Genomic DNA, 54,884 nt, shown 5'->3' on the forward strand with positions numbered 1-54,884 from the left:
AGCAGGAATTGCAGGACGCTTGCGACGTCATCGCCTGGGCGGCGGACCAGCCCTGGTGCAACGGCAATGTCGGCATGATGGGCATTTCGTGGGGCGGCTTCAACTGCCTGCAGGTGGCGTCTAAGCAGCCGCCGGCGCTGAAGGCGGCCATCAGTCTCTGTTCGACGGTCGACCGCTATGCCGACGACATCCACTACAAGGGCGGCTGCCTGCTGATCGAGAATTTCGGCTGGGCCTCGACCATGCTGTCCTATTCGTCAAGGCCGCCGGATCCGTTGCTGGCCGGCGACAACAGATGGCGCGACCTGTGGCTGACCAGGCTGGAGAACCAGCCATTCCTGGCACCGCTGTGGCTGAAGCACCAGCATCGCGACGCCTATTGGAGGCGCGGCTCGATCTGCGAGGACTATTCCGCCATCCATGCCGCGGTGCTGTCGATCGGCGGCTGGCATGATGGCTATCGCAATACGATTTCCCATCTCGCCGTCAATATCGAGGCGCCGGTCAAGGGCATCGTCGGCCCGTGGATCCACAAATACCCGCATTACGCCGCGCCCGAACCGCGCATCGGCTTCCTGCAGGAGGCCTTGCGCTGGTGGGACCGCTGGCTGAAGGACATCGACACCGGCGTCGAGGCCGACCCCGCCTACCGCGCCTATGTCATGGACAGCGTGCGTCCGGCACGCTGGCATCCCGAGCGGCCGGGCCGCTGGGTCGCTGAATCGGAATGGCCGTCACCCAACATCAAGACGCAAGAGGTTGAGCTTATCGCTGAAGGCAACCACGCTATCGTCGCTTCGCCGCAAAGCTGCGGCCTCGCCGGCGGCGAATATTTCCCCTTCACCTTCGGCCCGGAACTGCCGGGTGACCAGCGCCCCGACGATGCGCTGTCGGTGTGCTTCGACCAGCCGGTGCTGACCGAAACGGTCGACATTGTCGGTGCTCCCGAAGTTGTGGTCAGCGTCTCGTCGGACCGGCGCCAGGCGAACATCGCGGTTCGGCTGTGCGACGTCCATCCGGACGGGGCATCGGAGCTGATCTCGTACGGCGTGCTCAACCTGACGCATCGCAACTCGCACGAATTTCCCGAAGCGCTGGTGCCCGGCGAAACCGTCAGCGCCCGGGTGGTGCTCGACCAATGCGCCTATCGCGTGCCGGCCGGCCATCGCTTGCGCGTTGCCGTTTCGAACGCCTACTGGCCGATGATCTGGCCGTCGCCGGAGCCGGTCCGGCTCGAATTGTCGGCCGCGACATTGATGCTGCCGGTACGCCCGCCGGCGACAGGCGACGAGGTCACCTTCCCCGCTCCCGAAGGTGCTGCGCCCTGGGCAACGGAGACGCTTCGGCCCGCCAATTCCGAGCGTCATGTCGATCGCGACGAAAAGACCGGAATGATTACGCTTTCCATCGTCGACGATTTCGGTGAGGTGCGCGACCTGGAGCATGGCCTCGCCAATGGCAGCATCGCCAGAGAGACATGGGCGATCCATCCCGACAATCCGCTGTCAGCCTCGGGCAAGACGCATTGGACCCAGACGCTGTCGCGAAATGGATGGTCGGTGCGCACCGAAACCTTCGCCGAAATGCGGTCCGACGCGCAAAGCTTCGTGGTTAGCGCCAGAATCGAAGCCTACGAAGGCGAAAAACTGGTCTTCGAGCGCAACTTCGAGGAGAAAATCCCGCGCGCACTGCTTTGAGCGCTTATAGCGATTGGTCCAATTGCGACGCACGATTTACGCCACGGCATGTCGCATTCGGTCTTGCTTACCGCTTTCCCTTACGGTCATTATTCTCCCGATAGAAATGAGAAAAACGACCATAAGGTCGGACCAGCAGAGTGAGGAACTCAACATGTCGAACGAACTGGAATATCTGAGCCGGCGCGTTGCGTCCGGCAAGCTGAGCCGTCGCGATTTTCTCGGCCGGGCAGCAGCGCTTGGCGTCACCGCAACCATCGCCAATTCGCTGCTATCCAGCGCTTCCCGCGCGGCGGGTCCGGTCAAGGGCGGCACGCTCAAGGCCGGCCTGGTCGGTGGCGAGTCCACCAACAGCCTCGATCCGGCGCTGTTTATGACGCAGGTGCCGTTCGCCTTCGGCAAGATGTGGGGCGAACTGATCGTCGAACTGTCTCCCGAAGGCAAGCTCGAGAACCGCATCGCCGAGGAGATCGGCTCGTCGGACGACGCCAAGACCTGGACGCTGAAGATCCGCGATGGCGTCGAGTTCCACAACGGCAAGAAGGTGACCGCAGAGGACGTGGCCGCCACCCTCGAACGCCATTCGGACGAGAAGTCAAAGTCCGGTGCGCTCGGTTATATGAAAGGCATCGAGAGCATCAAGGCCAGCGGCAAGGAAGTGGTGCTGACGCTGAAGGAGCCGAATGCCGACCTGCCCTACCTGCTTAGCGACTATCACCTGATCATTCAGCCGAATGGCGGCAAGGACAAGGCCGATGCCGGCATCTCGGCGGGTCCTTACAAGGTCACCACCAACGAGCCCGGCGTGCGCCATGGCGGCGAGCGCTTCGCCAATTATTGGCAGGGCGACAAGATGGGCCATGCCGACCAGATAGAGATCATCGTCATCAACGACGCCACGGCGCGCACGGCCGCCCTGCAGGGCGGCCAGGTCCACATGATCAACCGCGTCGAGCCGAAGATCGTCGATCTGATCAAGCGCGTGCCCGGCGTCACCATCCGCAACCATTCGGGACCCGGCCACTACGTCTTCATCATGCACTGCAACACCGCGCCGTTCGACAACAACGATTTGCGGATGGCGTTGAAGCTGGCGATCGACCGCGAGGAGATGCTGAACAAGGTGCTGCGTGGCTATGGCTCGCTCGGCAACGACTTCCCGATCAATGCATCGTACCCGCTATTCACCGAAATCGAGCAGCGCAAATACGATCCCGACAAGGCCAAGTTCCACTACAAGAAGTCGGGCCATGACGGTGCCGTCCTGCTCCGGACGTCGGACGTCGCCTTCCCCGGTGCCGTCGATGCTGCACAGCTGTTCCAGCAGAGTGCTGCCAAGGCCGGCATCACGCTGGAGATCAAGCGCGAGCCGGGCGACGGCTATTGGTCGGAAGTCTGGAACAAGCAGCCCTTCTGCGCCTCCTACTGGGGCGGCCGGTCGACGCAGGACCAGATGTACTCGACTGCCTATCTGTCGACGGCCGACTGGAACGACACACGGTTCAAGCGTCCGGATTTCGACAAGATGGTGCTGGCGGCTCGCGCCGAGCTCGACGAGGCCAAGCGCAAGGCAATGTACCACGACATGGCTGTGATGGTGCGCGACGAGGGCGGCCTGATCCTGCCGATGTTCAATCAGTTTATCGACGCGACGGGCGCCAAGGTTGCCGGGTGGGTGGATGATCCGCATCAGGAGTTGATGAACGGATATGCTCTGGCGAAGTGCTGGCTCGAAGCCTGAGCCCGGCCTTGCGGATATGTCCTCACCCATCGTGAAACTGGTGGCCCAGCGCATTGCGCTGGGCATTCTGCTGCTGTTGGCCGTTTCGGTCCTGATCTTCGCCGGCACCCAGATCCTGCCCGGCGACGTCGCGCAAGCCATCCTAGGACAGTCGGCGACACCGGAGTCGCTCGCCAATCTGCGCGAGCAGCTCGGCCTCAATGATCCCGCTTACATCCGTTATTTTCGCTGGCTCGGCGGCATTCTGACCGGTGATCTCGGCACGGCGATGTCGAGCGGTCAGGATATCGCAACCTCTATCAAGGGAAGGCTGTGGAACACGCTGTTCCTCGCCTTCTGGGCGGCGGTCGTCGCGGTGCCGCTGGCGATCATCCTCGGGCTGATCGCGGTGCGCTACCGCAATGGCTGGGTCGACAAGCTGATCTCGGGACTGGCGCTGGCCTCGACGTCCTTCCCGGAATTCTTCGTCGGCTATGTGCTCGTCTTTTTCTTCGCGGTGCAACATCAATGGTTTCCCGCCATTTCCACTGTCTATGACGGGATGCCTTTCGGCGAACGCATTCAGGCCATCGCACTGCCGGCGGCGGCGCTGACCCTGGTGGTGCTAGCCCATATGATGCGCATGACGCGCGCCGCGATCCTCAATGTCATGCAGTCGGCCTATGTCGAAACCGCCGAACTCAAGGGGCTTTCGGCCTTCGCGGTCATCCGCAGGCATGCCTTCCCCAATGCCATTGCGCCGATCATCAACGTCGTGATGCTCAATCTCGCTTACCTGATCGTCGGCGTCGTCGTGGTCGAAGTTATCTTTGTCTATCCAGGCATGGGCCAATACCTCGTCGACCACGTCACCAAGCGTGACGTGCCGGTGGTGCAGGCGGTCGGGCTGATCTTCGCCGCCGTCTACATCAGCCTGAACATCATCGCGGACATAGCGGCGATCATCGCCAATCCGCGCCTCAGACATCCGAAATGAGGGGGGCGGGTATGCTCGTCATCAAACGCATCCCCATCCCGGCATTGGTCGGCATCGTGCTGACGGCGCTGTTCGTGCTGGCAGCAATTTTTGCGCCGTGGATCGCGCCGCATGGCAATGCCGAGATCGTCAGCGACGTCCCTTGGGAACCGATGTCGGCGGCGCATTGGCTGGGCACCGACAATCTCGGCCGCGATCTGATGTCGCGCATGATCTACGGCGCCCGAATCACCCTGTTCATCGCGGTGCTGGCGACCGCGCTGTCGTTCTCGCTCGGTGCCATCCTCGGCTTCTCGGCCGCGGTGTTCGGCGGCTGGTTCGACACGCTTCTGTCGCGTCTCGTCGATCTCCTGATGTCGATCCCGACATTGATCATGGCCCTTGTCGTGCTGTCGGTGCTGCCATCCAATCTGGTGACGCTGATCCTGGTCATGGGCGTTCTGGATTCGACCCGCGTCTACCGCCTGTCGAGGGCGGTCGCCGTCGACATCAACGTCATGGATTATGTCGAGGCGGCCAAATTGCGCGGCGAAGGCAGCGGCTGGATCATCTTCCGCGAGATCCTGCCCAATGCGCTGTCGCCGCTGGTTTCGGAACTCGGCCTGCGCTTCATCTATGCCGTACTGTTCCTGTCGACGCTGTCCTTCCTCGGCCTTGGCGTGCAGCCGCCTAGCGCCGATTGGGGCGGCATGGTCAAGGAAAACAAGGACGGCATCGTCTTCGGCATAGGCGCCGCCCTCATTCCGGCGGCGGCGATCGCAGCGCTGGCGATTTCCGTCAATCTCGTCGCCGACTGGGTGCTCAACCGCACGACAAGCCTGAAGGGAGGACGCGGGTAATGGCTGACAAGCAACCGAAGCCCGGGCAACCGAAGCCCGGGCAACCGAAGTCCGGCGTGCTGCTCGACATTCGCAATCTGCGCATCGAGGCCACGGTATACCCGCCGGGTGAGGCGCCGAAGAACATCGTGCTGGTGCACGATGTCTCGCTGACGCTGGAGAAGGGCAAGGTGCTTGGCCTGATCGGCGAGTCCGGCGCCGGCAAATCGACCATCGGCCTGTCGTCGATGGGCTACGGCCGCGGCGGCGTGCGCATCACCGGCGGCGAGGTCATCCTCAATGGCCGCGACATCCTGAAGGGCGGCAACGAAGGATTTCGCAAATTGCGCGGCCGCGAGGTCTGCTATGTCGCGCAATCGGCGGCAGCCGCCTTCAATCCGGCGCACAGGCTGATGGACCAGGTGGTCGAGGCAGCACTCCTGCACGGCACGGCGACGCGGGCCGAAGCCGAAAAGCGCGCCGTGGCGCTGTTCAAGAAGCTCAGCCTGCCGAACCCCGAAAGCATCGGCGAGCGCTTCCCCCACCAGGTCTCGGGCGGTCAGCTGCAGCGCGTGATGACGGCAATGGCGCTGTGCTCGGAACCCGACCTGATCGTCTTCGACGAGCCGACCACGGCGCTCGACGTGACGACGCAGATCGACGTCTTGGCGGCGATCAAGGATGCCATCCGCGACACGCATGTCGCGGCGCTCTACATCACTCACGACCTTGCCGTCGTCGCCCAGGTCTCGGACGAGATCATGGTGCTGCGCCACGGCCGGCTGGTCGAATGGGGCGGCACCCGCCAGATCATCAAGGAGCCGCGCCAGGAATACACCAACGCGCTGGTTTCGGTGCATGAGATCGAACACCAGGAGCAGAAGCCTGGCACGAGCCCGTTCCTGTCGGTCAAGAACATCACCGCCGCCTATGGCCGCAGTCACATCAAGGTGCTGAAGAACGTCTCGATCGATATTTTCCCCGGCCAGACGCTGGCGGTGGTCGGCGAGTCCGGCTCCGGCAAATCGACACTGGCGCGCGCCATCACCGGCCTCTTGCCGCCCGAACAAGGCACCGTCACCTTCGACGGACGGCCGCTCGCCAACCGGCTTGCCGACCGGCCGAAAGAGGATCTTCGCCAACTGCAGATGATCTACCAGATGGCCGACGTGGCGATGAACCCGCGCCAGACGGTCGGCACCATCATCGGCCGGCCGCTGGAATTCTATTTCGGTCTGCGCGGAAGGCAACGTGACGCCCGTGTCGCGGAACTGCTCGACAAGATCGAAATGGGCAAAGGCTATGTCGACCGCTATCCGGCCGAGCTTTCGGGCGGCCAGAAGCAGCGCGTCTGCATCGCCCGCTCGCTCGCCGCAAAGCCGAAGCTGATCATCTGCGACGAGGTGACCTCGGCGCTCGATCCGCTGGTCGCCCACGGCATACTGGAGCTGCTCCTCGGGCTGCAGAAAGAGGAAAACGTCGCCTATCTGTTCATCACCCACGACCTGGCCACGGTCAAGTCGATCGCCGATTCAATCGCCGTGATGTATCGCGGCGAAGTGGTGCGCTACGGCGCCAAGAGCACCGTGCTGACGCCACCCTTCGATGCCTACACCGATCTTTTGCTATCGTCGGTGCCAGAAATGGAGATCGGCTGGCTAGAGAAAGCGATCAAGGGACGGCGCATGGCCAGCGCGGGGAACTAGCGGGCCGCCCTTTGCGCCCGACGATCCTGTCCGGGCGTGGATTGAACGGCAGGCCCGCCCTGACTTTTCCGATTAAGCCGCATGGAGGCGCCCTTGGCGCTCAACACAAAACTATTGCTCATCATCCTCGACGGCGTGCCTTACCGGAACTGGCGACGGCTGATGGGCAATCTCGAAGGCTGGGTGCAATCAGGCGAAGCCCGCGTGTGGAAGATGCGCTCCGTGCTGCCGTCGACCTCGGCATCCTGCTATGCCTCGATCCACACCGGCGTGCCGCCTCAAGTGCACGGCATCCTGTCGAACGAGAACCGGTTTCGCGTCGAACAGCCGGACATCTTTTCCGAAGTCAGCAGGGCCGGCGGCAAGACCGGTGCGGTCACCCACTCCTACTGGTCCGAATTCTTTCGGGCCTATCCGTTCGACCTGGTCGAGGACATGGAGTTCGACCAGCCGGGCAGGCCGATCAGCCATGGCCGGTTCCACACCATGACCGGCTACAATGCCAGGAACCAGATGACGCCGAGCGACGTCGACCTGTTCGCGACGTTGACCATGCTGACCAGGCGCTACGGCATCGACTACGGCATCCTGCACAGCTGCACGCTGGACTCGATGGGCCACCGCTTCGGCCATGACTGCCACGAGATGGATCATGCCGTCTATGCAATGGACGCCATGCTCGCCGGCTTTCTGCCGCGCTGGCGGGAAGCCGGCTACGAGGTGATCGTCACCGCCGATCATGGCCAGACCGATCGCGGCCATCATGGCGGCCACGACGAGGAGATGCAGGATTTCGCACTTTACTACTTCGGATCCGGCGAGGGTCCGGAAGCCAATACGCTGCTCGATCAGCTGCAGCTCGCGCCGACGGTGCTTGTGCGCCTCGGCGTGCCGGTGCCGGCGACGATGAAGGCCGAGCCGTTCCTGAGTTGAGCGCGCCCTCTTCTCCCTCTGGCAACGCTCCCGCTCTTCAGTTAGCCTCCGCAAATATACGGGCGGATGCGGTGAACCTTTTTGGGCCGATCAGCGACAGAGCAGGCAGGAGCCAGGCGGCTCGACCGGCGATGACGGCCGCGGAGACCGATCGCGCGCTTGTCGAGCGGGTCGCGAAAGGTGACCGTGCCGCCGTGCGGCTCCTGTTCATGCGCCACCACGCGCGGGTCTACCGCTTCGTGGCACGCCAGACGGGATCGGAACTGATGGCCGACGATATCGCGAACGAGGTGTTCCTCGAACTCTGGCGGCAGGCACCGGCCTTCGAGGGGCGCTCGGAGGTCTCGACATGGCTGCTCGGCATTGCCCGCTTCAAGGCGCTGTCCCTGCTGCGCAAGAAGAAGGAAGACTGGATCGACGACGATGACGCGGCCCAGGTCGCCGACGGCGCCGACACGCCGGAAGTCGTGACGATGAAGGAAGACAAGGCCGCCGCCTTGCGACGCTTTATCGATGCCATGCCGGAAGAGCACCGCACGGTGATCGACCTTGCCTATTATCACGGGCAATCGGTGAGCGAGATCGGCGAGGTACTCGGCATCCCGGTCGCAACGGTCAAGACCAGGATGTTCTACGCCCGCAAGAAACTCGGCGAAGCCCTCAAGGCCGCCGGTTACGACAGGGGGTGGCCATGAGCGCCGCTGAAAAAATGTCACGCCGCGACGAAATGGAAATGCTGCTGCCGTTTTATCTGAACGGCTCGCTGGAGGGCACCGAGCTCGAAGCCATCGAGGAATGGCTGGCGAGCGATCCGGCGGCCATGGCCGCACTAGGCGAGGCCGAGGCCGAATTCTCCGGCACCGCTGCCGCAAACGAGGCAATCCGCCCGCCGGCCGATGCGCTCAGCCGCTTTGCCAAGGCGCTCGACGCCGAGGCCGGCCCGTCCCGCGCGCCTGCGGCATCGTCCTGGCTGGCGCAAGCCTGGAGCCGCTTCATGGCGGTGCCGGTCGGCGTCGCCTGGGCCGCGGCCGCGGTGCTGCTGGCCCTGGTCGTCGCGCAATCCTTTGTGCAGACCGGCAACAGAGGTGGCGATTTCGAGATTGCCGGATCGGAGGACGATCTGGCCAAAATGCCGTTTGCCCTTGTGAAGTTCAAACCGGATGCGAAGCTGTCCGACATCATCGCTTTTCTCGATCAGAACCAGTTGAAGATCGCCGGCGGGCCGACCGCCGACGGCGTCTTCCGCCTCGGCGTTCCGGCCAAGACCGCCGCCGACTATCAGAAGCTGCTTGGCCTTATTGCCGCCCAGCCTTTCACCGAAGCTGCGCTGGAGGGAAGGAAACCGGCTGATGGCGGCTAAGGCGGTCATTCGATTGACGGCAGCGATGACAATCTTCGCCGCGTCCGCAATGGCGCAGACCAATGACCCGAACCTCACCCAGGCTGAGATCGACTGCCTGAACCGGGGAAATGCTGCCAACGCCGACTGCGCCAAGGATGGCGGCGCCGTGAAGGATGGCGGCAAAGCGCTGGCTCCTGGAATAACGGGCGCGGTGTTTCTTCCGGACTTGATTGTCGACCTGTTCCCCAATCCTGCCGTAGTCACCGAGGCGCCTATACCTCCTGGCAATACTGCAACCCCACCCGCCGTCGCGCCGGCAATACAGGCTGCCGCGCCGGGCGGTCCGGTCGTAGCACCCACCGATCTTGTGGCAACCGAGCCGCCGCGCGCCGTGATCGGCGATTTCGTGCCCGACGAGGTGCTGGTCACGGTCAATGGCGATGCCGGCGCGGTCCAGCAGATCGCGGCCTCGTTCGGCCTCGAGATACGCTCGCAGCGGCAGTCGCGGCTGCTCGGCAACACACTGGTGCGCTTCGGTATTCCCGATGGCCGCCCGGTCGGCGTCGTGCTGGCGCAGCTTGCCGCCGACGGCCGTACTTTGCGGCGTGAGGCCAACCATGTCTACTCGCTGCAGCAGGCGGCCAGCATCGTCAATTATGCGTTCGAGCGCATCGCGCTCGATGCCGACAAAGCCAGCGGCGAGAATGTGCGCGTCGGCGTCATCGACACCGGCATCGATGACGGCAATCCGGCGCTCTCCGGCGTCATTGCCGGGCAGTTCGATGCCATGCCCGATGTGCCGATCACGGCGCGCGACCACGGCACCTCGGTCGACGGATTGATCGCCGGTAACGGCGCGTTCAAAGGTATGGCGCCGGGCGCCAGGATCTATCATGCCCGCGCCTTCGAGGGCGGCAAGTCGACCATGGACGTCATCCTTTCGGCGCTCGACTGGGCGGCGGAGCAGGATGTCCGCATCATCAATATGAGCTTCGTCGGCCCGAAGAACGACCTGCTCGGCATCGCCTGCCGCAATGCGCGCGCGCTTGGCATCGTGCTGGTTGCGGCCGCGGGCAATAATGGGCCGAAGGCGCCCTACGGTTATCCGGCCGCCTTCGTCGGCGTGATCGCGGTGACGGCCACCGATGCCAAGGACGGGCTGATGCCGCAGGCCAATCGCGGCGCCTACGTCTTCATCTCCGCTCCCGGCGTCGAGATGGTAGCGCCAAGCGGCGCCGGCTCGGACGTGGTGACGGGGACTTCGTTTGCAGCGGCGATCGTGACCGGCGCCGTCGCCAACCTGTTCCATGCCGCACCCGACCGTTCGGCCGACTGGGTCGAGAAAGCACTTGCCGCCACCGCCAGGGATCTCGGCCCCAAGGGGCGGGACAATGATTTCGGCTTTGGCCTGCTGGACACCAAGGCGGCCGAAGCGGCGAAGGAATAGCCCGCTCAGGTCGCGTTTTGCTGAGGACGTAGGAGAAAATAGAATGCGGCGATGTGCGTTATCATCAGCAGCGGTACGTAGATGATCGGGATCGCGTAGGTGGCGCCCAGTTCGCCTGCGCGTGCAGGAAGGCCGATCTGAATGGCGTGGTAATAGTCGACGATGAGGTCGGCCGTCCCCGCGACATTGAAGGCGACGACCAACGGCCAGAAGAGCGGGCGTATCCTCACCGTGAGCAGCGCCAGCATGGCCAGCACGCCAGTCGCGAAATCGCCGTAGGCGGCGAATACGGCGAAGTCGGTGGGCAGATTGGGGCTTACGACACCTGGAACCAGGAAGACGAGCCCGAAGAAGCGGAAGCTGTGCAGCGTGGCGATGGCGCGTTGCGCCGCGACCCGGTCCATCGACCTGAGCCACGGCAAACCGTACGCGCCGAAGCAAAGCAGCCACGCGACGTAGCCGAGAACAAGGTGGGTTTGGAATACCATTTCCGTGGACATTTGGCTTCCTCAACAGTTGATTCACGCGGCTTTAAGCCCGCTACCGCAATTCGACTATCCGGTGTAATCACAACAACCTATGAAGCAGAACTACACAGTCCGACATGGTGCGCTGGAGGGCGTCGAGGCGTTCCTGGCCGTCGCCAGGCGCCTCAGCTTCCGCCGTGCCGCCGCCGATCTCGGCGTGACGCCATCCGCCGTGAGCCAAGCGGTGCGCGCGCTGGAAGCCCGTCTGGGCACGGCGCTGTTCGTCCGCACGACGCGGAGCGTTGGTTTAACCGAGCCTGGCCAGCGATTCCTCGACCGTGCCGGCCCGGCATTCGAAGAGCTTGTCGCGGCCGGCGAGGCCGCCCGCGATATCGGCCAGCGGCCGACCGGTCTGCTGCGCCTGTCTGTGCCCCGCGCTATCGTGCCGCTGATGCTGGAGCCGCTGATCGCGTCGTTCTGCCAAGCCTATCCTGAGATCGAACTGGAGATCGCCGTGAGCGACCAGATGGTCGATCTCGCGACCGGCGGGTTCGATGCCGGCATCCGCCTCGGCCAGCTCATCGCCGCCGACATGGTCGCGGTGCGGCTGACAGCGCCGTTCTCGTTCGTGGTCGTCGGCAGCCCTGACTATCTTGAGCGCCACGGCCGTCCCGAGCGTGTCGACGACTTGCGCCACCACGCCTGCTTACGCTTGCGCCGCTCGAATGGCAGCATCGCGCCCTGGTCGTTCATCGACGGCAACGGCGCGATCGAAGCGGTCGTCTCAGGCCCGCTGATCGCGCACGACTATTCGACGTTGGTCGGGGCTGCGTTGCGGGGCGTCGGGCTGGCGCAGACACCGCGACCACTCGCCGAAGGTCTGATAGCCGAAGGAAAACTCAAGTCGGTACTGGACAGCATCGCCACGACGACGCCGGGTGTCTTCCTCTATCATCCCGGCAAGCGCCAAGTCCTGCCGAAGCTGCGCGCCTTCATCGATCACCTCAAATCCGCGGCCTGAGACCAGGACGCACCCGCTGGTGCTGGCCAACAGCCGCCAAGAGTCGACCTTGGTCGTTCAGAGTGATTGAGTTATGCCCCTAGGCAGGTGCGCCGGCGACCGATCCCCTGACCACGAGATCGACCGGCCAGACCTCGCCGCGAGCGCCCTCCTCCAGGCCGGAAATCCGCGCCGCCAGCCGTTCGGCGACGCGTGCGCCGGCCAGGCGGATCGACGAACGTGTCGTCGACAGCGGCACCGAAAAATTTTCCGGCTTCAGCCACGGAAAGACGTCGTCATGGGCGATCAGCGACAGGTCGCCCGGAATAGTCAGGCCGAGATCGCGTACCGCGCGCACCACGCCGAGCGCCATGATCAGGCTGGAGCAGGCGATCGCCGTCGGCGCGTCGCTTTGTTCCAGCAAGCGCCTGGCAGCGCGATAGCCGTTCTCCTCGGTCATGGTCAGCGAACAGACATGCTGATCACGAAGCACCAGGCCGCTCGCCGCAAGCGCGCGGCGCACGCCGCGCTCGCGATGAATGGCGAAGGTCTCGCGATCGTCGCCATTGATCAGCGCCAGACGCCTGTGACCGAGCTGAACGAGTAGCCGCGCCGCCTCGTGGAAGGCGCCCTCATTGTCGATGTCGGTGAAGGGATAGTCGAAATCGAAGCCTTCGCTGCGGCCATGGACGATGAAGGGAATGCCGAGCGTATTGACGAGTGCCACCCGCCGGTCGGCCGGCCTCGGCGAGGAGATATAGACCGCGTCGACCTGCCGGTTGGCGACAATGCGGCGGTACGTCGTCTCCTGGTCGTCGACATCGGCCGGTGACAGCACCAGGTCGAGCTCGTGCGAACGCGCATAGTCGCCGAGGCCGGACAGGAACTCGACGAAATGCGGGTCGATGTCGACCGTCGTCCCCGTCGGCAGCACATAGCCGATCATGCCCGTCTTGCCGGTCGCCAGCCGGCGGGCGCTCGGATTGGGGCGATAGCCGTGACGCTTGGCGGCATCGACCACCCGCCGGCGCGTTTCCTCGTTGACTTCCGGGTACCCGTTCAATGCGCGGCTCACCGTAGTCTGCGAAAGCGCCAGCATGTGGGAGAGCTGCTTGAGGTTCACCGGAGGCCTCCAAACCTCAAAGCGCTTTTAATCTGAATCGAGCTGGCCGCTATGAATCGCCTTGCCGAGCGCAATGACCATACGCACGGTTCGGACCGGTTTGAAGCCGAATTTGCTGCTGCACCGCCAGAAAACTGTGCTGCAGCGCACTTTCGCCGGCACTCGACCGCAGAAATTAAGTCGATTAATTTGGCTTTCTCTTGACTCCGGATCAATTCAGTGGCGAGATCGAAATCACCAAAGCGCTTTGGAAGACTCTACGAAAGGTTGCAGTTCCTTTCCGACTGAGTCACAGTCCTGCAGCGCCGGCGGACGGAATGGAGGTTTCGTTCGGTGTTTGTCACCACTGGGAGGGAATACCGATGAAGAAAATGCTTCTGCTGGGCGCTGCGTTTGCCACGCTTGCGCTCGCCATGCCGGCGCAAGCCGAACTGAAGTTCAAGCCGGGCGAAGATCCCCGTTTCAACTGGGCCAACTACGAGGAGCTCAAGAAGGTCGACCTCAAGGGCGAGACGCTGACGATCTTCGGGCCGTGGCGCGGCGAGGACGAAGGGCTTATCCGCACCGTCCTCGATTACTTCTCCGAAGCCACCGGCGCCGAGATCAAGTACTCCTCGTCGGAGAATTACGAACAGCAGATCGTCATCGACACGCAGGCCGGCAGCCCGCCCAACATTGCCGTGCTGCCGCAGCCGGGCCTGATCCAGGATCTGGCATCGAAGGGCCTTTTGACGCCGCTCGGCGACGACACGGCCAACTGGGTCAAGGACAATTACGGCGCCGGCCAATCCTGGGTCGACCTCGGCACGTTCAAGGACAAGGACGGCAAGCCCGGCTTCTTCGCCTTTCCGTATAAGGCCGACGTGAAGTCGCTGGTCTGGTACTCGCCGGACAATTTCGAGGAAGCGGGCTACAAGGTGCCGAAGACGCAGGAAGAGCTTGCCGAGCTCGAAAAGAAGATCATCGCCGACGGCGGCACGCCATGGTGCATCGGGCTTGGTTCGGGCGGCGCCACCGGCTGGCCGGCGACCGACTGGGTCGAAGACATCATGCTGCGCACCCAGACGCCCGAGACCTACGACAAATGGGTGAAGAACGAAATTCCGTTCAACGATCCGGCAGTGGTCAACGCCATCGACATTTTCGGCAAGATCGCGACCGACGACAAGATGGTCGAGGGCGGCGCCAAGGCGGTTGCGGCGACCGATTTCCGTGACAGCCCGAAGGGCCTCTTCTCGGTGCCGCCGAAATGCTATCTGCACCACCAGGCATCGTTCATCCCGACCTTCTTCCCGCAAGGCACCAAGATCGGCGAGGATGCCGACTTCTTCTATTACCCGCCCTACGCCTCCAAGCCCGAGCTCGGCACTCCGGTGCTCGGCGCCGGCACGCTGGCCATGATCACTAAAGATAGCAAGAGTGCCCGCGCGTTCATCGAATTCCTGAAGCTGCCGCTCGCTCATGAGATCTGGATGGCACAGGGCGGCTTCGTGACGCCGTTCAAGTCGGTCAACAAGGACGCCTATGCTAGCGACGCGCTGAAGAAGCAGGGCGAGATCCTGGCCAACGCCTCGACCTTCCGCTTCGACGGGTCCGACCTGATGCCGGGCAAGATCGGCGCCGGTGCGTTCTGGACCGGCATGATCGACCTGGTCGGCGGCAAGTCCGCCCAGGACGTCGCCACTGACATCCAGAAAAGCTGGGACGCGATCAAGTAAGCGGCCGGCTTGAGTTCCCAATGTGATGTGGTCCGGGCCTCAAACGGCCCGGACCTTATCCGGTGCTTGGCGTCGCGTCGATTGTCGTGAGTACAACGCATTCCGGCATGACGCGCGCCCAGTGACCTGCTTTCCGGCTGGTCGCGCTCCAGACAACTGAATCGGCGCATGATCCCGTCGCCAAAGCCATTCTCGACTGGCGGATCCGTGCGCAGGGGGAGGGACCCATGGCGGCTCAGATTTTTTCGGCGATATTCGTCATCATCATCGGCGTGGGCGGCTGCGTCGCCTATTTCTGGGGCGCCAACAAGGCACTCGACACGATCTTTCCGGCACGCGGCGTTTCCGGCAAGGCGGCGATTAACAATCTGCGCCGGCAGGGGGTGATCCGACCCTGGCTCTTCGTCGGCCCGGCGATGATCATCCTCACCATCTACCTGATCTACCCGGTGGTGGAGACGCTGAGGCTGTCGTTCCTCGATCGCGGCGGCGCCCATTTCGTCGGCTTGGCCAACTATCAATGGGCGTTCGGCGACCGCGAGTTCCGCAACTCGATCCTCAACAACATCATCTGGCTGGCGGTGGTGCCGGCCGCCTGCACCTTCCTCGGGCTGATCATCGCCGTGCTCACCGACAAGATCTGGTGGGGCACCATCGCCAAGAGCCTGATCTTCCTGCCGCTCGCCATCTCGTTCGTTGGCGCCAGCGTCATCTGGAAATTCATCTACGAATATCGCGGCGACGGGCAGACGCAGATCGGTCTGCTCAACGCCATCATCCAGTATTTCGGCGGCCAGCCGCAGGTCTGGATCTCGCTGCCGTTCTGGAACAACTTCTTCCTGATGGTCATCCTGATCTGGATCCAGACCGGCTTTGCCATGGTAATCCTGTCGTCGGCCTTGCGCGGCATTCCGGAAGAGACGCTGGAAGCCGCCGTCATCGACGGCGCCAACCCTTTCCAGATCTTCTGGAAGATCATGGTGCCGCAGATCTGGGGCACCATCGCCGTGGTCTGGACCACCATCACCATCCTGGTGCTGAAGGTTTTCGACATCGTGCTGACCATGACCAACGGCCAGTGGAACAGCCAGGTGTTGGCCAATCTGATGTTCGACTGGATGTTCCGCGGCGGCGGCGATTTCGGCCGCGGCGCCACCATCGCCATCATCATCATGATAGCGGTCATTCCGATCATGGTCTGGAACATCCGCCAGGCGAACAAAGAGACGGAAGGACATTGAGATGGCCGCGTCGACCGGAAAGTCCTTTGTCAGCCGTTTCGGCGTCCATATCGCCGTCTTCATCTTCGTTGCGATCTGGACGATTCCGACGCTCGGCATTCTGGTCTCGTCGCTGCGCGACAAGGATCAGATCATCGCTTCGGGCTGGTGGAACTCGTTCACTAGTTCCAGCCAGACGGAAGCCGGACGGCTGCCGCCCGCCTCGGCGCAAGTCGAGAAGGACGGCAAGTTCGTTCTGCAAGGCAATGTCTTCGGCGACGGTCCGGCCCGCAACATCAGCGCCTTCGGCGTCAAGTCGGCAGCGCCGACGCAATATCCCGCCGGCACGACAGCCGATCTCGGCGACGGCGTCACCCTGCAGCTCAATGCCGACGGCAGTTTCGTCATGACCTCGCCGAAGGCTTTCGAAAGCGAACGCGGCCAGCGCGTCTATTACGCCTCGTCGGCGCCGCCGAAATTCACCACCGACAATTACGACACGGTGCTGTTTTCGGAAGGCATCGGCCGCTCCTTCATGAACTCGCTGACCGTCACCATTCCGGCGACCGTCATCCCGATCCTGATCGCCGCGTTCGCCGCCTACGCGCTGGCCTGGATGCGCTTTCCCGGCCGGGCGCTGCTCATCGCCGTCATCATCGGCCTCCTGGTCGTGCCGCTGCAGATGTCGCTGATCCCGCTGTTGAAGCTCTATAACGGCGTCGGCAGCTTCTTCGGCGTGCCGTCGAAGACCTATCTCGGCATCTGGCTGGCGCATACCGGCTTCGGCCTGCCTTTCGCCATCTATCTTCTGAGGAGCTATATTGCCGGCCTGCCACGCGAGATCATGGAGTCGGCGCGTATCGACGGCGCCAGCGATTTCGAGATCTTCGTCAAGATCGTGCTGCCATTGTCGTTCCCGGTGCTGGCCTCGTTCGCCATCTTCCAGTTTCTCTGGGTGTGGAACGATCTGCTGGTGGCGATGGTTTTCCTTGGTACCGAGGGCGACCAGATCGTGCTGACCGCCAAGCTTAATGCGTTGCTCGGCTCGCGCGGCGGCGACTGGGAGATCCTGACGACATCGGCCTTCGTCACCATCATCGTGCCGCTGATCGTGTTCTTCTCGCTGCAGCGCTATTTCGTCCGCGGGCTGCTTGCCGGCTCGGTGAAAGGAGGTTGAGATCATGCAATCCGCTTTGAAGGCCACCCCGAAGCCAGATCTCGCTATAGATCGCGACTGGTGGCGAGGTGCCGTGATCTACCAGATCTACCCGCGCAGCTATCAGGATTCGAACGGCGACGGCATCGGCGACCTCAGGGGCATGATCGGCCGGCTGGCCTACATCGCCTCGCTCGGTGTCGACGCCATCTGGATCTCGCCATTCTTCAAATCGCCGATGAAGGATTTTGGCTACGATGTGTCGGATTATTGCGATGTCGATCCGATGTTCGGCACGCTGGCCGACTTCGACGCGCTGACCGCAGAGGCGCATCGGCTTGGCCTCAAGGTGATGATCGACGAGGTGCTCTCGCACACCGCCGACATCCATCCCTGGTTCAAGGAGAGCCGCTCGAGCCGGAGCAATCCAAAAGCCGACTGGTATGTCTGGGCGGATGCCAAGCCGGACGGCACGCCACCCAATAACTGGCTGTCGATCTTCGGCGGCTCGGCCTGGCAGTGGGACACCAGCCGCCAGCAATATTATCTGCATAATTTCCTGGCCGAGCAGCCCGACCTCAATTTCCACAGCCGCGCGGTCCAGGACGCGCTGCTCGACGTCACCCGCTTCTGGCTGGAGCGTGGCGTCGACGGCTTCCGCCTCGATACCATCAATTTCTATTTCCACAGCCAAGGCCTGGAAGACAATCCGCCGCTGCCGCCCGAGCAGCGCAACGACCAGACGGCGCCGGCCGTCAACCCCTACAACTACCAGGACCATCTCTACGACAAGAGCCGGCCTGAAAACCTCGGCTTCCTCGAACGCTTCCGCGCCTTGCTCGACGAATACCCGGCGACGGCCGCGGTTGGCGAGGTCGGCGATTCGCAGCGTGGGCTGGAAGTGGTGGCGGCCTATACGGCCGGCGGCAAGCGCGTGCATATGTGTTACTCCTTCGACTTCCTGGCGCCGGAGAAGATCAGCGCGGCAAAGGTACGCTCGGTGCTGGAAACCTTCGGCAAGGTGGCCAGCGACGGCTGGTCGTGCTGGGCCTTCTCCAACCATGACGTGATGCGTCCCGCCTCGCGCTGGGCAGCCGGCGAGCCCGACCCGACCGCCTACCTCAAGGTCATCTCGGCGCTGCTGATGTCGTTGCGCGGCTCGGTCTGTATCTATCAGGGCGAGGAGCTCGGGCTCAGCGAGGCCGAGCTCAGCTTCGAGGATCTGCAGGACCCATACGGCATCCGCTTCTGGCCTGAATTCAAGGGACGCGACGGCTGCCGTACGCCGATGGTTTGGGACGGCGCTGCCCGCAATGGCGGCTTCTCGACGGCAAAGCCCTGGCTGCCCGTGCCCAGCAAGCACCTTGCGCAAGCCGTCAATGTGCAGCAAGGCGACGACGGCTCGCTGCTCGAGCACTACCGGCGCTTCCTGGCTTTCCGCCGCGCCCATCCGGCACTGGCCAAGGGTGATATCGAGTTCATCGAAAGCGAGGGCGACACCGTCGCCTTCACCCGCCGTGAAGGCAACGAGCAGATCGTCTGCGCCTTCAATCTCGGAGCAAAGCCGGCCGAAGTCGATCTTGGCGGCCGCTCATTGCAGCCCTTGCCGGGACACGGGTTTTCGGGACAGACTGGCGCCGGCACTATCCGCTTCGGCGGCTACGGCGCCTGGTTCGGGCGTATCGACTGAATTCAAGGAAGAACTGGAGGGTACCATGGCCGATGTCACGCTACGGCAAGTGAAGAAATCATACGGCAATCTCAACATTCTGCACGGCGTCGACCTCGATATAAAGTCGGGCGAATTCATCGTCTTCGTCGGTCCCTCTGGTTGCGGCAAGTCGACCTTGCTGCGCTGCATCGCCGGGCTGGAGGAGATCACCTCGGGCGAGCTCAAGATCGATGGCGAGATCGTCAACGACGTGCCGCCGTCGAAGCGCGGCATCGCCATGGTGTTCCAGTCCTATGCGCTCTATCCGCACATGACCGTCTACGACAACATGGCCTTCTCGATGAAGATCGGTAAGGAAAGCAAGGCCGAGATCGACAAGCGGGTGCGCCAGGCGGCCGAGATCCTGCAGCTGACCAAATATCTCGACCGCCTGCCCAAGGCGATGTCGGGCGGCCAGCGCCAGCGCGTCGCCATCGGTCGCGCCATCGTGCGCAATCCCAAGGTTTTTCTGTTCGACGAACCGCTATCCAACCTCGACGCGGCGCTGCGCGTCGCCACCCGCATCGAGATCGCCAAGCTCAAGGAGTCGATGCCGGCCACAACGATGATCTACGTCACCCACGACCAGGTCGAGGCGATGACGCTGGCCGACCGCATCGTGGTGCTGAAGGAAGGCCATATCGAACAGGTCGGCACGCCGATGGAGCTCTACAAGCGGCCCGGCAATCTGTTCGTCGCCCAGTTCATCGGCTCGCCGGCGATGAACATCCTGCCGGCGACGATCGACAAGACCGGCAACCCGACGGTCGTCAGCCATGTCGGCGGCCGCAAGGCGACGGTGCCGATCGCAACGCCTGCCTCGGCGAAAGGCGCTGCGGTGAGCTTCGGGGTGCGGCCGGAGGATCTGATGATTGCCACCGGCGCCGACTATTTGTTCGAAGGGACGGTCGATTACGTCGAGCAGCTCGGCGAGGTCCAGCTCGTCTATGTCGACATCGGCCGCGCCGACCTGCCGCTGGTGACCAAGCTGCCGGGCAATGTCGAGGTCAAGCGCGGAGCGACGCTGCGGCTGACGGCGGACGCCGGCGACCTGCATATTTTCGACGCGGACGGGCGCTCTTTCGCGCTCCATGAAGCAGAAGCAAAGGCGGCTTGAAGCAGGCGTTCTTCCGCCATGCAAAAAACAAGAGCGGCGGGCATGGCCCGCCGCTCTTGTCTGGAATTCCAGTTCGGCCGTTAGAGCGGTTCATCGTTTCACGGAACGCCGAACCGCTCTATCTCTTTGTTTTGACGCAATTCCCAAGGGAAAGCGCTACGCGCTTTTCCCGGGAAAACCGTTTCACACTTTTCCTGGAATTGCTCTAGTTGTTGCCGAAGAGGTTGCGGTCGGCGCCCTGAGGCGCGGACTTGGGCACATCGCCAGACGAATTCAGCAGCTTGTAGATCGGCGAATTGCTGTCACGTACCGAATACGTCTGCGTCTTGTCGACGTTGACGGTCGACTGCTTGTTGATGTCGGTCCCGCCAACATTGTCGTTGCGGGCATAAGCGCTGCCGGCGGCAATCAAGAGAGCGGCGGCAGTAAGAACAATCTTTTTCATTTTGGGTACTCCTGGATTTTCGAAATCAAGCGGCGGGCATGCCGCAGCCTTGATGGTGGGATCGGCTGTTAGTTGTTGCCGAAGAGGTTACGGTCGGTGCCTTGGACAACCGGCTGCTTTTCAGCCTGGTCCGACGTCTTGACGGAAGCCGTGTAGGAGCTGTCGACCGAGACAGCGGGCTGGTTGGCTCCGTTGGAACCAAAGTTGTCGCTGCCCGCGAAGGCGCTGCCGGTGATGGCCAAAACGGCGGCGGCAGCAAGAACGATCTTTTTCATCTTAATACTCCTGAATTTTTCAGATCCCCGGACGGCGGATATGCCCGCCGCCCTGATGCTGGGATCGGCTGTTAGTTGTTGCCGAAGAGGTTTCGGTCGGCGCCCTGGACAGGCTGCTGGTCAGCATGAGCCGGCTTCTGAATGGAAGCCGTATACGAGCTGTCGACCGAAGCGGCAGGCTGGTTCGCACCCTTGGAACCAAAGTTGTCGCTGCCAGAGAAGGCGCTGCCGGTGATGGCCAAAACGGCGACGGCGGCAAGAGCGATCTTTTTCATTTTAGTACTCCAGTATCTCAGTTTTTCCGTCCGTCCAGCGGCGTGTCTTGGGAGGAATTCGCGTCGTTCGGACAGCCCCGATGTGGGAAAGGCGATGGCCAGTTTCCAATCACGAAGTTGTTTGGTGTGGACCAAGAATCTACACCTTGAAATTGTGCCAGAGATTCCCTTCGCCACAATTTTATTGCTAAATATCAAGTAGATAGCCCATAGTATCGGTCTGGCTGCAAGGTGACTTGGGGAGGCAGCGTTCACAGCGTCCTGCACGCATTGTCAACAGAAACGAACCGTTCGGTTCGATTTTTTAAACCGATAAAAGTCGCAGCCGAGGCTCTTTGTCGAATCGTTAACCATTTCGGCCAAACGCGGCGTCGGCGTTGCGGCTGCTTTTGGCCTGCTTTATGCCGCCCAACAAAGGCAGCAACCGGGCAAGCAGAACCGGTCAGACCCCGTAGCGTTCGGTGCGGATGAGTGCCGCAGGCACCCCGGCATCGATCAGTGCCTCGGCGGCGGCCGTCACGAATGCGTTCGAGCCGCAGACAAAGGCGAGCTTCGGCGGCGCGGGCAGCCTCGTCATGGCTTGCACCATCATCGCGGCGTCGACCCGCCGCGCATGATCTGCCGGACGGCGGGCCGGCTCGCGCGTCAGCGTCAGCACCAGGTCGAAGCCATCCCGGCGCTCGGCGAGGTCGATCAACTCGTCGCGAAAGATCACCTCGTCCCAGACCCGCGCCGAAAACACCAAGGTGGCGGCGACCAGCGATCCCCGCATCGCCCGGTGACGGACCATCGACATCAGCGGCACCACGCCCGACCCGCCGCCGACGAGCAGGAGCGGTCCGCCATCGCCGTCGGACCAGACGAAATGGCCGCCGAGCGGCCCGCGCAATTCGACCTCGTCGCCCACCGCCGCGATCTCGTGAAAGAACGGCGAGACCTCGCCGTCCTCGAGTTTTTCAATCGCCAGTTCGATGGTCTCGCCGGTCTCCGGCGCCGAGGCGATGGAGTAGGAGCGGCGCGCCTGATAGCCGTCCGGCGCTGTCAACCTGACATCGACATGCTGTCCGGCATGGTAGACGAAGGGCCGCGACGGCTGCAGGAAAAAGCTGGTGACGCGCGGCGTGCGCTTTTGGATGCGGGTGATGGTGACCGTCTGCCAGGGCGACTGCGCCGCCGGTGCGTCGCTCATGGATCGTTCGTGTAGCGCTGCTCGCGCCACGGATCGCCGTAGATATGATAACCTCGCAATTCCCAGAAACCCGGCTCGTCACGCTCGGTGAACTGCAACCCGTTCAGCCATTTGGCCGATTTCCAGAAATAGAGGTGCGGAACGAGCAGCCGGGCCGGGCCGCCATGATCGGGGGTGATCGGCTTGCCCTCGTAAAGCAGTGCCACCATCGCCTTGCCGCCGGTGAGATCCTTCGTTGGCACATTGGTGGAATAGCCGTCGAAACCCAGCGCCAGCGTGAAGGCGGTGGGCGGCTCGATGCCGGCGTCGGCAAGGATGTCGTCGACCAGCACGCCCTGCCACGCGGTGTCGAACTTGGTCCATGCGGTGACGCAATGGATGTCGCGCGTCATCTTGGTCAAGGGCAGCGCGTTGAACTCGGCCCAGTTCCACTTCTTGATCGGCCGCGGCCCGTGCTTAAGCGTAAACGACCAATCCTCGGTGCGGACATGCGGCGTCGGGCCGGCCGACAGGACCGGGAAACCTTGCTCGAGATATTGCCCCGGCGGGATACGTGCATCCGTATCCGTCGGCGGCTTTCGTCCGGAAGAGAAGCCTCGGGTAACCATCGAGAATATCCGTTTGCGCAAGGTCCAATCGACCTTTGTCAGTTTTCTCGAAGACGCGTGCGCGGGCAACCGAAATCTTGGCTCCGGCCTGGCGGCAATGCTCTACATCGATCTTGGCAGCGCGGCGCCCGCTTCAGCCACTGGCGAAGGGGACGGCGACGAACATCTGGGCGTCGCCACGCTCGACAAGCAGCAGCACCGATTTCTTGCCAGATTTGGCAGCCTGCACAATCGCCTGGTTAGCCTGCCTGGCGTTCCTCACCGGATGCTGGTCGACGGCGACGATGATGTCGCCGGGCTGGATGCCGGAAGCCGATGCCGCCTTGTTCGGGTCGACGCGCTCGACCAGCGCGCCGTGCTGGTTGCCTGCCAGGTTCATTGCCTGGCGCACATCCGGGGTGACGTCCATCAGGCCGAGACCGAGCGCCGGTGCGCGAAGGCCCTGCTCCGTCGACGGCTGACGCCGATCGCCGGTCACCGATCCCGTTGCCATGTCGTCTTCGTTGCGCCCGACCTCGACGGAGATCTGCAGGCTTTGCCCCTGGCGCCAGACATTGAGGGTTTCCCTCGTGCCGGGCGCAACGTCGGCGACGGTGCGCGACAGATCCCTTGGATCCTTTATGTCGCGGCCGGCGAAACTGGTAATGACGTCGCCGGTCTCGATGCCGGCCTTGGCGGCCGGCGATCCGTCGCTGACCTGCGCGACCAGCACGCCGGCTGCGTGATCGAGGCCGATGGCGCTCGCCATGTTAGGCGTCACCGGCTGGATCTGGACGCCGAGATAACCGTACTGGATGGAGCCGCCCTTCATCAGCTTGGCGACGACCTTTTGCGCCTGGTCCGAGGGGATGGCGAAGCCGACGCCGACGCTGCCGCCATTCGGCGAAAAGATCGCCGTGTTGATGCCGACGACATTGCCGTTCACATCCGTTAGCGGGCCGCCGGAATTGCCCCGGTTGATCGGTGCGTCGATCTGGATGAAGTCGTCAAACGGCCCGCTATGCAGGTCGCGGCCGCGCGCCGAGACGATGCCGGCCGTGACCGTAGTGCCAAGGCCGAAAGGATTGCCGAACGCGAGCACCTGGTCGCCCGGCATGAGCTTGTCGGAATCGCCCCATTTGATGATCGGCAAGGGCTTGCCGGCTTTGACCATGAGCACGGCAAGATCGTTCTTGGCGTCATGACCGATCAATTTGGCGGGAAGCTCGGTGCCGTCGTCGAGCGTCACCTTGATCGACTGGGCGCCGTCGACGACGTGATTGTTGGTGACGATGGTGCCGTCGGCGCCGACGATGAAGCCTGAGCCGAGGGCCTCGGTGCGCGGCGCCTGTTCCGGCGGTGTCTTGGGGGCGGGCTGTCCCTGGTCATCGAAGAAATGGCGGAAATAGTCGTCGAAAGGCGAGGTTCCGCCAAAGGGAGAGGCGTCGCTCATGGTGTCCGGCTGTTGTACTTTCATGACCGTCGCGATGGTCACCACTGCCGGTTTGTCGGCCGCCACGACCGGAGCGAACGAACCGCTGGGCGCCGTCATTCCGGTGACAGGTGGGGTCACTGTTGCCGCCAGGACATCATTCAGCCTGGGAGCGAGGGGCAGGGCGAAGGGGCTGACGATCAGCGCGGCGCCCAGCAGAGCGGCGACGCGATGTCTGCGAAGGGTCTGGATTGGTGACATGGCCGTTGTCCGGGCGAGAGATTGATCGGGCGCCGCAGCGTTCCGTCACCGGAATGCTCTATCGGCGTGTCGGCCTTGCCTGTCTCGCCTGGCACGGCGGCCGACCGGATCGACAGCCCCGCATCTAGGGCGCCGATCGTGGTTTCCAGATAATATTACGAAGATTTAATTTCCGGCTGGCAGCCGCCTTGCCGGGCTGGCGCCGAAACCCGAAACAAAAACCCGCCTTGCGGCGGGTCATTGGGGCGAATCAGCACCATACCTAGATTACTAGCATAGCTGCCGGCACAAAGCAAGAACAAAATAGCTGCGCAAGACAAATCGCTTCAGATTTGCGCCGCCTCAGCCGAGGCCTCCTATTCGCCTTTCCAGTCGGTCCGGCTGAGATAGGTGGTGGCGATCTCGCGCATCCGCCTGCCGTCGAAGCTCGGTCCATGGCCGCCATGGCCGATGCGGATCGGCAGCTCGAGCAGGCGCTGCATCGTGCGGCGATAGGCGGCACGATCCGAATCCGGCAGGTCGTCGATCAGCATGGCGTCGTAGATGGCGTCGCCGGCGAAGAACAGGCCGTCAGCCTCGTCGAACAGCGCGATCGAATCCGGAGAGTGGCCAGGCAGATGCAGGACGCGGAATTGGCGGTCGCCGAGGTCGATCCTATCGCCCTCGTCCAGGGTCCGGGCCAGAGGCGCGGGCTGAATCCTGTAATCGGCCGCCTTCCAGCCCTTTGCCGGCAGCCTGGAGACGGCGCCTTCCAGATCATGGAACATGTAGGCGTAGGTCACCGCTTCATCCATGCTGTCGAACTGTGCGGCGCTGTGGCGCGGCCCTGCCCGCAACGGAAACTCGTGCAGCGAGCCGACATGATCGAGATGGATATGCGTGGCGACGACGAGCAGCGGCTTGCCGGACGGCGTGTCGATCTGCGGCGCCAGCGGGCAGATCCCCATGCCGGTGTCGACCAGCAGGTCGACATCGCGGCCGCGCAGATGCCAGATGTTGGCGCGCACGAATTCGTGCACGAAGGGCTCGGTCAGCATCGTCGTCTTGGCGTCGACGATGGTTTTGCTGAACCAGCTGTCCATCAGATCAAGGCCGGCATCAGACGAACGGCTTGCCGACCTTGTACTTTTGCGGGACCAGCCGCTTCAGATAGGCCATCCCCGCATCGGACAGCCGGTTGACATCCGGCAGCATGAAATCATCCGGCATATGGCGCGTCTTGCCGGCGACGTTCTTCAGCGGCACCTTCTTCAGCACGGTTTTCTTGCCGTCATATTGCAGCGCCACCGAACCGCCCCCCTCGTCGGCCACCGTGACCGCGAAGGCACCGGCATCGAAGGCCTCCTGCGCGTCCACCGCGCTGATGGCGCCGACATAGCCGCGCGGCATATAGCCGAGCGCATCGACGCGCGCCCGCTTGCCCGGCAATCCTTCGGCGAGCGCGCGCTCCAAGGCTGCCGGCAGGTCGCTGCCCGACAGCTTGACGTTGCCGTGCTGGTCGCGCTCCAGCCTTTCCGGCGGCACCAGGCTTTCGACCAGCGCTTTGCCGTCGGCGGTGCTGACGCCTTCGGAGACGGCAACGATGCAGCGCTTGTGGCGGTCGAGCGTTGCACGAACGTCGTCGATGAAGCCCACCGCGGAGAATGGCCGCTCCGGCACGTAGACGAGATGCGGGCCGCTGTCCTGATCGAGCTGCCAGGCCGCGGACGCGGCCGTCAGGAAACCGGCATGCCGCCCCATGACGATGCCGACATAGATGCCCGGCAGAGCGCGGAAATCGAGATCGACCGAAAGGAATGCTCCAGCGACGAACTCGGCCGCCGACATGAAGCCGGGCGTGTGATCGTTCTCCTCGAGATCGTTGTCGATGGTTTTCGGCGCGTGGACGAAGGCGATCTTGCCGCCGGCGGCGTCGGTGAGGATCTGCTGCGTGCCCGAGGTGTCGTTGCCGCCGATATAGATGAAGGCATCGGCGCCGGCGTTCTTCAAGCCGTTGAGGATGAGGTCGCAATAGGCGGCATCCGGCTTGTCGCGCGTCGAACCAAGCGCGGCGCTCGGTGTCGCCGCGATCAGCCGCAGGCGGTCCTCGGGGATGGCGGAAAGATCGACGTAATTGCCGTCACGAATTCCGCGCACGCCGTGGATGGAACCAAGCACCTTGGCGCCGGGATGCCGCTTGCGGATTTCGAGCGTGGCGCCCACCACGGTCTGGTTGATGACGGCGGTCGGGCCGCCGCCTTGCGCGATGACAAAAGTTCCGGCCATTGTTCACGTCTCCCGGGCGGTGAAAATCGCAGGCACATTCGCCTGTCTTGCGGCATCGCGCAACGGCAGAGGCAGTGGGTCAGTTTGAAATCGGGCCACTCTTCGCCTGCAGCGCGATAGGATCCGTTTCGATGAGCCGAAGTGACCTGACCATACTCGCCGTCCGCGCCTTGTATTTGAGAAAGTGCGGCGTGGTCAGGTGGGCCTCATAGGCCGCCTGATCGGCGTAGCATTCGATCACGCGCACCTTTTCAGGCGTGCCTTTTACTGCCACCGCATGAAGGAAAAGCACGCCCGGCTCGACGCGTACAGAAGCCTCAATCTCTTCAGCAAGCAGGGCCTTGTAGCTGCCGATCTGCTTAGGATCGATTTCCAGTTCGGCTATCCTGACAAGCGGCATCAATTGCTTTCTTGCTTCTTGCAAGGGACCACGCATGGTCGGCTTCTCCGCTTCGCTCGCCTCGATCAGCGCAACGATGTCGCGATCTCCCAAAACTTGTCAGTCACGCGAGCGGACGTGGCTGGGCAAGGCGAAGCGTCGCATGAATTCGCACAAAATTGTAGTACATGGGTGTGCAGCGCTAGCCGGCAGAGTAATCGCTCGAGCCTTGGCCGCCGGTCAGACGACGACGACCGGATTCTTCTTGGAGACGCGGCTGTAGAGATCGATGATGTCCTGGTTGATCAGGCGCACGCAGCCCGACGACATCGCCTGGCCGATGCTCCACCATTCGGGCGAGCCGTGGATGCGATAGCCGGTGTCGCTGCCGTTCTGATAGATGTAGAGGGCACGCGCGCCGAGCGGATTGTCGAGGCCGCCCGGCTGTCCGCTTTGCCATTTCACCAGTTCCGGCCTGCGGGCGATCATCTCGGGCGGTGGGGTCCAGACCGGCCATTCCTTGCCGTACTGGATGTTGGCGCGGCCGGACCAGCGGAACCCGTCCTTGCCGATGCCGACGCCGTAACGGATCGCATCGCCGCCGGACTGCACCAGATAGAGCAGCCGTTCCTGCGAGTGAACGACGATGGTGCCGGGTTGCTCGCCGGTCGGATCGACGACGATCTGGCGGCGGAACTCCGGCTTGACCTTGAGATAGGGCACTTCCGGCACATTGAAGCCACCGTCGGTGAGCGAAGCGTACATCACGTCGGGGCTGGTGATGTTCTTGTCGACGCTGATACTCGGACGGATGGGCCGGATCGAGCCGGTGGTGACGTCGTCGAGCTGCAGCGACGGCAGATCCAGCGTCTGGCTGCAGCCGGCGACGCCGAGCAGCGCCAGCGCACCGGCGCCGGACAGCACCGTGCGGCGGGAAAGCTGTATTTCGGTTTCGATTGCGTCGCCGTTGTGCGGCAGCGACAGACCTTGCGGCAACTCACGCATTTACCCAAACCCTACGCTGTCGGCGGGAAACACGATCCGGCCGGATAGCAGGCATTTTCACCAATCATGGTTGAAAAAGCGTGAAGGCCGGCCGCCTGGCGTTAACGAGGGGCTTTTTCGATTTTTGCCTCTTTACATCTGCGCGGGACCAAGGATTTATCCTCTTCTTTGAGCTCAAGGAGAAGAAAATGTCCTTCGAAAACTGGGCCGCCTTTGCCGCCGCCTCGGCAGTCCTTCTGGTCATTCCAGGTCCGACCATCCTGCTGGTGGTGTCCTATGCGCTCGGCCAGGGCTGGCGCACCGCGCTGCCGATGGCAGTCGGCGTGGCGCTCGGCGACTTCACCGCGATGACATTGTCGATGCTGGGCATCGGCGCGCTGCTGGCGGCGTCCGCCACCGTATTCACCGTGCTGAAGGTGATCGGCGCCGGCTATCTGATCTATCTCGGCATCAAGCTGTTTCGCGCCGGCGGCGCGCTCCGGGCCGAACCGCGCACCGATGCGGTGTCGTCGGCGAAAATGATGGCGCATGCCTGGCTGGTTACCGCGCTCAATCCGAAAAGCATCACCTTTTTTGTCGCCTTCCTGCCGCAGTTCCTCGACCGGCATGCGGATTTCTGGACACAGATGCTGATCTTCGAGACGACCTTCCTGGCGCTCGCCTTCGCCAATGCCTTCGGTTATGCGCTGATCGCCGCAAGGGCGCGCAACGTGGTGCGCAACCCAAAGGCGATCCGCATCTTCAACCGCACCGGCGGCACGCTGCTGGTCGGCGCCGGCATCGCGACAGTGGCGATGCGCTCGGGCAACTGAGGACAGACCATGGCGGTGAGCGATGCATTCGGCCTGACACTGTCTGGCGCGACGGAGGCCGGGCTCTCGTCCTACAGCCGGGCTGTTCGCGAATTGCAGTGCTTCATCGGCGATCCGGTCGGTTCCATTGACCGGGCAATCGCCGAAGATCCCGGCTTCGTCATGGCGCATGTGTTCAAGGGTTATCTCTTTGGCCTTGCCACCGAGCGCGAAGCGACGGCGGTGGCCAAGGCATGTCACGAGGCGGCGCTGCCGCTTGCCGCGACGACGCGCGAGCAGGCGCATGTCGCCGCCCTTGGCTACCTTGCGGATGGACGCTGGCACGAGGCCGCCCGCGTGCTGGAGGATATCGCCATCGAGTTTCCGCTCGATGCGCTGGCGCTGCAGACCGGCCACCAGATCGACTTCTTCACCGGCAATGCGCGCATGCTGCGCGACCGCATCGGCCGCGCGCTGCCGTCCTGGCAGAGCGGCATGCCGGGCTATCACGCCATACTCGGGATGCAGGCCTTCGGGCTGGAAGAAATGGGCGACTACGCGCGCGCCGAAAAACTTGGCCGCACGGCGGTGGATCTCGAGCCGCGCGACGGCTGGGCCCAGCATGCGGTGGCCCATGTCATGGAGATGCAGAGCCGGCAGAAGGACGGCATTCTGTGGATGCGCGCCAATCCCGAAGCGTGGACGCGGGAAAGCTTCCTGCAGGTGCATAATTGGTGGCATCTGGCGCTGTTCCATTATGATCTCGGCGAGACCGACGAGGTGCTGGCGCTCTACGACGGGCCGATCTATGGCGAGCGCTCGAAGCTGGCGCTCAACATGGTCGATGCCTCGGCGATCCTGTGGCGGCTGCATCTCGGCGGCGTCGATGTCGGCGAGCGCTGGACGGCACTCGCCGCCAACTGGTTGCCCAAGGCGAGCGCCGGCCATTATGCCTTCAACGACGCCCACGCGATGATGGCGTTTGTCGGCGCCGGCCTCGAAGCGCCGGCCCGCGGCTTGCTCGAGGCGCAGCGCGAGGCGATCCGCGGCAAGGACGACAACGCTGCTTTCACCAGGGATGTCGGCCAGCCCCTGACGCTCGCCATCAAGGCATTCGGCGAGGGCAATTATGCCGGGACGATACGCCTGATCCGGCCGATCCGGGCAATCGCCCATCGCTTCGGCGGCAGCCACGCACAACGCGACGTCATCGACCTGACGCTGATCGAGGCGGCATTGCGTTCCGGTGATGGCGCGCTGGCGAGGGCGCTTGCGGCGGAACGCGCGCTGGCACGGCCGGACAGCCCGTTGTCGGCACTGTTTTCACGGCGTGCAACCGCTCTCGCGGCGAATTGACCAAGGCCACATCTTGCCTTAAAAACTGCCCCGGCCAGATTTTTTCGAGCGTCGAAAAAATCTTCGCGTGTTGACCGGGGTGCGTTTCCGGCGGCACGATTGCCGGGATATCTTCGCCGCCCGTGTCACAGGACTGGGCAGGGAAGCAAGAAAGACCGTCGCCGCCAGGCATGACGGACATGGGAGGAAACATGTATCTCGGCCTCGATCTCGGCACGTCGGGCGTCAAGGCGCTGCTGATCGATGCAAGGCAGAGCATCGTCGGTTCCGGCCATGCACCGCTCGACGTGTCGCGCCCGCATCCCGGCTGGTCCGAGCAGAACCCGGCCGACTGGATCCGCGCCTGCGAAGCGGCGGTCGGCGAGCTGCGGTCAATGCATGCGAAGGAACTCGCGGCGGTCAAAGGCATCGGCCTTTCCGGCCATATGCATGGCGCCACTCTGCTCGATGCCGCCGATCAGGTGCTGCGCCCCTGCATCCTATGGAACGATACACGCAGCCACGCCGAGGCGGCCGCGCTCGACGCCGACCCGCGCTTTCGCAAGCTAACCGGCAACATCGTCTTTCCCGGTTTCACCGCGCCAAAGCTGGCCTGGGTCAAGAACAACGAACCGGCTGTTTTCGCCAAGGTGGCAAAGGTCCTGCTGCCGAAGGACTTTTTGCGGCTCTGGCTCGCCGGCGAGCATATTTCGGAAATGTCGGATTCGGCTGGCACGTCGTGGCTCGATGTCGGCAAACGAGCCTGGTCCGCCGAACTGCTCGCCGCCACATCGCTCGACGAAAGCCAGATGCCGTCGCTGGTCGAAGGCACGGCCAAGGCCGGTGCCTTGCGCGCCGAACTGGCCGCGAAATGGGGCATGCAGGCGGGCATCCCGATCGCCGGCGGTGCCGGCGACAATGCGGCTTCGGCCTGCGGCATGGGCACGGTCGGCGCCGGGCAGGCGTTCGTCTCGCTCGGCACGTCCGGCGTGCTTTTCGCCGCCAACGCGTCGTATCTGCCCAACCCGGAAAGCGCCGTGCACACATTCTGCCACGCACTGCCCGGCACCTGGCACCAGATGGGCGTCATCCTGTCGGCAACCGATTCGCTCAACTGGCTGTCGGGGATCGCTGGAAAAAGCGCCGGCGAGTTGACCGCCGAACTCGGCGATGCGCTGCAGGCGCCGGCCGGTGTCTCCTTCCTGCCGTACCTGTCAGGCGAGCGGACGCCTCACAATGATTCCGTCATTCGGGGCGCGTTTACCGGGCTTGCCCACGAATCCGGCCGCGCGGCGCTGACCCAGGCCGTGCTCGAAGGCGTCGCTTTCGCTTTCCGCGACAGCCTCGAAGCTCTGGCCAAAGCCGGCACGACGCTGACCCGGGTGACGGCGATCGGCGGCGGCTCGCGCTCGCGCTATTGGCTGAAGGCCATCGCCACAGCGCTTGGCCTGCCAGTCGATATTCCAGCCGACGGCGATTTCGGCGCTGCCTTTGGCGCGGCCCGACTTGGCCTGATCGCGGCGACCGGTGCCGATCCGCGCGCCGTCTGCGCGGCGCCGGCGACCGACGCCACGGTCGAGCCGGTCGCCGCCCTCGGTGACGCCTATGCGCAAGCCTATCAGCGCTATCGCCAGCTTTATCCGGCGATCAGAGGCGCCACGGCGTGAACGGTTTCCCGCCCACGCCGCGGCCTGCCGAGAAGGCCTCATTGTGCCGGCACTTTGTCGAGAAAGCCGGTGACGCTTTTCAGCCGGCCATTTTCGATGACGCCGATATCCGTGCCTTCGATGACGGATTCGATGCCGTCCGGCCCAAGATTCCACGAAAAGCGGATGGTATCGGCGAAGCCGTCCGGCTTGCCTTTCAGCGAGAACCTAAAGCCGGCAAAGCGCTGCTGCACGCCGTCGATCAGCGCCGCGATGCCGTCATGGCCGTCGCCCCGCATGATCGGATCGCGATAGCCGACGTCCTCGGTGAAGGTTGCCTCGAGCAAGGCTTTTCTGCGCGCGTCGTCGCTCTCGTTCCAGGCGGCGATGTAGTTTTCGGCAATGGTGTTGAGGTCGGTCATGGTCTGTCTCCTTCGTTGGGTGGCTTTGACATGAGCCTTTTCGACCAGCTTCAGCGCGAAACCAATTACGCCTGAGGTAATCAGGCCGAACCATGCGAGAGGAAAAGAACATGAGCAGCGGTTTTTTCGGCGACATCCAACAGATCAAATACGAGGGACCGGATTCGACCAATCCGCTGGCCTACCGGTTCTACAATCCCGACGAGATCGTCGCCGGCAAGCGGCTGGAAGACCATCTGCGCTTTGCCGTCGCTTATTGGCATTCCTTCGCCTGGCCGGGCGGCGATCCGTTCGGCGGCCAGACGTTCGACCGGCCATGGTTCCCCAAGGCCGGCGGCACCGACACCATGGAGCTGGCCAAACTCAAGGCCGACGTCGCCTTCGAGATGTTTTCGCTGCTGGGCGCGCCTTATTTCTGCTTCCACGATGCCGACGTGCGGCCGGAGGGCCGGGACTTTTCCGAAAGTGCGGCGCGGCTCGACGAGATCGCCGATTACTTCTCGGGAAAGATGAAGCAGACCGGCGTCAAGCTGCTGTGGGGCACGGCCAACCTGTTCTCCAACCGCCGCTTCATGTCAGGCGCCGCCACCAATCCCGATCCGGACGTCTTTGCCTATTCGGCGGCGACGGTGAAACACTGCATCGACGTCACCAAGCGGCTGAACGGCGAGAACTACGTGCTGTGGGGCGGCCGCGAGGGCTATGAGACGCTGCTCAACACCGACCTTGCCCGCGAACAGGAACAGGCCGGCCGTTTCCTCAACCTGGTCGTCGATTACAAGCACAGGATCGGCTTCGAAGGCACCATCCTGATCGAGCCGAAGCCGCAGGAGCCGACCAAGCACCAGTACGATTACGACGTCGCCACCGTCTACGGCTTCCTCAAGCGTTTCGGACTGGAGAACGAGGTCAAGCTCAACATCGAGCAAGGCCACGCCATCCTGGCCGGCCATTCGTTCGAGCATGAACTGGCGCTGGCCAATGCGCTCGGCATTTTCGGCTCGATCGATATGAACCGCAACGACTACCAGTCGGGCTGGGATACCGACCAGTTCCCGAACAATGTACCGGAGATGGCACTCGCCTATTATCAGGTGCTGCAGGCCGGCGGCTTCAAGACCGGCGGCACCAATTTCGACGCCAAGCTCAGGCGCCAGTCGCTCGATCCGCAGGACCTGCTGATTGGCCACATCGGCGGCATGGATTGTTGCGCCCGCGGCCTCAAGGCGGCAGCGCGCATGGTCGAGGACAAGGCGCTGTCCGCCCCGCTCGCCGAGCGCTATGCCGGCTGGGATTCGACCGAGGCCAAGGCGATGCTTGCCGGCAAGCGTACGCTCGAGGAGGTCGCTGAGCGCGTCGTCAAGGAGAAGATCGAGCCGCAGCCCAGATCCGGCCGCCAGGAATTGCTCGAAAACATCGTTAATCGGTACGTCTGAGGCGTACCGTTCTCACGGCCGCATTGTTCAGCGGCCGCCGGCTAAAGACGGCTTTCCGCGGGGCTGAACCGACGAAGGTTTTGCCCCGTGTGAAACTCGCGTGGCCTGTTCGCTGACCGGGTCTGGCGCGCCTTAGCCGTGATCGAGGCCTCTCAGGTAGGCGCAAAACATGTCGGCCATGGCGTTGGCGTAGACTTCAATCTCCGCGGGGGTTCGGGGCAACTCCGAGAACTGCTTCCCCACCGTGCTGAGGGTCGTCATGACCAGGTCGCCGGCCAATTCGCGAGTCACTTGCGCGGCGTTGGGCAACGCCTCCTGCATGAAGAGCTGGATGGTGCGGTCTCCGGACGCCCTTGCCGTCTGCGCCTCGGGCGCGTCGCGGTAAAGCGGTGCGGCGTCGTCGAGCGCCACACGCACCGCAGCCTCGTCACACTCCGAGCGGAGGAAGGCGTGGACCAGGTCGCGCAGCCGGTCAAGCGGCGGTTTCCTGATATCCTCGAGGATGTCACGCAGCAAATCGGTCGTCTGCCGCCATTCGTCGCTCTGGAGCCGGAACAGGATCGCCGCCTTGTTCGGAAAATACTGATACAGCGATCCGACGCTGACGCCGGCCTTCTCGGCCACCCGTGCCGTGGTGAAGCGCTGCGCGCCTTCCTTCGCCAAAACCTGAACAGCAGCCTGCAAAATCGCAGCGACGAGCTCCGCCGAGCGGGCTTGCTTGGGCTGTTTTCGCGAGGAAATCCGGGAGCTTCGGTGATCGCTCATTGAGGGGCGCGCCAATGCGATTAGTAAATGCGAATGATTAGTCGTATTTTGAATGCCGCACAAGAACGCATTCCATTCCGACTGGAGACCGATATGACCATACTGACGACAACGCCGCTCGCGCCCCTGCTGGACCGCCTGTTCGAGGAAGCCGCTGCCGCAACGAGCCCCGCGGTGGCGGAACTCTCGGCCGAGGAGCGGAGCCGCCTCATTCGAAGCAAGACCGAATACCTCGATTTCTATGGGCGGCTAAAGGACCTCTGGCTTCCCGTCTCGCGAGAGACCGGCATGCTGCTCTACATGCTGGCACGAGGCAGCGGCGCAAGGACGATCGTTGAATTTGGAACCTCGTTCGGCATCTCGACCCTGCACCTTGCCGCAGCCTTGCGGGACAATGGCGGCGGCCGCCGCCTGATCACCAGCGAGTTCGAGCCATCCAAGGTCGCGCGCGCGAGGAGTAACCTGACAGCAGGCGGTCTCATTGACATGGTGGAAATCCGCGAAGGAGACGCGCTGCAAACATTAAGCGTCGATCTTCCCGAAAGCGTCGACCTGCTTCTGCTCGACGGCGCCAAAGCGCTCTATCCCGAGATCTTGAGTCTGGTTGAAAGCCGCCTCAGGCCGGGCGCCTTCGTCGTTGCCGACAACGCAGATCTTTGCCCCGAATACCTCGAGCGGGTGCGCTCGACCGGGAGTGGCTACATGTCCACGCCGTTCGGCGAGGATGTTGAACTGTCGATGCGGCTTGGCTGAAGCAGCGCCTGACCTGCCGGGACGATCGTGCCCAAGATGGGCGGCGGCGGACAAAACTTTGCCCGGCATCGCCCATCAATCGCCTCGCTCTTGCCTTCAAACAGCCGTCACGAACCTCCTATAGTGTGGTTCGTGGCGGGATTCAGAAAGAAGGAGGCGAAACGATATGCAGCACGAACGCGAAATCGACGCCCTGCTCTCATCTGGCGAGGCTGGATCGATCATCGACCGGCTGATGGCGCTGCCGCACCCGAAACAAGGTGCGCTGAGTGCAAACGAATGGGATCGCGCGGTCGCCAGCCGCTTCGAGACCCATCTTGCGAGACAGATGCGCTCGCAGATCGACGGCAGCAGCGACCGCCAGGACGCTGCCTGATCTACCTTTGTCTATGCATGTCGTTATCCCAAAACCGCTCCGCACCCTCGGGTCAAGCCCGTGGCCAGGCTTTTGGGCGACATGCATTATCCCCGACGCAGCCTGACCGGCGCTTCGCCGAACGCTCTTGAAAACGCTCTGGAAAATGCCGCGGCGGACGAAAACCCCGTTCGCCCGGCAATGTCCGCCATGGCGATGCGCGTGTCGACCACCAGCCGGCGCGCGGCGCCGAGGCGCAGCCTGAGGTAATAAGCGCCGGGCGTTTCGCCGATCGACTTGCGAAAGATGCTTTCCAGCGTCCGTGCCGTCACCCCGGCGCGCTTTGCCACGGCGGCGACAGTCAGCGGCTGGTCGACATGCGCTTCCATCAGCCGGATGGCTTGCGCCAGCCTGGGATCGTAGCCGTCGAGACGGCCGAGCGAGACCAGCGGTTGCGCGTCCGTCGCGGCGCGCGCCTGGTCGTAGATGAAGACGCTCGCGACATCGAGCGCCACGGCCATGCCGAGCCGCGTGCGGATCAGATGCAGCATCAGGTCGAAGGTCGGCGAGGCGCCGCCGGTGGTGAACACCGGGCCATCGATGACGTAGCGGTCGGGGCGCACGTCGACGCCGGGAAAGGCCGACGAGAAATCCTCCATGTCCTCCCAGTGGGTGGTGGCGCTGCGCCCCTCCAGCAGACCCGCGCGGGCAACCAGCCAGGTGCCGGCCTCGACGCCGCCGCAGGCGCGTGCCGCGCGCGCCGCCCGGCGCAGTCCGGACAGCAGGGCCGATGTGGCGTAGTTCTGCGTGCCGAAGCCGGCGACGACGACCAGCATATCGGTTGTGTCAGCCGCATCGAAGCGGCCGCTGACCGCCACCGGCAGGCCGCATGTGGTGACCGGCGCCTCGCCTGTCACCGAGACCAGCCTGAAATCGAACAGCGTCTCACCGGCAATGCGGTTGGCGGCGCGCAACGGATCGACGGCCGACGCGACGCACATGATCGACGAGCCGGCGAATACCAGCAGCGTTACCTTGAGCGGCAAACGCTCGGCCCGAAAGATCGTCGGTTTTTCGTTTTTGGTCACACGATCTTCGTAAAACGCAAAACAGTTTCCGGCAAGTCAGGCATTCTTGCCCTACGTTCTATTGGGAGAGAGTCCGATGCCGTTAGCGATGAACCGTGAGGTTTTCATTACCTGTGCCGTGACCGGGTCCGGCGGTTCGCAGGACCGCAGCCCGCATGTGCCGCGCTCGCCCAGAGAGATCGCCGATTCGGCTATCGAGGCGGCAAAGGCAGGTGCTGCAATCGTGCACTGCCATGTGCGCGATCCCGAGACCGGCAAGCCTAGGCGCGACGTGCATCTCTATCGCGAAGTAACCGAGCGCATCCGCGCGGCGGACGTCGACGTGGTGCTGAACCTGACCGCCGGCATGGGGGGTGACATGGTATTCGGCCCGCCGGAGAAGCCGCTGCCGCTGAACGAAAAAGGCACGGACATGGGCGGCGCGAGCAACCGCATGGAACATGTGAGCCAGTGCCTGCCGGAAATCTGCACGCTCGATTGCGGCACCATGAATTTCGCCGAGGCCGATTATGTCATGACCAATACGCCCGGCATGCTGCGTGCCATGGGCGGCATGATGACGGCGCTCGGCGTCAAGCCGGAGATCGAGGCCTTCGACACCGGGCATCTGTGGTTCGCCAAGCAATTGGTCGAGGAAGAAGTGCTGAAGCCGGACGCGCTGGTGCAATTGTGCATGGGCGTGCCGTGGGGCGCGCCGGACGACCTCAACACCTTCATGGCCATGGTCAACAATGTACCGTCGACCTGGAACTGGTCGGCCTTTGCCATTGGCCGCAACCAGATGGCCTATGTCGCGGCCGCGGTGCTGGCTGGCGGCAATGTCCGCGTCGGACTGGAGGATAATCTCTGGCTCGACAAGGGCGTGCTGGCGACCAATGCGCAGCTGGTCGAGCGGGCGGTCAGCATCGTGTCGAATATGGGCGCCAGGGTCATCGGCCCGGAAGAAGTCCGCAAGAAGCTGAACCTGACGAAGCGGGCACCGCTTTGAAAAGCCGGTAGCCGGTTGGGAGGAGCCGCCGATGAAGACCGTGAAATTCACCGCCATGAAGGACGGCGACCGCGAGGACTATGCCTTCCTCACCGAGCACGAGATCGACTATGCGGCAAAGACCGGCGAGCGGCTGCTCGACGCGCTCGTCCAGCTTGATGCGGGCCTCTCGGGCTACAAGATCACCCGGCTCGGCCATTCACTGCAAGCGGCAACACGGGCCTGGCGCGACGGCGCCGACACCGACTGGATTGCCTGCGCCTTGCTGCACGATATTGGCGACATCTACGCGCCCTATAACCACGACGAGTATGCGGCGTCGATCCTGAAGCCTTTTGTGCGCGAGCAATGCACCTGGGTGGTGGAGAAGCACGGCGATTTCCAGCGCCTCTATTACGCCCACCACCTCGGCGGCAATCCACACGCCCGCGACCGTTTCGCCGGGCACATCTACTTCGACGATTGCGATAAGTTTTGCGAACGCTGGGATCAGTCGAGCTTCGATCCCGACTACGAGACATTGCCGATCGATTTCTTCCGGCCCTTCGTGCTCGAAGTGTTCGCGCGCAAGGCCTATGACGCATCCGTGATCCGTGCCGGCGAGCGTGTCGCCCTCACCGACCCCGCAACAGCCCGCACAAGAACCGGAGCTTCCGCATGAGCATCATCAACAAGGCGGCCGCGATCGGCGGCGGCGTCATCGGCGCCGGCTGGGTGGCGCGGCTGCTGCTCAACGGCATCGACGTGTCGATCTTCGATCCCGATCCCGAGGCGTCACGCAAGGTCGGCGAGGTGATGAAGGGCGCACGCCGCGCCTACAAGCAGATGCTGCCCGGCGGCCTGCCGAAAGAGGGCAAGCTTACCTTCGCCAAGACGATCGCCGAGGCGGTGGCCGACGCCGACTTCATCCAGGAAAGCGTGCCGGAGCGGCTCGACCTGAAGCACCGCGTGCTGGCCGAGATCGACCTTTATGCACCGGCCAACGCCATTATCGGCTCCTCCACCTCCGGCATCAAACCGACCGACATGCAGGTGGCGATGAAGAAGCACCCGGAGCGGCTGGTCGTCGGCCATCCGTTCAACCCCGTCTATCTGCTGCCGCTGGTCGAAATCGTCGGCGGCGAACAGACCTTTCCCGAGGCGATCGAAGTCGCCAAGGAGATGTATGCCTCGATCGGCATGAAGCCGGTGGTGATCCGCAAGGAGATCGAAGCGTTCGTCGGCGACCGGCTGCTCGAAGCGGCCTGGCGCGAGGCGCTGTGGCTGGTCAAGGACGGCATCTGCACGGTCGAGGAGCTCGACGACATCATGCGCTACGGCTTCGGCCTGCGCTGGGCGCAGATGGGCATGTTCCAGGTCTATCGCGTCGCCGGCGGCGAGGCCGGCATGCGCCACTTCATGGCGCAGTTCGGCCCGTGCCTGAAATGGCCGTGGACCAAGCTGATGGACGTGCCGGAGTTCAACGATGAGCTGGTCGAGCTGATCGCGACGCAGTCGGACGACCAGGCGCACGGTCTGTCGATCCGCGAGCTCGAAAAGATCCGCGACGACAATCTGGTCGCCATCATGGAGGCACTGTCGAAGCAGAACAAAGGCAAAGGCTGGGGTGCCGGCGCCCTGCATAAGGACTACACCAGGCAGCTGGCCAAGCTCGCGGCCAAGAAGCCCACCGCCTCCAAGGCGGCCGAAAAGGCCAAGGCTGAAAAGCCGAAGAAAAGGAAGAAAGGCTGAGACCATGGATTTTGGTCTTTCGGAGGAGCAGAAGCTCATCGTCGAGACGACGCGGGCCTTCGTCGAGAACGAGCTTTACCCGCATGAGCGCGAAGTAGAGCGTACCGGCGTGCTGCGCCGCGAGCTGATCGAGGAGATCAAGGCCAAGGCGATCGAAGCCGGCCTCTATGCCGCCAACATGCCGGCCGATGTCGGCGGCGCCGGGCTCGATACGGTGACCTGGCTGCTCTATGAAAAGGAACTCGGCCGCGCCAATTACGCGCTGCATTGGACCTGCGTGGCGCGGCCTTCGAACATCCTCCTTGCCGGCACGCCGGAGCAGCGCGAAAAATATCTGTTTCCCTGCATTCGCGGCGAGAAATGGGATTGCCTGGCAATGACCGAGCCGGGCGCCGGCTCCGATCTGCGCGGCATGAAGGCAACCGCCGTGCAAGACGGCGACGACTGGGTGCTGAACGGCACCAAGCATTTCATCAGCCACGCGGACCTCGCCGATTTCGCCATCGTCTTCATGGCCTCGGGTGAGGAAGAGTCTTCGCGTGGAAAACGCAAGAAGATCACCGCCTTTTTCGTCGACAAGGGCACCAAGGGTTTCACCGTGCGCGACGGCTACCGCAACGTCTCGCATCGCGGCTACACCAACGCCATCCTCGAATTCGACGATTGCCGGTTGCCGGCCAGTCAGGTTCTGGGCGAGGTCCACAAAGGCTTCGACGTCGCCAATTCATGGCTTGGCGCGACGCGCCTGCAGGTCGGCGCCACCTGCCTTGGCCGTGCCGAGCGGGCGCTTGGCCATGCCATCGAATATGCCGCGCAGCGCCAGCAGTTCGGCCAGCCGATCGGCAAGTTCCAGGGCGTGTCGTTCAAGCTCGCCGACATGGCGACCGAGCTGAAGGCCGCCGACCTGATGGTGTTCGAAGCCGGCTGGAAGTACGATCAGGGTACCGTCACCGACCAGGACATGGCCATGGCCAAGCTGAAGGCCACCGAAATGCTCGCCTTTGTCGCCGACGAGGCGATCCAGATCCATGGCGGCATGGGGCTGATGGACGATTTGCCGCTCGAGCGCATCTGGCGCGACGCCCGCGTCGAGCGCATCTGGGAAGGCACTTCGGAAATCCAGCGCCACATCATCTCGCGGGCGCTGCTGCGCCCGTTCGGGGGCTAGAGCATGATCCCAAAAAGTGGAAACCGGTTTTTGGAAAAGATCATGCTCCAACGAAAAGATGACGATGCACAAACTTGAACGTCTTTTGCGCCCACGAACGATCGCGGTCTTCGGTGGTGCGCAGGCTGCCGCCGTCGTCGCGCAATCGATCAAGATGGGCTTTGCCGGCGAGATCTGGCCGGTGCATCCGAGCAAGGCCGAGGTCGCCGGCCGCAAGGCCTATCGCTCGGCGGCCGAATTGCCCGGTGCGCCGGATGCCGCTTTCGTCGGCGTCAACCGGCACTTGACCATCGAAGTGGTCAAGGCACTGGCCGAGCGCGGCGCCGGCGGTGCGGTCTGCTTCGCCGCCGGCTTCCTCGAAACCGAGGCCTATGACGAGGACGGCGAGCGGCTGCAGGCCGAGCTGGTCGCGGCGGCGGGCCAAATGCCAATCATCGGGCCGAACTGCTACGGGCTCATCAACTATGCCGACGGCGCGCTTTTGTGGCCCGACCAGCATGGCGGCATCAGGCTGCCAGAAGACGGTCGCGGCGTTGCCATCATCACCCAGTCGTCGAACATCGCCATCAATATGACGATGCAGAAGCGCGGCCTGCCGATCGCCTTTCTGATGACCGCCGGCAACCAGGCGCAGACCGGGCTTTCCGAAATGGCGCTCGGCCTGATCGAGGACGACCGTGTCACCGCGCTCGGCTTGCATATCGAGGCTTTCGATTCGGTAGCCGGCTTCGAAAGGCTGGCGGCACGGGCGCGCGAGCTGAAAAAGCCTGTCATCGCCATGAAGGTCGGCCGCTCCGAGCAGGCGCGGCAGGCGGCCGTTTCCCATACCGCGTCGCTGGCCGGCTCGGACGCAGCGTCCGGCGCCTTCCTGAAGCGGCTCGGCATCGCGCGCATCGATTCGATCCCGGCCTTCATCGAGGCGCTCAAGCTGCTGCACGTCACCGGCCCCCTGCCCGGCTACCGGCTGTCGTCGATGAGCTGTTCGGGCGGCGAGGCGTCGGTGATGGCCGACAGCGCCGAAGACCGCTGGGTGACGTTTCCGCCACTCACCCCCGAGCACCGCGCGCATGTCAAATCGACGCTCGGGCCGCTGGTCGCGGTGGCCAACCCGCTCGACTACCACACCTTCATCTGGAACAACGAGCCGGCGATGACCGCCACCTTCACCGCGATGGTGTCGGGCGGCTTCGACCTCAACATGCTGGTGCTCGATTTCCCGCGCCCCGACCGCTGCTCGGACACCGACTGGTGGGCGACGCTGCGCGCCTTCGAAGTGGCGCTGAAGACCAACAGCGCGCAAGGCGCGATCGTCTCCTCGCTGCCGGAGAACCTGCCCGAGGAATACACTGCCGGCCTGATGGCGCGGGGCATGGTGCCGCTGTTCGGCATCTCCGAAGCCATGGACGCCGCCCAGGCGGCGGCCTTCATCGGCTGGGCCTGGCGCGAGCCGCAGGCGCAGCCGATCGACACTTCGGCGTCCGGCGCGCCGGCCGGCGACCATGTCACGCCGGACGAGGCCGAGGCGAAGGCGCGGCTCATCGAGGCCGGGCTCCCCGTGCCGAAGGGCGAGCGCGCCGGCAACGCGGTCGAAGCTGTCATCTCCTCGATGGCGCTCGGCTTCCCGGTGGCGCTGAAGGCCCTTGGTGTCATCCACAAGTCCGAGCTCGACGCGGTCCGGCTCAATTTGAGGGATGCCGAATCCGTCAGCACCGCCGCCCACGATCTCGGCCCGCTCGGCACGGGCCTTTATGTCGAGCGCATGGTGCGCGACGGCGTCGCCGAGCTGCTCGTCGGCTTCACCCGCGACCCGATGTTCGGCGCGGTGATGACGCTCGGCACCGGCGGCGTGCTGGTCGAGCTGTTGCGCGACAGCGTCACGCTGATGCTGCCGGCGACCCGCGACGATATCGAGGCCGCTTTGCGCGGGCTGAAACTGTTCCCGCTGCTCGACGGCTATCGCGGTCGGCCGAAGGCCGATGTTGCAGCGGCAATCGATGCGATATCTGGCATTGCCGCTTTCGTGCAGCAAAACGCCGGCGAGATCGAGGAACTCGACATCAATCCGCTGATCGTCTGCACCGAAGGCAAGGGCGCCTGGATCGCCGATGCGCTGCTGGTACTTGGAGACAAGAAGAATGTCTGAAATCATTTCGACCCGCCGCGAAGGCGCTGTCCTCGAAGTCACGCTCGACCGGCCCAAGGCCAATGCCATCGACCTGAAGACGTCGCGGCTGATGGGCGAGACTTTCAAGGCGTTTCGCGACGATCCCGACTTGCGCGTCGCCATCGTCAAGACCGCCGGTGACAAGTTCTTCTGCGCCGGCTGGGACCTGAAGGCCGCGGCCTGCGGCGACGCGGTCGACGGCGACTACGGCGTCGGCGGCTTTGGCGGGCTGCAGGAACTGCGCGACCTCAACAAGCCGGTGATCGCCTGCGTCAACGGCATGGCGGTCGGCGGCGGCTTCGAACTGGCGCTATCCTGCGACCTCATCTATGCGTCGGACCACTCCTCCTTCGCGCTGCCCGAAATCCGCGCCGGCACGCTTGCCGATGCGGCGACGATCAAGCTGCCGAAGCGTATCCCCTACCATGTCGCCATGGACCTTCTGCTCACCGGCCGCTGGATGGATGTCGCCGAGGCGCATCGATGGGGGCTGGTCAACGAGGTGCTGCCCAAGGAAAGACTGGAGGACCGCGTCTGGGAGATCGCGCGGCTGCTCGCCAGCGGCCCGCCGCTGGTCTTCGCCGCGATCAAGGAGACGGCCCGGGTCGCAGAATCGCTGACTTTCCAGGACGCGATGAACCGGGTGACGCGCCGGCAACTGTCGACGGTTGACGCACTCTACGGCTCGGAGGACAATCTCGAGGGCTTTCGCGCCTTTGCCGAGAAGCGCGATCCGGTGTGGAAGGGGAAGTAGTGGTATTGCAGGAATGATGGCGCTCACCCCCCTCTGTCCTGCCGGACATCTCCCCCTCAAGGGGGGAGATTGGATGTCATCATCGCTTTCGCGAATTGTCGACGCCGGAGAAAAGGCGGTTTCGCCGAAGCTGCCGATCTCCCCCCTTGAGGGGGAGATGGCCGGCAGGCCAGAGGGGGGTGTTCAGGCGGATTCATTGCGATCCATTCAGCGCCCATGACCGACTACAAAACCCTCATCGACGCCGAGACCTGGGCCTTCATCGAGCGGACCAATTCTTATTATCCGCCCGATACGATCGACTACACCGTCGCCGAGCAGCGCCAGATCTACAACCGGATGTGCCGCGAGTTCTTTGCCGGCTATCCCCAAGGCGTCACGGCGGAAACCACCGCCATTGCCACACCCTGGCACATTCCGATCCGCGTCTACCGCGCCCCGGCGCCGGAAGCGGCGGCGATGGTGCTTTATTTCCATGGCGGCGGTTTTATCCTCGGCGGGCTCGACAGCCATGACGACCTCTGCGCCGAGCTTTGCAGCCGCACCGGCTATGAAGTGGTTTCGGTCGACTACCGGCTGGCGCCTGAGCACCTTCATCCGGCCGCCTTCGACGACGCCATCTGCGCCTTCGAATGGGCGGCGGCGACTTACGAGCGTCCTGTCCTGCTCTGCGGCGACAGTGCCGGCGGCAATCTCGCCGCCGCTGTCAGCCACGCAACGCGCGGCCATGCGCGCAAGCCGATCGGCCAGATCCTGGTCTATCCCGGCCTTGGCGGCGACAGCTCCGCCGGTTCCTACGTCACCCACGCGGAAGCGCCGATGCTTACCGCGCGCGACCTCGTTTTCTACAGGGACATCAGGACCGGCGGCGAGGATCGCACCGGCGATCTCACTCTGTGGCCGCTCGCCGACGCCGAGTTCGCCAATCTGCCGCCCACCGTCGTGATCACCGCTGAATGCGACCCGCTGTCGTCGGACGGCGAAGCCTATCGCGACCGCATCGTTGCCGCGGGCGGGCGCGCCTGGTGGCTTGAGGAGCCGGGGCTGGTGCATGGCTATTTGCGCGCCAGGCACGCGGCCGGCCGCGCCCGCTCGAGCTTTACCCGGATTGTCGATGCGGTAGCGATTTTGGGAAGGGGCGAGTGGATCTGGTGAGGGATGTCTTCCCGACCAGAACGGGCCTTTGTCGGCCGGTACAGCTCTATTTGCGGCGGCGTCGCCGGCCGGAAACCTGCTTCAGCCAAGGTCCTAAATGAAAGCCGCTCATCAGCAGGTACATCGGGACCATGCCGCCCAGCGGTGACGCCTCTTGCCCGGTCGAGCACATCATGTCCGGCGCGCCGCCGAGAAGCGTCAGCAGCGCCATGGTTGCGAAGGTCGGCGCGGCCGCAAAGGACAGCCAATCGGCTGCACTATGGCCGGCCGGGGTCGCATCGCCGGTGGATCCGCCTGCATGAATCTCGCTCATGTCCGTAGTCCTACATAGCGAGCGGGATGCGGTCGAACCGTGCATCCCGCTCCATCCATTTGCCCTAGCCGCATTTCCGCGACGCCAAAGACGTTCTATTCGGTGCGGTTCCGGAACGCGGCCTCTCCGGCGTCCGACACCTCGACCCACTTTTTGTCGGGAACGGCTTCGGCGCCGTAATTGTCGTGCCAGTTCCACCACTTGTACGTCGGCGTCTGCGGATAGCCCTCGGGCGAATCCTCCCAAACCTCCTGGCGGCCGAGCGGCGACAGGTCGAGATAGCTCCATACGGTCCCCATCGCCTCGTCGCCGCGGTTGTTGATGAAGTAGGTACGGAACACGCGATCGCCATCGCGGATGAACACGTTATGGCCGTGCCATTCGTCAACGCCGAAGTCGGCATCGAAGCTGTCGGTGATGGTGTACCAGGGCATCTTCCAGTCCATCCGCGCCTTCAGCCGCGCAATGTCGGCCTGCGGTGCGCGCGAGGCGTAGGCAAGCGTGGTGTCGCGGGCGTTCAGATGGGCAAGATTGCCGACCTGGTCCGCCCCCAGCGAGCAGCCGCGGCAAGCGTGGTCGGGCCAGCCGAATACGCCGGGCTCGAAGAAAGCGCGGTAGACGATCAGTTGACGGCGGCCCTCGAACAGGTCGAGCAGGCTCACCTTTCCGTCAGGCCCTTCGAACGTATAGGTCTTCTCCACCGCCATCCACGGCATCCGCCGGCGCTCGGCGGCCAGTGCGTCGCGAGCCCGGGTCACGGTCTTCTCCTTCACGAGCAACTGCTGGCGCGCGGCCTCCCACGCGTCAGGCGAAACGACCGGTGGTGTCTTCATCGCGAGCCGCGTCGTCTGCTCGCCTGTGCCATTCTGATGTGCCGTCATTGTGCATCTCCCTTGTTGGTTTGTCGCCGCAGGCGCGACGGGTTGGGTCGTGAGCCAGGATAGGGGCGATAGCGGATTGGCGAGAGTGACAAGTGTGACGCGATTCCGACGGGTCCGCTGATCACGGCCAATTTCGCCGCCGGCGACGCCCCTGCGCTCATTCGTGCCCGGACTGCTGAATGGGCCGAGCGCCGGCCAGATAGCGGTCATTGTCAAACGGCTCGGCCTGGTTGCTATCCGGACTCCACAGCTGCCGGTGGGTTCGGGTAAGATCGCCGAGGTAGACATGCAGCGCACCCGATCGCGCACCGCTCGTATTCGCAACCGCATGAACGGTATTTGACGCCATGTGCACCACGGCAGGCGCTGCGATGTCCTGCCTTTCGGGAACATCGAGTTCGCTGCCGGCAACGGGATAGATGAAGTTCGTCTCGCTGCCCTTGTAGATGCCGATCAAGGCATCCATCAGGTGGTTGTGAGGCGGGTACTGCAGGCCGGGCGACAGAGTGATGTGATAGATCGTCAGGTTCGGACTCGCATGCAGAAGCACCTCGTCGTCGTCTTCTTCGTGAGCGAGTGTTCCCGATGCGTGAAAGCGGTTGGTGTAGTCGCCCAGGACCGTCCTTACCGCTTCGAGGGGATCTGGCCCTTTCGCTGCATTGACGATATCATCGGCAACGGCGTAGAGGGGCGAGTTGGCGGGTAAAGGCATATCAGTTATCCTCCCTGAGATGCTCAGATTATCAATCTGAGATGCTCACGCTAGCGAATGCTGATGCCAGCGTCAACGGGACAGCCAGACGGACAGAATATGAAAACGACGAAGTTGACCGCCGAACCGGCGAGGCCGGCCACGGTCGAGGCGACAGCACTGTCAGCCGCCGACGTCCTTCGCAGGGAACAGGCATATGAGCAGCTGAGGAACGACATCATTGCCTGCGTGTTGCGCCCCGGCGAAGCGCTGACGGAGAAACAGATCGGTGATCGATACCAGATCAAAAAGGCGACCATCCGCGCGGCCTTGGCCCGCCTGATGCAGGAAGGACTGGTCAGGAGCGAGCCGCGCCGCGGCTACGTCGTTGCAACGCTCAGCCTGCGGGATGTCAACGAGATCTTCGATGTCCGCAGCTTGATCGAGCCGGAAGTGTTCAGGGTGGCGGCATCGAACATGACCGAGCGCGGGCTCGAGGATGTCAGGCTGGCAGCGCAAAAAGTGCTGAAGCCGGAGACGTTGCGCAGTCACGTCGCATTCCTTGCGGCCGACCGTGCCTTTCGTCTGGCCCTTGCGGAGCTCTCGGGAAATTTACGACTGGCGCATCTCCTGGACCAGATACTCGACCAGTCGGCGCGGGTTCTCCACCTCGGCTTCAAGTCCCGCGACTTCACCCAGTTGATCATCGGCCAGCAAAAGGAGCTGGTCCTTGCCTGCGAGGCAGGCGAGGTTTCCGCCATCGTCAAACTTGCCCGTTCGCAGTGCCTGTCTCTCAAGAAGCAGGTGCTCGAGGCTTTGCTTGCCGGTTCCAAGCTTCAAGACGTCAATTTGCAGCCCTTCGCCTAGAGCGGTTCCGGTTCTCCTGGAACCGGCAACCCGCTCTAACCATCTGTCTTGCCGCATTTATGCGGACGCCAAATGATTCCATTTGGCTGCAAAATGCTCTAAGGGAAGTTGGCCATTCGGTGCAATCGCCACCTTGGCGCAACGGCTGTCCCCGGCCTTGTTTTATGCCACAATCCGCGCGGCCGCCCGTCCGGCACTGCGGCCGGAAAAGATGCAGCCGCCAAGAAACGTGCCTTCGAGCGCTGCATAGCCGTGCATGCCGCCGCCGCCGAAACCGGCGGCCTCGCCCGCTGCGTACAGCCCCTCGACTGGTTGGCCGCCGGCGCCCAGCACGCGGCTGTCGAGGTCAGTCTCCAGCCCACCGAGCGTCTTGCGGGTCAGGATGCTGAGCCTGACGGCAATCAGCGGGCCATTGGCGGGATCGAGCAGCTTGTGCGGTCTTGCGGTGCGGATCAGCCGGTCGCCGAGATAGGCTCGCGCGCCGCGCAACGCAGTAATCTGCATGTCCTTGGAGAACGGATTGTCGAGCTGCCGGTCGCGGGCGCGGATTTCGCGCTCAACCTGCGCCAGTTCGAGCAGCGGCTCGCCGCCGGCCACTGCGTTCATGCGGGCGACCAGCGCCGGCAAATCAGGCTCGACGATGAAATCCTCGCCCTTCTCCATGAACGCCTTGACCGGCGCGGGCACGCCGCTGGTGGCGCGGCCGAGCACCTGGCGCCAGCTCTTCCCCGTCAGATCGGGGTTCTGCTCGGAGCCCGACAGCGCGAACTCCTTCTGGATGATCTTTTTGGTCAGGATGAACCAGGAATGATCGAAGCCGGTGCTCATGATGTGGCTGAGCGTGGCCAACGTGTCGAAGCCGGGATAGAGCGGGACCGGCAGGCGCTTGCCGCGCGCATCGAGCCACAGCGATGACGGGCCGGGCAGGATGCGGATCGCATGATCGGTCCAGATCGGTGCCCAGTTCCTGACGCCCTCGACATAGTGCCACATGCGGTCGCGGTTGATCAGCCGGCCGCCGGCGGCTTCGGCGATCGCCAGCATGCGGCCGTCGACATGATCGGGAACGCCAGTGATCATGCGTTTCGGCGGCGCGCCCATCCGCTTCGGCCAATTCTCCCGGACCAGCTGGTGATTGGCACCGATGCCGCCGGAGGCGACGATGACGGCCTGCGCCTTCAGCTCGAAATCGCCGGTGATCTCGCGCGAGCTCTTGCGGCCGCGCTCGGCATCGCTCGCCGCCAATAGGTCGCCGCGCACGCCGTCGACGACGCCGCCCGTCCGCGTCAATTCGTTGACCCGGTGACGGAATTTGAAGCGGATCAGCCCGCGTTTCTCGGCCTCGCGCACGCGCTGCACGAACGGCTCGAGCACGCCAGGGCCGGTGCCCCAGGTGATGTGGAAGCGCGGCACCGAATTGCCGTGGCCGACGGCATTGCCGCCGCCGCGCTCGGCCCAGCCGACCACCGGAAAGAATTTCAAGCCGCGCTGCATGAGCCAGGAGCGCTTCTCGCCGGCGGCGAAGCCGAGATAGGCCTCGGCCCAGCGGCGCGGCCAGAGATCTTCCGTGCGGTCGAAGGCTGCGGTGCCCAGCCAGTCCTCGAGCGCCAGCTCATACGAATCGCGGATGCGCATGCGCCGTTGTTCGGGCGAATCGACGAGGAAGATGCCGCCGAGCGACCAGAATGCCTGGCCGCCAAGCGACTGCTCCGGCTCCTGCTCGACAATGATGGCCTTCTTGCCGGCCGCAGACAGTTCGGCCGCCGCGACAAGGCCGGCAAGGCCGGCGCCGACAATGATCACATCCGCATCGTCGGACATCTATTTGGCCATGATCTCGTCCAAAAACCGGTCCCGTTGTGGGATCATGGCCGGCCTAGACTGTTTCCCAGCCTTCCTTCTCGCCGGCGCGGAAGATGGCATCGATGACCTTCTGGTTGAGCACCGATTCTTCCAGAGTGAAGACGCGGTCCTTGCCGCCCTGCGCAGCCCGCGCGAAGGCCTCGACTTCCAGCCGGTATTGCTGCGTGCCGGGAAAGCGGAACACCTGCGCCTCGCTGTGGTTCTGGTTGTGCAGCTCGACGCGGTGATGGTCGTAGAGCCCGGCGTTGAACGGTGAGAACACCTCGATGAAGCCCTTCTCGCCGTGGAAGACCATCACCTGGCGTGCCGCCATCTGCGTCGACAGGTAAAACGACAGCTCGAAGTCGCCGAAATCGGCGCGGATCGAGGAATAGATGTCGGTGCCGAACGTCTTGTCGCGCTCGATCGTCGCCTGGACGCGCAGCGGCTCCTTGCCGGTCGAAAAGCGTGTCGACACTGTCGGGTAGACACCGATGTCGGGCAGCGCGCCGCCGCCGAGATCGAGCTTGTTGCGCATGTTGTTGGGGTCGACATTGTAATAGGAGAACGCGCCCTGGACATGGCGCAGCCGGCCGATGGCGCCGTTGGCGATCAGCTCGCGCACCTTGATCCATTGCGGATGGTAGACGACCATGAAGGCTTCGCAGACCAGCACCTTCCTGGCATCGCGCAGCTTGATCAGCGGCGGAATGTCCTTGGCATCGAGCGCCAGCGGTTTTTCGACCAGAACATGCTTGCCGGCCTCGATCGCCTTGGCCGTCCATTCGACATGCTGCGAGGTCGGCAGCGGAATGTAGACGCCGTCGATGTCGCTGGAGGCGAGCAGCTCCTCATAGGAGCCGAACGCGTGGCGCGCACCGAAGCGTTCGCCCAGCGCCCGCGCTTTCGACAGATCGCGGCTGGCAATCGCGGACAGCACGCCGTTCTCCGCCTCGACGATTGCCGGCAAAAGCTGCTCGCGGCCGATCTTGGCCGTCGACAAAACACCCCATCGGAACATCAGATTTCTCCTCTCGATTGCAGGCCTGGAGGTTTGCCTGAAATCGGCGGAAAAGCCAATGCGGGAGCATGGCGGCGAACAGGGCGATCATCTGCGGCTTGTCCGGATGCCGGCGCTGCCCTTGCGGAACCCCGGTCCTGCAAAGACTATCCCCGCTTGCCGGTCAGCGTCATGTCGAAGTCGACGACGTTGGAATAAATCGGCGTGCCGACATCCATGCCGTAGCGCGACCGCAGCACCTTGCCGGTGACGTGGAATTTTATCGTGCCCGCCTTGAGGCCGCCGAGATCGGCGGTGAATTTTTCCTGAAAGGTCTTGCCGCGCGCCGTCAGCCTGCCGGTAACCAGGGCTGACGTGTCGCCGGTCCGTTTGACGCTGGTCGAACGGAACTGGATCTCCGGATTGTCGGCCGCGTCGAACACCGCGTCCGAGCGAAGAAAGGCATCGATGCGGCTTTGGCCGGTACCGACGCTTTCGGGGAAGATGGTGAAATTGACCTGGGACCGGCCGACATCGCTGTTGTCGATCAGGATACTGCCCTTGAAGCGGGCGAAGGCGCCGTCGAGCCCGCCGCCGCCGAGCTTGCCGATGGAGAAGTGGATGCTGGAACTCCCCGGGCGGATGATGTAGCTGCCGGCCGCGTCGCCGAGGGCAACGGCGGCGAAAACAGGCATGGCAAAACAAGCGGCGGCGGCCGCAAATCCGAAGATGCGCGCGTACATGGAAATGGTCCTCTTGGCAGGCAACGCTTTCTTGCGTCCTCGCCCCATCAACGAATGAGCCGTCCGCTCTATTCCCTGTCGTGATGTGACGAAGCCGTGATCATGCGCGTCAGCACGGTATCCCTCAGCCAGAAATGATGGCGCAGCGCTGCGGCGAGATGCAAAGCGACAAGTCCGATGCCGGCATAGGCGAGATACCAGTGCGTCGCTGCCCAGAAGCTTTCTGCCGTGTCCGATTCACCGAGCGGCAGATTGGGCATGACGAACAGATTGAACGGCACGCTCGGGATCTCCAGCACCGAGACCGAGACCAGCGCCCAGCCGGACAACGGCAGAGCGAGCTGAAACGCATAAAGCGCGAGATGGACCAGCGGCGCCGCACGGCGCTCGAAAGGCCCGACCGAGCGCGGCAGCGGCGGGGCCGGTCTGCCTAGGCGCCAGGCGATGCGCAGGATGACCAGTCCAAGCAGCAGGAAGCCGAAGGATTTATGCAGCTGGATCAGCTCGAAGGCGGTGCGCTGGCTGGACAGCCGCACCATGACGAAGCCGAGCACGAACTGGCCGATAAAGAGCGCCGCGATCAGCCAGTGAAGGATGATCGCCGTCCAGCCGTAGCCGGCCGTCTGGTTTTTGGGCAGTGCTGACATGGTCGGTGAACGAATGCCAGGTCGGCTTTCTTCCACCTCTCCCTTGTGGGGAGGGTTGGCTTACTCGCCGACCTTGAAAAAATCGACAAAGGCCCTGAGCGCCGGCCGCATCTGGCGGCGGCTGGGGTAATAGACGAAGAAGCCGTCGAAGCGCGGGCACCAGTCCTCCAGCACGCGAACGAGCTTGCCGGCGGCGAGCGCGTCGCGGACATAGTCCTCGAACACGAAGGCGAGCCCGGCGCCGTCGACTGCGGCGTTGGCAATCAGATGGTCCTCGTCGAGGATCAGCGGCCCTTGCACCGGTATCTCGATCTCCTCGCCGTTTTGCTCGAATTCCCAGCGGTAGAGAATGCCGCTGGAGAAGCGGAAGCGGATGCAGCGGTGAGCGGCGAGATCGCGCGGATGCTGCGGCTTGGGCATGGTCTCGAAATAGGCTGGCGCGCCGACCACCGCGCCGCGAAGGTCTGGTCCGATACGCACCGCGATCATGTCGCGCTGCAGGCTCTCGCCCAGTCGCACACCGGCATCGAAGCCGCCCTCGACCACATCGGTGAAGCGGTCCTCGATGACGATCTCCAGCACGATGTCGGGATAGGCAGCAGCAAAGGCGCTGAGCCTTGGCGTCAGCGCCAGATGGGCGGCGGTTCGCGGCACCGTCAGCCTGAGATTGCCCGCCGGCCGGTCGCGCGCCTCAATCGCCGATTCCAGCGCCAGGTCGATTTCCGACAGCGCCGGCCTGAGGCGCTCGAGCAGTTGCGCGCCCTCCTCGGTCGGAGCGACGCTGCGCGTGCTGCGCGCCAGAAGGCGCACGCCGAGGCGCGCTTCGAGGCTGGACACCGCGTGGCTGACCGCCGATGGCGCGATTGCCAGTTCCTTGGCGGCGCCGCGAAAACTGCCGCATTGGGCGACCATTGCCAGTACCGCGAGCTGTGAAAGATGGGTTCGCTTCATTGATCTATTTCTTGGAACAGCCCGTGCAAATGAGAGCCGATTATCGAACTCGGCGCAAGACGCTATCTCTGCGGCATCACAACCATCACAACAAGGAGACACGTGATGCAAACCCGCAAGCTTGGCAATAAACTTGACGTCTACCCGGTCGGCCTCGGCTGCATGGGGATGAGCTTTGCCTATGGTGGCCAGCCGGAGGCGGAGGCGATTGCCACGCTGCGCCATGCCGTCGAGATCGGGGTCAATTTCTTCGACACGGCCGAGGTCTATGGCCCTTACGAGAACGAGATCCTGGTCGGCAAGGCGCTGAAGCCGGTGCGCGACAAGGTGACGATCGCAACCAAATTCGGCTTCAAGATCCTCGAAGAAGGGAGCGGCATGGAGCGCATGGCCGGTGTCGATAGCCGCCCGGAGCATGTCAAGGCCGTGGCCGAAGCGTCATTGAAGCGGTTGGATACGGAGGTGATCGATCTCTATTACCAGCACCGCGTCGACCCCAACGTGCCGATCGAGGATACGGTCGGCGCCATGGCCGAGCTGGTGCGCGAGGGCAAGGTGCGGGCGCTCGGCCTGTCGGAGGCGAGTGCGGCGACCATCCGCCGGGCGCATGCCGTGCACCCGATCGCCGCCGTGCAGAGCGAGTATTCACTGTGGAGCCGCGATCCGGAGGGGGAAGTGTTTGCCGTCTGCCGCGAGCTCGGCATCGGCTTTGTCCCGTATAGCCCGCTCGGCCGCGGCCTGCTCACCGGCACGATCGCCAAGCCCGATGTTCTCGGCGCCGACGACTGGCGCCGCGGGTTGCCGCGCTTCCAGGCCGACGCCATGGCGGCCAATGCGGCGGTCGTCGCCGTGCTGGAAAAGATGGCCGCCGGGAAGGGCGTGACGCCGGCGCAGCTGGCGCTCGCCTGGGTGCTGCATCAGGGCGACTTCATTGTCCCGATCCCCGGTGCGCGAAAAATGCGCCATCTGGAGCAGAATACGGCGGCAGCCGATATCGTGCTGAGCCAGGCCGAGGTGGCATCAATCGGCGACGCCCTGTCGCCGGAAAAGGTGGTCGGCAAGCGCTATACCGAGGAGCTGCTGGCGCTGGTTAACGGGTGAACGGCAATCGACGGCGTAATCGAAACGGGGCGTTTCGGCACCCCTTTTTGACTAATACGGTGCGATGCAAAGCGTTGTGAGACCTCGGCGCGAGGCACCCCCCTCTGTCCTGCCGGACATCTCCCCCTCAAGGGGGGAGATTGGCAGTTCCCGCGCCCTGCCCGCCCTTCCGGCGCCGGTGATTGGCGAAAGCCGAGGCGACATCCGATCTCCCCCCTTGAGGGGGAGATGCCCGGCAGGGCAGAGGGGGGTGCCTCGCGCCGACATTTCCTACCAAGGCACGACACTGATCTCCGGCCAGTTCTCCCTGGCACGCGCGCCCTTCATCTCGTGCGTCTGCCGATTATCCAGTGCACGGTTCGGGGTAACGCGAAACGAGAAGATGTCGTCGAGCCCGAACGGCGCCACGAGCGCGAGTTGCCCATCGGTGCCGAATCTAACGCCGACCGCATGGGTTTTCGAAGCGAAATAGGACAGCGCCTCGGCGGACGACGACAGTCTGGGATAGGAACCGCCAAAGCGCGCCTCAAACCACAGATGCACCCGCGCCTGGTTGCGCACTTCGACCGGCAGCGTCAGTCCTTCGAACTGCTTCGCCGCCCGGCGGATGACCGTGTCCTCGGCTTCATAGGACAGATCGCTCTCATCGAAATAGAACAGGTCGACATCCCGGATGCCGTACCCCGAGGGCTTTCCGGTCAGGTGATTCCAGACGCTGTTGTAAAGCGCGCCGGACACGACCAGCCAGTCCCGCAGGTCAAGCGCCCGCACTCGCGACAGCGTCTCGCCAATCAGCGGATCGGCCGAGACGATATCGAGAAAGGCTGCACGCTGTTCCTCAAAGGGCAGCCCTGAATAGCGCAAATGGTCCATCGCCCTTTGGACGGCGATTCGTCACCTGCCGGCAACCCCTCTAGGTCCTCAGCGCGCCATGCGTTGTGCAATTATCGGAAAGGGCGTCGTGACGCCCATTTCTGCAGGCTAGTTTCCCTCCCGCCCAAGGCTCATTGTT

Annotated in this window: 56 protein-coding genes (2 of these 56 cut by a window edge); 31 read left to right on the forward strand and 25 right to left on the reverse strand. The window is 63.7% G+C overall.

What is annotated here, in order from left to right:
• The 9 genes from NKJ73_RS03805 to NKJ73_RS03845 all read left to right on the forward strand — a co-directional run.
• Nucleotides 1-1,697 carry the 3' portion of a CocE/NonD family hydrolase gene (locus NKJ73_RS03805; RefSeq protein ID WP_352568401.1) on the forward strand. Its footprint begins 286 nt before the window's first position, so only the last 1,697 of its 1,983 coding nucleotides appear in the window; the start codon falls outside the window, past its left edge; it ends in the stop codon at nucleotides 1,695-1,697.
• Between the two features lie 154 nt (nucleotides 1,698-1,851).
• Nucleotides 1,852-3,438, forward strand: a complete 1,587-nt coding sequence (locus NKJ73_RS03810) for an ABC transporter substrate-binding protein (RefSeq protein ID WP_023676219.1) — start codon at nucleotides 1,852-1,854, stop codon at nucleotides 3,436-3,438.
• 16 nt (nucleotides 3,439-3,454) lie between these two features.
• Nucleotides 3,455-4,414, forward strand: a complete 960-nt coding sequence (locus NKJ73_RS03815; RefSeq protein WP_023676218.1) for an ABC transporter permease — start codon at nucleotides 3,455-3,457, stop codon at nucleotides 4,412-4,414.
• Between the two features lie 11 nt (nucleotides 4,415-4,425).
• Nucleotides 4,426-5,253, forward strand: a complete 828-nt coding sequence (locus tag NKJ73_RS03820; protein WP_352568402.1) for an ABC transporter permease — start codon at nucleotides 4,426-4,428, stop codon at nucleotides 5,251-5,253.
• On the forward strand, nucleotides 5,253-6,938 hold the full coding sequence (locus tag NKJ73_RS03825; protein WP_023676216.1) for an ABC transporter ATP-binding protein: 1,686 nt from the start codon (nucleotides 5,253-5,255) through the stop codon (nucleotides 6,936-6,938). Before NKJ73_RS03820 ends, NKJ73_RS03825 begins: the two co-directional genes overlap by 1 nt.
• 93 nt (nucleotides 6,939-7,031) lie before the next feature.
• A complete protein-coding gene (locus tag NKJ73_RS03830) occupies nucleotides 7,032-7,871 on the forward strand; it encodes an alkaline phosphatase family protein (RefSeq protein ID WP_084641081.1) in 840 nt (279 codons plus the stop codon).
• Between the two features lie 131 nt (nucleotides 7,872-8,002).
• Nucleotides 8,003-8,566 (forward strand): sigma-70 family RNA polymerase sigma factor, encoded by a 564-nt coding sequence (locus NKJ73_RS03835; RefSeq protein WP_352452243.1) that lies wholly within the window; start codon nucleotides 8,003-8,005, stop codon nucleotides 8,564-8,566.
• Complete coding sequence (locus tag NKJ73_RS03840; protein WP_352568403.1) at nucleotides 8,563-9,231, forward strand: anti-sigma factor; 669 nt, start codon at nucleotides 8,563-8,565, stop codon at nucleotides 9,229-9,231. Before NKJ73_RS03835 ends, NKJ73_RS03840 begins: the two co-directional genes overlap by 4 nt.
• Complete coding sequence (locus tag NKJ73_RS03845; protein WP_352568405.1) at nucleotides 9,221-10,660, forward strand: S8 family serine peptidase; 1,440 nt, start codon at nucleotides 9,221-9,223, stop codon at nucleotides 10,658-10,660. The genes NKJ73_RS03840 and NKJ73_RS03845 overlap by 11 nt, the downstream gene beginning before the upstream one ends.
• A gap of 5 nt (nucleotides 10,661-10,665) precedes the next feature.
• On the opposite strand, the gene NKJ73_RS03850 is transcribed toward NKJ73_RS03845, so the two are convergent.
• The gene (locus tag NKJ73_RS03850) at nucleotides 10,666-11,160 is read right to left on the reverse strand and encodes a DUF8737 domain-containing protein (RefSeq protein WP_352568407.1); all 495 of its coding nucleotides are present in this window, start codon (nucleotides 11,158-11,160) and stop codon (nucleotides 10,666-10,668) included.
• A 79-nt stretch (nucleotides 11,161-11,239) separates the two neighbouring features.
• Between NKJ73_RS03850 and NKJ73_RS03855 the strand changes: the two genes are divergently transcribed.
• Entirely contained in the window at nucleotides 11,240-12,148 is a 909-nt protein-coding gene (locus tag NKJ73_RS03855) for a LysR family transcriptional regulator (RefSeq protein ID WP_352568409.1), read from the forward strand.
• Between the two features lie 79 nt (nucleotides 12,149-12,227).
• Here the strand turns inward: NKJ73_RS03855 and NKJ73_RS03860 are convergent, their stop codons facing one another.
• Entirely contained in the window at nucleotides 12,228-13,250 is a 1,023-nt protein-coding gene (locus NKJ73_RS03860; RefSeq protein WP_352568411.1) for a substrate-binding domain-containing protein, read from the reverse strand.
• A gap of 362 nt (nucleotides 13,251-13,612) precedes the next feature.
• Between NKJ73_RS03860 and NKJ73_RS03865 the strand changes: the two genes are divergently transcribed.
• The 6 genes from NKJ73_RS03865 (at nucleotide 13,613) to NKJ73_RS03890 (ending at nucleotide 20,381) form a co-directional block, all read left to right on the forward strand.
• A complete protein-coding gene (locus NKJ73_RS03865; protein ID WP_352452249.1) occupies nucleotides 13,613-14,968 on the forward strand; it encodes an ABC transporter substrate-binding protein in 1,356 nt (451 codons plus the stop codon).
• A 227-nt stretch (nucleotides 14,969-15,195) separates the two neighbouring features.
• Entirely contained in the window at nucleotides 15,196-16,209 is a 1,014-nt protein-coding gene (locus tag NKJ73_RS03870) for a carbohydrate ABC transporter permease (RefSeq protein ID WP_023680221.1), read from the forward strand.
• Between the two features lies 1 nt (nucleotide 16,210).
• On the forward strand, nucleotides 16,211-17,365 hold the full coding sequence (locus NKJ73_RS03875; protein ID WP_352568413.1) for a carbohydrate ABC transporter permease: 1,155 nt from the start codon (nucleotides 16,211-16,213) through the stop codon (nucleotides 17,363-17,365).
• Nucleotides 17,366-17,369: 4 nt separating this feature from the next.
• A complete protein-coding gene (bglA, locus tag NKJ73_RS03880) occupies nucleotides 17,370-19,034 on the forward strand; it encodes a beta-galactosidase BglA (protein WP_352568415.1) in 1,665 nt (554 codons plus the stop codon).
• 25 nt (nucleotides 19,035-19,059) lie between these two features.
• Nucleotides 19,060-20,172, forward strand: a complete 1,113-nt coding sequence (locus NKJ73_RS03885) for an ABC transporter ATP-binding protein (RefSeq protein ID WP_352568417.1) — start codon at nucleotides 19,060-19,062, stop codon at nucleotides 20,170-20,172.
• Complete coding sequence (locus NKJ73_RS03890) at nucleotides 20,169-20,381, forward strand: hypothetical protein (protein ID WP_352568419.1); 213 nt, start codon at nucleotides 20,169-20,171, stop codon at nucleotides 20,379-20,381. Before NKJ73_RS03885 ends, NKJ73_RS03890 begins: the two co-directional genes overlap by 4 nt.
• Here NKJ73_RS03890 and NKJ73_RS03895 read toward each other — a convergent pair.
• From NKJ73_RS03895 to NKJ73_RS03940, 10 genes are all read right to left on the reverse strand, one after another.
• Complete coding sequence (locus tag NKJ73_RS03895; RefSeq protein ID WP_352454766.1) at nucleotides 20,378-20,617, reverse strand: DUF680 domain-containing protein; 240 nt, start codon at nucleotides 20,615-20,617, stop codon at nucleotides 20,378-20,380. The genes NKJ73_RS03890 and NKJ73_RS03895 overlap by 4 nt on opposite strands.
• A gap of 68 nt (nucleotides 20,618-20,685) precedes the next feature.
• Entirely contained in the window at nucleotides 20,686-20,892 is a 207-nt protein-coding gene (locus NKJ73_RS03900; RefSeq protein WP_352568421.1) for a DUF680 domain-containing protein, read from the reverse strand.
• Between the two features lie 71 nt (nucleotides 20,893-20,963).
• Complete coding sequence (locus tag NKJ73_RS03905) at nucleotides 20,964-21,167, reverse strand: DUF680 domain-containing protein (protein ID WP_023680227.1); 204 nt, start codon at nucleotides 21,165-21,167, stop codon at nucleotides 20,964-20,966.
• A gap of 442 nt (nucleotides 21,168-21,609) precedes the next feature.
• The gene (locus tag NKJ73_RS03910; RefSeq protein WP_023680228.1) at nucleotides 21,610-22,356 is read right to left on the reverse strand and encodes an FAD-binding oxidoreductase; all 747 of its coding nucleotides are present in this window, start codon (nucleotides 22,354-22,356) and stop codon (nucleotides 21,610-21,612) included.
• Nucleotides 22,353-22,964: a molybdopterin-dependent oxidoreductase gene (locus tag NKJ73_RS03915; protein WP_023680229.1), complete on the reverse strand. Its 612-nt coding sequence runs from the start codon at nucleotides 22,962-22,964 to the stop codon at nucleotides 22,353-22,355. Before NKJ73_RS03915 ends, NKJ73_RS03910 begins: the two co-directional genes overlap by 4 nt.
• A 133-nt stretch (nucleotides 22,965-23,097) precedes the next feature.
• Entirely contained in the window at nucleotides 23,098-24,636 is a 1,539-nt protein-coding gene (locus tag NKJ73_RS03920; RefSeq protein WP_352568423.1) for a DegQ family serine endoprotease, read from the reverse strand.
• Between the two features lie 356 nt (nucleotides 24,637-24,992).
• Complete coding sequence (locus NKJ73_RS03925; RefSeq protein WP_352568425.1) at nucleotides 24,993-25,718, reverse strand: MBL fold metallo-hydrolase; 726 nt, start codon at nucleotides 25,716-25,718, stop codon at nucleotides 24,993-24,995.
• Nucleotides 25,719-25,734: 16 nt separating this feature from the next.
• Nucleotides 25,735-26,901, reverse strand: coding sequence for a diphosphate--fructose-6-phosphate 1-phosphotransferase (locus tag NKJ73_RS03930; protein ID WP_352568427.1), 1,167 nt, complete (start codon nucleotides 26,899-26,901; stop codon nucleotides 25,735-25,737).
• Nucleotides 26,902-26,980: 79 nt separating this feature from the next.
• Nucleotides 26,981-27,301 carry a putative quinol monooxygenase gene (locus tag NKJ73_RS03935; protein WP_352568568.1) on the reverse strand — a complete coding sequence of 107 codons (321 nt, stop codon included), beginning with the start codon at nucleotides 27,299-27,301 and terminating at the stop codon, nucleotides 26,981-26,983.
• 219 nt (nucleotides 27,302-27,520) lie between these two features.
• A complete protein-coding gene (locus NKJ73_RS03940; protein WP_352568429.1) occupies nucleotides 27,521-28,285 on the reverse strand; it encodes a L,D-transpeptidase in 765 nt (254 codons plus the stop codon).
• 188 nt (nucleotides 28,286-28,473) lie between these two features.
• Here NKJ73_RS03940 and NKJ73_RS03945 point away from each other — a divergent pair, with 188 nt between their 5' ends.
• The 3 genes from NKJ73_RS03945 to xylB all read left to right on the forward strand — a co-directional run bounded on the left by NKJ73_RS03945 (nucleotide 28,474) and on the right by xylB (nucleotide 32,078).
• Nucleotides 28,474-29,097, forward strand: a complete 624-nt coding sequence (locus tag NKJ73_RS03945; RefSeq protein ID WP_352568431.1) for a LysE family translocator — start codon at nucleotides 28,474-28,476, stop codon at nucleotides 29,095-29,097.
• Between the two features lie 9 nt (nucleotides 29,098-29,106).
• Nucleotides 29,107-30,432, forward strand: a complete 1,326-nt coding sequence (locus NKJ73_RS03950) for a tetratricopeptide repeat protein (protein WP_352568433.1) — start codon at nucleotides 29,107-29,109, stop codon at nucleotides 30,430-30,432.
• Nucleotides 30,433-30,623: 191 nt separating this feature from the next.
• Complete coding sequence (gene xylB / locus NKJ73_RS03955; protein WP_352568569.1) at nucleotides 30,624-32,078, forward strand: xylulokinase; 1,455 nt, start codon at nucleotides 30,624-30,626, stop codon at nucleotides 32,076-32,078.
• A 38-nt stretch (nucleotides 32,079-32,116) separates the two neighbouring features.
• Here xylB and NKJ73_RS03960 read toward each other — a convergent pair whose 3' ends face one another.
• Nucleotides 32,117-32,479, reverse strand: coding sequence for a nuclear transport factor 2 family protein (locus NKJ73_RS03960; protein ID WP_352568435.1), 363 nt, complete (start codon nucleotides 32,477-32,479; stop codon nucleotides 32,117-32,119).
• A 110-nt stretch (nucleotides 32,480-32,589) separates the two neighbouring features.
• On the opposite strand from NKJ73_RS03960, the gene xylA reads away from it, so the two are divergent.
• Complete coding sequence (xylA, locus tag NKJ73_RS03965) at nucleotides 32,590-33,915, forward strand: xylose isomerase (RefSeq protein WP_352568437.1); 1,326 nt, start codon at nucleotides 32,590-32,592, stop codon at nucleotides 33,913-33,915.
• Nucleotides 33,916-34,047: 132 nt separating this feature from the next.
• On the opposite strand, the gene NKJ73_RS03970 is transcribed toward xylA, so the two are convergent.
• Nucleotides 34,048-34,680, reverse strand: coding sequence for a TetR/AcrR family transcriptional regulator (locus NKJ73_RS03970; RefSeq protein ID WP_352568570.1), 633 nt, complete (start codon nucleotides 34,678-34,680; stop codon nucleotides 34,048-34,050).
• 93 nt (nucleotides 34,681-34,773) lie between these two features.
• Between NKJ73_RS03970 and NKJ73_RS03975 the strand changes: the two genes are divergently transcribed.
• Together NKJ73_RS03975 and NKJ73_RS03980 are read left to right on the forward strand one after the other, a co-directional pair.
• Nucleotides 34,774-35,433 carry an O-methyltransferase gene (locus tag NKJ73_RS03975; RefSeq protein WP_352568439.1) on the forward strand — a complete coding sequence of 220 codons (660 nt, stop codon included), beginning with the start codon at nucleotides 34,774-34,776 and terminating at the stop codon, nucleotides 35,431-35,433.
• A gap of 166 nt (nucleotides 35,434-35,599) precedes the next feature.
• Nucleotides 35,600-35,809 (forward strand): hypothetical protein, encoded by a 210-nt coding sequence (locus NKJ73_RS03980; protein ID WP_023680243.1) that lies wholly within the window; start codon nucleotides 35,600-35,602, stop codon nucleotides 35,807-35,809.
• An 86-nt stretch (nucleotides 35,810-35,895) separates the two neighbouring features.
• On the opposite strand, the gene NKJ73_RS03985 is transcribed toward NKJ73_RS03980, so the two are convergent.
• On the reverse strand, nucleotides 35,896-36,876 hold the full coding sequence (locus NKJ73_RS03985; RefSeq protein WP_352568441.1) for a GlxA family transcriptional regulator: 981 nt from the start codon (nucleotides 36,874-36,876) through the stop codon (nucleotides 35,896-35,898).
• Nucleotides 36,877-36,952: 76 nt separating this feature from the next.
• Here NKJ73_RS03985 and bcoG point away from each other — a divergent pair, with 76 nt between their 5' ends.
• From bcoG to NKJ73_RS04020, 7 genes are all read left to right on the forward strand, one after another.
• Nucleotides 36,953-37,864 carry a 3-dehydrocarnitine:acetyl-CoA trimethylamine transferase BcoG gene (bcoG, locus tag NKJ73_RS03990; protein ID WP_352568443.1) on the forward strand — a complete coding sequence of 304 codons (912 nt, stop codon included), beginning with the start codon at nucleotides 36,953-36,955 and terminating at the stop codon, nucleotides 37,862-37,864.
• A 31-nt stretch (nucleotides 37,865-37,895) separates the two neighbouring features.
• A complete protein-coding gene (locus NKJ73_RS03995; protein WP_023677594.1) occupies nucleotides 37,896-38,525 on the forward strand; it encodes an HD domain-containing protein in 630 nt (209 codons plus the stop codon).
• Nucleotides 38,522-39,595, forward strand: coding sequence for a carnitine 3-dehydrogenase (locus NKJ73_RS04000; protein WP_352568444.1), 1,074 nt, complete (start codon nucleotides 38,522-38,524; stop codon nucleotides 39,593-39,595). The genes NKJ73_RS03995 and NKJ73_RS04000 overlap by 4 nt, the downstream gene beginning before the upstream one ends.
• A 4-nt stretch (nucleotides 39,596-39,599) precedes the next feature.
• On the forward strand, nucleotides 39,600-40,763 hold the full coding sequence (locus tag NKJ73_RS04005) for an acyl-CoA dehydrogenase family protein (RefSeq protein ID WP_352472541.1): 1,164 nt from the start codon (nucleotides 39,600-39,602) through the stop codon (nucleotides 40,761-40,763).
• Between the two features lie 64 nt (nucleotides 40,764-40,827).
• Nucleotides 40,828-42,906 carry an acetate--CoA ligase family protein gene (locus NKJ73_RS04010; protein WP_352568446.1) on the forward strand — a complete coding sequence of 693 codons (2,079 nt, stop codon included), beginning with the start codon at nucleotides 40,828-40,830 and terminating at the stop codon, nucleotides 42,904-42,906.
• Nucleotides 42,899-43,681: a carnitinyl-CoA dehydratase gene (locus tag NKJ73_RS04015; protein WP_352568448.1), complete on the forward strand. Its 783-nt coding sequence runs from the start codon at nucleotides 42,899-42,901 to the stop codon at nucleotides 43,679-43,681. Before NKJ73_RS04010 ends, NKJ73_RS04015 begins: the two co-directional genes overlap by 8 nt.
• Nucleotides 43,682-43,897: 216 nt before the next feature.
• A complete protein-coding gene (locus tag NKJ73_RS04020; RefSeq protein ID WP_352568450.1) occupies nucleotides 43,898-44,836 on the forward strand; it encodes an alpha/beta hydrolase in 939 nt (312 codons plus the stop codon).
• A 46-nt stretch (nucleotides 44,837-44,882) separates the two neighbouring features.
• On the opposite strand, the gene NKJ73_RS04025 is transcribed toward NKJ73_RS04020, so the two are convergent.
• From NKJ73_RS04025 to NKJ73_RS04035, 3 genes are all read right to left on the reverse strand, one after another.
• Nucleotides 44,883-45,149: a hypothetical protein gene (locus NKJ73_RS04025; RefSeq protein WP_352464611.1), complete on the reverse strand. Its 267-nt coding sequence runs from the start codon at nucleotides 45,147-45,149 to the stop codon at nucleotides 44,883-44,885.
• 95 nt (nucleotides 45,150-45,244) lie between these two features.
• Nucleotides 45,245-46,030: a DUF899 domain-containing protein gene (locus NKJ73_RS04030; RefSeq protein ID WP_023677589.1), complete on the reverse strand. Its 786-nt coding sequence runs from the start codon at nucleotides 46,028-46,030 to the stop codon at nucleotides 45,245-45,247.
• A gap of 157 nt (nucleotides 46,031-46,187) precedes the next feature.
• A complete protein-coding gene (locus NKJ73_RS04035; protein WP_352568452.1) occupies nucleotides 46,188-46,742 on the reverse strand; it encodes an autotransporter in 555 nt (184 codons plus the stop codon).
• A 99-nt stretch (nucleotides 46,743-46,841) separates the two neighbouring features.
• Here NKJ73_RS04035 and NKJ73_RS04040 point away from each other — a divergent pair, with 99 nt between their 5' ends.
• Nucleotides 46,842-47,588, forward strand: coding sequence for a GntR family transcriptional regulator (locus tag NKJ73_RS04040; RefSeq protein WP_352568454.1), 747 nt, complete (start codon nucleotides 46,842-46,844; stop codon nucleotides 47,586-47,588).
• A 162-nt stretch (nucleotides 47,589-47,750) separates the two neighbouring features.
• On the opposite strand, the gene NKJ73_RS04045 is transcribed toward NKJ73_RS04040, so the two are convergent.
• From NKJ73_RS04045 to NKJ73_RS04065, 5 genes are all read right to left on the reverse strand, one after another.
• Entirely contained in the window at nucleotides 47,751-49,409 is a 1,659-nt protein-coding gene (locus tag NKJ73_RS04045) for an FAD-binding dehydrogenase (RefSeq protein WP_352568456.1), read from the reverse strand.
• A gap of 55 nt (nucleotides 49,410-49,464) precedes the next feature.
• On the reverse strand, nucleotides 49,465-50,451 hold the full coding sequence (locus tag NKJ73_RS04050) for a Gfo/Idh/MocA family protein (RefSeq protein ID WP_352484691.1): 987 nt from the start codon (nucleotides 50,449-50,451) through the stop codon (nucleotides 49,465-49,467).
• A 146-nt stretch (nucleotides 50,452-50,597) separates the two neighbouring features.
• Nucleotides 50,598-51,173: a YceI family protein gene (locus tag NKJ73_RS04055; RefSeq protein ID WP_352568458.1), complete on the reverse strand. Its 576-nt coding sequence runs from the start codon at nucleotides 51,171-51,173 to the stop codon at nucleotides 50,598-50,600.
• A gap of 68 nt (nucleotides 51,174-51,241) precedes the next feature.
• The gene (locus NKJ73_RS04060) at nucleotides 51,242-51,820 is read right to left on the reverse strand and encodes a cytochrome b (RefSeq protein WP_352568460.1); all 579 of its coding nucleotides are present in this window, start codon (nucleotides 51,818-51,820) and stop codon (nucleotides 51,242-51,244) included.
• 60 nt (nucleotides 51,821-51,880) lie between these two features.
• Complete coding sequence (locus NKJ73_RS04065; protein ID WP_352568462.1) at nucleotides 51,881-52,771, reverse strand: LysR family transcriptional regulator; 891 nt, start codon at nucleotides 52,769-52,771, stop codon at nucleotides 51,881-51,883.
• 105 nt (nucleotides 52,772-52,876) lie between these two features.
• Here NKJ73_RS04065 and NKJ73_RS04070 point away from each other — a divergent pair, with 105 nt between their 5' ends.
• Complete coding sequence (locus NKJ73_RS04070; RefSeq protein WP_352568464.1) at nucleotides 52,877-53,872, forward strand: aldo/keto reductase; 996 nt, start codon at nucleotides 52,877-52,879, stop codon at nucleotides 53,870-53,872.
• Nucleotides 53,873-54,142: 270 nt separating this feature from the next.
• Here the strand turns inward: NKJ73_RS04070 and NKJ73_RS04075 are convergent, their stop codons facing one another.
• Nucleotides 54,143-54,745, reverse strand: a complete 603-nt coding sequence (locus NKJ73_RS04075) for a nucleotidyltransferase family protein (protein WP_352568466.1) — start codon at nucleotides 54,743-54,745, stop codon at nucleotides 54,143-54,145.
• Between the two features lie 108 nt (nucleotides 54,746-54,853).
• Nucleotides 54,854-54,884 carry the 3' portion of a hypothetical protein gene (locus tag NKJ73_RS04080; protein ID WP_352568468.1) on the reverse strand. It continues 341 nt past the right edge of the window, so the window shows 31 of its 372 coding nt (coding positions 342-372); its start codon lies beyond the right edge, outside the window — the gene reads right to left on this strand; it ends in the stop codon at nucleotides 54,854-54,856.

It is taken from the genome of Mesorhizobium sp. M0074 (genome assembly GCF_040322975.1).
In the GTDB taxonomy this organism is placed as follows: domain Bacteria; phylum Pseudomonadota; class Alphaproteobacteria; order Rhizobiales; family Rhizobiaceae; genus Mesorhizobium.

Excerpts from the sequence above, each read along its gene's own strand:
- NKJ73_RS03810 (WP_023676219.1), top strand. The coding sequence starts at position 1,852 with ATGTCGAACGAACTGGAATATCTGAGCCGGCGCGTTGCGTCCGGCAAG.
- NKJ73_RS03815 (WP_023676218.1), top strand. The coding sequence starts at position 3,455 with ATGTCCTCACCCATCGTGAAACTGGTGGCCCAGCGCATTGCGCTGGGC.
- NKJ73_RS03820 (WP_352568402.1), top strand. The coding sequence starts at position 4,426 with ATGCTCGTCATCAAACGCATCCCCATCCCGGCATTGGTCGGCATCGTG.
- NKJ73_RS03825 (WP_023676216.1), top strand. The coding sequence starts at position 5,253 with ATGGCTGACAAGCAACCGAAGCCCGGGCAACCGAAGCCCGGGCAACCG.
- NKJ73_RS03835 (WP_352452243.1), top strand. The coding sequence starts at position 8,003 with ATGACGGCCGCGGAGACCGATCGCGCGCTTGTCGAGCGGGTCGCGAAA.
- NKJ73_RS03840 (WP_352568403.1), top strand. The coding sequence starts at position 8,563 with ATGAGCGCCGCTGAAAAAATGTCACGCCGCGACGAAATGGAAATGCTG.
- NKJ73_RS03845 (WP_352568405.1), top strand. The coding sequence starts at position 9,221 with ATGGCGGCTAAGGCGGTCATTCGATTGACGGCAGCGATGACAATCTTC.
- NKJ73_RS03850 (WP_352568407.1), bottom strand. The coding sequence starts at position 11,160 with ATGTCCACGGAAATGGTATTCCAAACCCACCTTGTTCTCGGCTACGTC.
- NKJ73_RS03855 (WP_352568409.1), top strand. The coding sequence starts at position 11,240 with ATGAAGCAGAACTACACAGTCCGACATGGTGCGCTGGAGGGCGTCGAG.
- NKJ73_RS03865 (WP_352452249.1), top strand. The coding sequence starts at position 13,613 with ATGAAGAAAATGCTTCTGCTGGGCGCTGCGTTTGCCACGCTTGCGCTC.
- NKJ73_RS03870 (WP_023680221.1), top strand. The coding sequence starts at position 15,196 with ATGGCGGCTCAGATTTTTTCGGCGATATTCGTCATCATCATCGGCGTG.
- NKJ73_RS03875 (WP_352568413.1), top strand. The coding sequence starts at position 16,211 with ATGGCCGCGTCGACCGGAAAGTCCTTTGTCAGCCGTTTCGGCGTCCAT.
- bglA (WP_352568415.1), top strand. The coding sequence starts at position 17,370 with ATGCAATCCGCTTTGAAGGCCACCCCGAAGCCAGATCTCGCTATAGAT.
- NKJ73_RS03885 (WP_352568417.1), top strand. The coding sequence starts at position 19,060 with ATGGCCGATGTCACGCTACGGCAAGTGAAGAAATCATACGGCAATCTC.
- NKJ73_RS03895 (WP_352454766.1), bottom strand. The coding sequence starts at position 20,617 with ATGAAAAAGATTGTTCTTACTGCCGCCGCTCTCTTGATTGCCGCCGGC.
- NKJ73_RS03900 (WP_352568421.1), bottom strand. The coding sequence starts at position 20,892 with ATGAAAAAGATCGTTCTTGCTGCCGCCGCCGTTTTGGCCATCACCGGC.
- NKJ73_RS03905 (WP_023680227.1), bottom strand. The coding sequence starts at position 21,167 with ATGAAAAAGATCGCTCTTGCCGCCGTCGCCGTTTTGGCCATCACCGGC.
- NKJ73_RS03910 (WP_023680228.1), bottom strand. The coding sequence starts at position 22,356 with ATGAGCGACGCACCGGCGGCGCAGTCGCCCTGGCAGACGGTCACCATC.
- NKJ73_RS03915 (WP_023680229.1), bottom strand. The coding sequence starts at position 22,964 with ATGGTTACCCGAGGCTTCTCTTCCGGACGAAAGCCGCCGACGGATACG.
- NKJ73_RS03920 (WP_352568423.1), bottom strand. The coding sequence starts at position 24,636 with ATGTCACCAATCCAGACCCTTCGCAGACATCGCGTCGCCGCTCTGCTG.
- NKJ73_RS03925 (WP_352568425.1), bottom strand. The coding sequence starts at position 25,718 with ATGGACAGCTGGTTCAGCAAAACCATCGTCGACGCCAAGACGACGATG.
- NKJ73_RS03930 (WP_352568427.1), bottom strand. The coding sequence starts at position 26,901 with ATGGCCGGAACTTTTGTCATCGCGCAAGGCGGCGGCCCGACCGCCGTC.
- NKJ73_RS03935 (WP_352568568.1), bottom strand. The coding sequence starts at position 27,301 with ATGCCGCTTGTCAGGATAGCCGAACTGGAAATCGATCCTAAGCAGATC.
- NKJ73_RS03940 (WP_352568429.1), bottom strand. The coding sequence starts at position 28,285 with ATGCGTGAGTTGCCGCAAGGTCTGTCGCTGCCGCACAACGGCGACGCA.
- NKJ73_RS03945 (WP_352568431.1), top strand. The coding sequence starts at position 28,474 with ATGTCCTTCGAAAACTGGGCCGCCTTTGCCGCCGCCTCGGCAGTCCTT.
- NKJ73_RS03950 (WP_352568433.1), top strand. The coding sequence starts at position 29,107 with ATGGCGGTGAGCGATGCATTCGGCCTGACACTGTCTGGCGCGACGGAG.
- xylB (WP_352568569.1), top strand. The coding sequence starts at position 30,624 with ATGTATCTCGGCCTCGATCTCGGCACGTCGGGCGTCAAGGCGCTGCTG.
- NKJ73_RS03960 (WP_352568435.1), bottom strand. The coding sequence starts at position 32,479 with ATGACCGACCTCAACACCATTGCCGAAAACTACATCGCCGCCTGGAAC.
- xylA (WP_352568437.1), top strand. The coding sequence starts at position 32,590 with ATGAGCAGCGGTTTTTTCGGCGACATCCAACAGATCAAATACGAGGGA.
- NKJ73_RS03970 (WP_352568570.1), bottom strand. The coding sequence starts at position 34,680 with ATGAGCGATCACCGAAGCTCCCGGATTTCCTCGCGAAAACAGCCCAAG.
- NKJ73_RS03975 (WP_352568439.1), top strand. The coding sequence starts at position 34,774 with ATGACCATACTGACGACAACGCCGCTCGCGCCCCTGCTGGACCGCCTG.
- NKJ73_RS03980 (WP_023680243.1), top strand. The coding sequence starts at position 35,600 with ATGCAGCACGAACGCGAAATCGACGCCCTGCTCTCATCTGGCGAGGCT.
- bcoG (WP_352568443.1), top strand. The coding sequence starts at position 36,953 with ATGCCGTTAGCGATGAACCGTGAGGTTTTCATTACCTGTGCCGTGACC.
- NKJ73_RS03995 (WP_023677594.1), top strand. The coding sequence starts at position 37,896 with ATGAAGACCGTGAAATTCACCGCCATGAAGGACGGCGACCGCGAGGAC.
- NKJ73_RS04000 (WP_352568444.1), top strand. The coding sequence starts at position 38,522 with ATGAGCATCATCAACAAGGCGGCCGCGATCGGCGGCGGCGTCATCGGC.
- NKJ73_RS04005 (WP_352472541.1), top strand. The coding sequence starts at position 39,600 with ATGGATTTTGGTCTTTCGGAGGAGCAGAAGCTCATCGTCGAGACGACG.
- NKJ73_RS04010 (WP_352568446.1), top strand. The coding sequence starts at position 40,828 with ATGCACAAACTTGAACGTCTTTTGCGCCCACGAACGATCGCGGTCTTC.
- NKJ73_RS04015 (WP_352568448.1), top strand. The coding sequence starts at position 42,899 with ATGTCTGAAATCATTTCGACCCGCCGCGAAGGCGCTGTCCTCGAAGTC.
- NKJ73_RS04020 (WP_352568450.1), top strand. The coding sequence starts at position 43,898 with ATGACCGACTACAAAACCCTCATCGACGCCGAGACCTGGGCCTTCATC.
- NKJ73_RS04025 (WP_352464611.1), bottom strand. The coding sequence starts at position 45,149 with ATGAGCGAGATTCATGCAGGCGGATCCACCGGCGATGCGACCCCGGCC.
- NKJ73_RS04030 (WP_023677589.1), bottom strand. The coding sequence starts at position 46,030 with ATGACGGCACATCAGAATGGCACAGGCGAGCAGACGACGCGGCTCGCG.
- NKJ73_RS04035 (WP_352568452.1), bottom strand. The coding sequence starts at position 46,742 with ATGCCTTTACCCGCCAACTCGCCCCTCTACGCCGTTGCCGATGATATC.
- NKJ73_RS04040 (WP_352568454.1), top strand. The coding sequence starts at position 46,842 with ATGAAAACGACGAAGTTGACCGCCGAACCGGCGAGGCCGGCCACGGTC.
- NKJ73_RS04045 (WP_352568456.1), bottom strand. The coding sequence starts at position 49,409 with ATGTCCGACGATGCGGATGTGATCATTGTCGGCGCCGGCCTTGCCGGC.
- NKJ73_RS04050 (WP_352484691.1), bottom strand. The coding sequence starts at position 50,451 with ATGTTCCGATGGGGTGTTTTGTCGACGGCCAAGATCGGCCGCGAGCAG.
- NKJ73_RS04055 (WP_352568458.1), bottom strand. The coding sequence starts at position 51,173 with ATGTACGCGCGCATCTTCGGATTTGCGGCCGCCGCCGCTTGTTTTGCC.
- NKJ73_RS04060 (WP_352568460.1), bottom strand. The coding sequence starts at position 51,820 with ATGTCAGCACTGCCCAAAAACCAGACGGCCGGCTACGGCTGGACGGCG.
- NKJ73_RS04065 (WP_352568462.1), bottom strand. The coding sequence starts at position 52,771 with ATGAAGCGAACCCATCTTTCACAGCTCGCGGTACTGGCAATGGTCGCC.
- NKJ73_RS04070 (WP_352568464.1), top strand. The coding sequence starts at position 52,877 with ATGCAAACCCGCAAGCTTGGCAATAAACTTGACGTCTACCCGGTCGGC.
- NKJ73_RS04075 (WP_352568466.1), bottom strand. The coding sequence starts at position 54,745 with ATGGACCATTTGCGCTATTCAGGGCTGCCCTTTGAGGAACAGCGTGCA.